This is a genomic window from Plantactinospora mayteni (genome assembly GCF_016862935.1).
GTDB lineage: Bacteria > Actinomycetota > Actinomycetes > Mycobacteriales > Micromonosporaceae > Plantactinospora > Plantactinospora mayteni.
The window spans coordinates 1-57412 of sequence record NZ_BONX01000066.1 but is presented as its reverse complement, the minus strand read 5'-3'; the positions used below and the strand labels follow the sequence as shown (position 1 = coordinate 57412).

Annotated in this window: 50 protein-coding genes, 1 tRNA gene and 2 pseudogenes (1 of these 53 cut by a window edge); 30 read left to right on the top strand and 23 right to left on the bottom strand. The window is 71.1% G+C overall.

Features of this window, described 5'->3' with window-relative positions; genetic code table 11:
- Positions 1–755, bottom strand: the 5' portion of a protein-coding gene (locus Pma05_RS38885) for a HAMP domain-containing protein (protein WP_203862546.1). The gene continues 3616 nt to the left of window position 1, outside the view; 755 of the gene's 4371 nt are visible here — the first part of the coding sequence; the start codon lies at positions 753–755; its stop codon lies off the left edge, out of view.
- Positions 756–1095: 340 nt separating this feature from the next.
- On the opposite strand from Pma05_RS38885, the gene Pma05_RS38880 reads away from it, so the two are divergent.
- The 5 genes and pseudogenes from Pma05_RS38880 to Pma05_RS38860 all read left to right on the top strand — a co-directional run bounded on the left by Pma05_RS38880 (position 1096) and on the right by Pma05_RS38860 (position 4964).
- Positions 1096–3189, top strand: coding sequence for a SpoIIE family protein phosphatase (locus Pma05_RS38880; RefSeq protein WP_203862545.1), 2094 nt, complete (start codon positions 1096–1098; stop codon positions 3187–3189).
- 235 nt (positions 3190–3424) lie between these two features.
- A complete protein-coding gene (locus Pma05_RS38875) occupies positions 3425–3640 on the top strand; it encodes a hypothetical protein (protein WP_203862566.1) in 216 nt (71 codons plus the stop codon).
- On the top strand, positions 3624–4142 hold the full coding sequence (locus Pma05_RS38870) for a DUF6879 family protein (protein ID WP_203862544.1): 519 nt from the start codon (positions 3624–3626) through the stop codon (positions 4140–4142). The genes Pma05_RS38875 and Pma05_RS38870 overlap by 17 nt, the downstream gene beginning before the upstream one ends.
- Positions 4123–4686: pseudogene (locus Pma05_RS38865) on the top strand (Scr1 family TA system antitoxin-like transcriptional regulator); the annotation flags it as partial. The gene Pma05_RS38870 and the pseudogene Pma05_RS38865, both read left to right, overlap by 20 nt.
- 77 nt (positions 4687–4763) lie before the next feature.
- Entirely contained in the window at positions 4764–4964 is a 201-nt protein-coding gene (locus Pma05_RS38860) for a hypothetical protein (protein WP_203862543.1), read from the top strand.
- A gap of 454 nt (positions 4965–5418) precedes the next feature.
- Here the strand turns inward: Pma05_RS38860 and Pma05_RS43170 are convergent, their stop codons facing one another.
- On the bottom strand, positions 5419–6942 hold the full coding sequence (locus Pma05_RS43170; protein WP_239314064.1) for an FAD-binding oxidoreductase: 1524 nt from the start codon (positions 6940–6942) through the stop codon (positions 5419–5421).
- 80 nt (positions 6943–7022) lie between these two features.
- Here Pma05_RS43170 and Pma05_RS38850 point away from each other — a divergent pair.
- The 6 genes and pseudogenes from Pma05_RS38850 to Pma05_RS38825 all read left to right on the top strand — a co-directional run.
- A pseudogene (locus Pma05_RS38850) lies at positions 7023–7295 on the top strand (oligopeptidase B); the annotation flags it as partial.
- 37 nt (positions 7296–7332) lie between these two features.
- The gene (locus Pma05_RS38845) at positions 7333–9360 is read left to right on the top strand and encodes a WD40 repeat domain-containing protein (protein ID WP_203862541.1); all 2028 of its coding nucleotides are present in this window, start codon (positions 7333–7335) and stop codon (positions 9358–9360) included.
- Positions 9357–11447 (top strand): S9 family peptidase, encoded by a 2091-nt coding sequence (locus Pma05_RS38840; protein WP_203862540.1) that lies wholly within the window; start codon positions 9357–9359, stop codon positions 11445–11447. The genes Pma05_RS38845 and Pma05_RS38840 overlap by 4 nt, the downstream gene beginning before the upstream one ends.
- A 146-nt stretch (positions 11448–11593) precedes the next feature.
- Complete coding sequence (locus Pma05_RS38835) at positions 11594–11971, top strand: SCP2 sterol-binding domain-containing protein (RefSeq protein ID WP_203862539.1); 378 nt, start codon at positions 11594–11596, stop codon at positions 11969–11971.
- The gene (locus tag Pma05_RS38830; RefSeq protein ID WP_203862538.1) at positions 11968–14016 is read left to right on the top strand and encodes an amylo-alpha-1,6-glucosidase; all 2049 of its coding nucleotides are present in this window, start codon (positions 11968–11970) and stop codon (positions 14014–14016) included. The genes Pma05_RS38835 and Pma05_RS38830 overlap by 4 nt, the downstream gene beginning before the upstream one ends.
- A 77-nt stretch (positions 14017–14093) precedes the next feature.
- Complete coding sequence (locus tag Pma05_RS38825; protein ID WP_203862537.1) at positions 14094–15311, top strand: glycoside hydrolase family 16 protein; 1218 nt, start codon at positions 14094–14096, stop codon at positions 15309–15311.
- 93 nt (positions 15312–15404) lie between these two features.
- On the opposite strand, the gene Pma05_RS38820 is transcribed toward Pma05_RS38825, so the two are convergent.
- From Pma05_RS38820 to Pma05_RS38810, 3 genes are all read right to left on the bottom strand, one after another.
- The gene (locus tag Pma05_RS38820) at positions 15405–15917 is read right to left on the bottom strand and encodes a DUF418 domain-containing protein (RefSeq protein ID WP_203862536.1); all 513 of its coding nucleotides are present in this window, start codon (positions 15915–15917) and stop codon (positions 15405–15407) included.
- Positions 15918–16108: 191 nt separating this feature from the next.
- Positions 16109–17614, bottom strand: a complete 1506-nt coding sequence (locus tag Pma05_RS38815) for a hypothetical protein (RefSeq protein ID WP_203862535.1) — start codon at positions 17612–17614, stop codon at positions 16109–16111.
- A 542-nt stretch (positions 17615–18156) separates the two neighbouring features.
- Complete coding sequence (locus Pma05_RS38810) at positions 18157–19113, bottom strand: threonine ammonia-lyase (protein ID WP_203862534.1); 957 nt, start codon at positions 19111–19113, stop codon at positions 18157–18159.
- 158 nt (positions 19114–19271) lie between these two features.
- Between Pma05_RS38810 and Pma05_RS38805 the strand changes: the two genes are divergently transcribed.
- Complete coding sequence (locus tag Pma05_RS38805) at positions 19272–20501, top strand: DUF4352 domain-containing protein (protein WP_203862533.1); 1230 nt, start codon at positions 19272–19274, stop codon at positions 20499–20501.
- Between the two features lie 72 nt (positions 20502–20573).
- Here the strand turns inward: Pma05_RS38805 and Pma05_RS38800 are convergent, their stop codons facing one another.
- On the bottom strand, positions 20574–21566 hold the full coding sequence (locus Pma05_RS38800; RefSeq protein WP_203862532.1) for an NAD-dependent epimerase/dehydratase family protein: 993 nt from the start codon (positions 21564–21566) through the stop codon (positions 20574–20576).
- 165 nt (positions 21567–21731) lie between these two features.
- Here Pma05_RS38800 and Pma05_RS38795 point away from each other — a divergent pair, with 165 nt between their 5' ends.
- The 3 genes from Pma05_RS38795 (at position 21732) to Pma05_RS38785 (ending at position 22971) form a co-directional block, all read left to right on the top strand.
- Positions 21732–22085: an STAS domain-containing protein gene (locus Pma05_RS38795; RefSeq protein ID WP_203862531.1), complete on the top strand. Its 354-nt coding sequence runs from the start codon at positions 21732–21734 to the stop codon at positions 22083–22085.
- A gap of 109 nt (positions 22086–22194) precedes the next feature.
- Positions 22195–22656, top strand: a complete 462-nt coding sequence (mscL, locus tag Pma05_RS38790; protein ID WP_203862530.1) for a large conductance mechanosensitive channel protein MscL — start codon at positions 22195–22197, stop codon at positions 22654–22656.
- A gap of 78 nt (positions 22657–22734) precedes the next feature.
- Positions 22735–22971 (top strand): hypothetical protein, encoded by a 237-nt coding sequence (locus tag Pma05_RS38785; RefSeq protein WP_203862529.1) that lies wholly within the window; start codon positions 22735–22737, stop codon positions 22969–22971.
- Between the two features lie 91 nt (positions 22972–23062).
- Here Pma05_RS38785 and Pma05_RS38780 read toward each other — a convergent pair whose 3' ends face one another.
- Positions 23063–23995 (bottom strand): SCO2521 family protein, encoded by a 933-nt coding sequence (locus Pma05_RS38780; RefSeq protein WP_203862528.1) that lies wholly within the window; start codon positions 23993–23995, stop codon positions 23063–23065.
- A gap of 242 nt (positions 23996–24237) precedes the next feature.
- Between Pma05_RS38780 and Pma05_RS38775 the strand changes: the two genes are divergently transcribed.
- On the top strand, positions 24238–28596 hold the full coding sequence (locus tag Pma05_RS38775; RefSeq protein WP_203862527.1) for a HEAT repeat domain-containing protein: 4359 nt from the start codon (positions 24238–24240) through the stop codon (positions 28594–28596).
- 104 nt (positions 28597–28700) lie between these two features.
- Here the strand turns inward: Pma05_RS38775 and Pma05_RS38770 are convergent, their stop codons facing one another.
- The 4 genes from Pma05_RS38770 to Pma05_RS38755 form a co-directional block, all read right to left on the bottom strand.
- On the bottom strand, positions 28701–29660 hold the full coding sequence (locus tag Pma05_RS38770) for an SCO2522 family protein (protein WP_203862526.1): 960 nt from the start codon (positions 29658–29660) through the stop codon (positions 28701–28703).
- The gene (locus Pma05_RS38765; protein ID WP_203862525.1) at positions 29660–30577 is read right to left on the bottom strand and encodes an SCO2523 family variant P-loop protein; all 918 of its coding nucleotides are present in this window, start codon (positions 30575–30577) and stop codon (positions 29660–29662) included. The genes Pma05_RS38770 and Pma05_RS38765 overlap by 1 nt, the downstream gene beginning before the upstream one ends.
- 1 nt (position 30578) lies before the next feature.
- Complete coding sequence (locus tag Pma05_RS38760) at positions 30579–32411, bottom strand: SCO2524 family protein (protein WP_203862524.1); 1833 nt, start codon at positions 32409–32411, stop codon at positions 30579–30581.
- 339 nt (positions 32412–32750) lie between these two features.
- Positions 32751–33770 carry a helix-turn-helix transcriptional regulator gene (locus Pma05_RS38755; RefSeq protein ID WP_203862523.1) on the bottom strand — a complete coding sequence of 340 codons (1020 nt, stop codon included), beginning with the start codon at positions 33768–33770 and terminating at the stop codon, positions 32751–32753.
- 64 nt (positions 33771–33834) lie between these two features.
- Here Pma05_RS38755 and Pma05_RS38750 point away from each other — a divergent pair, with 64 nt between their 5' ends.
- The 5 genes from Pma05_RS38750 (at position 33835) to Pma05_RS38730 (ending at position 39833) form a co-directional block, all read left to right on the top strand.
- On the top strand, positions 33835–34554 hold the full coding sequence (locus tag Pma05_RS38750; RefSeq protein WP_203862522.1) for a PP2C family protein-serine/threonine phosphatase: 720 nt from the start codon (positions 33835–33837) through the stop codon (positions 34552–34554).
- Positions 34555–34698: 144 nt separating this feature from the next.
- Positions 34699–36069, top strand: a complete 1371-nt coding sequence (locus Pma05_RS38745; RefSeq protein ID WP_203862521.1) for an outer membrane protein assembly factor BamB family protein — start codon at positions 34699–34701, stop codon at positions 36067–36069.
- A 64-nt stretch (positions 36070–36133) separates the two neighbouring features.
- Positions 36134–36697 (top strand): 2Fe-2S iron-sulfur cluster-binding protein, encoded by a 564-nt coding sequence (locus Pma05_RS38740; RefSeq protein ID WP_203862520.1) that lies wholly within the window; start codon positions 36134–36136, stop codon positions 36695–36697.
- Positions 36694–37734: an FAD binding domain-containing protein gene (locus Pma05_RS38735; RefSeq protein WP_203862519.1), complete on the top strand. Its 1041-nt coding sequence runs from the start codon at positions 36694–36696 to the stop codon at positions 37732–37734. The genes Pma05_RS38740 and Pma05_RS38735 overlap by 4 nt, the downstream gene beginning before the upstream one ends.
- Positions 37731–39833 (top strand): xanthine dehydrogenase family protein molybdopterin-binding subunit, encoded by a 2103-nt coding sequence (locus tag Pma05_RS38730; protein WP_203862518.1) that lies wholly within the window; start codon positions 37731–37733, stop codon positions 39831–39833. The genes Pma05_RS38735 and Pma05_RS38730 overlap by 4 nt, the downstream gene beginning before the upstream one ends.
- A 37-nt stretch (positions 39834–39870) precedes the next feature.
- Here Pma05_RS38730 and Pma05_RS38725 read toward each other — a convergent pair whose 3' ends face one another.
- From Pma05_RS38725 to Pma05_RS38715, 3 genes are read right to left on the bottom strand one after another with little or no spacing between them, the layout of a single operon-like run.
- On the bottom strand, positions 39871–40395 hold the full coding sequence (locus tag Pma05_RS38725; RefSeq protein ID WP_203862517.1) for a hypothetical protein: 525 nt from the start codon (positions 40393–40395) through the stop codon (positions 39871–39873).
- Positions 40396–40453: 58 nt separating this feature from the next.
- Positions 40454–41101: a response regulator gene (locus tag Pma05_RS38720; RefSeq protein WP_203862516.1), complete on the bottom strand. Its 648-nt coding sequence runs from the start codon at positions 41099–41101 to the stop codon at positions 40454–40456.
- Positions 41092–42501, bottom strand: coding sequence for a sensor histidine kinase (locus Pma05_RS38715; protein ID WP_203862515.1), 1410 nt, complete (start codon positions 42499–42501; stop codon positions 41092–41094). The genes Pma05_RS38720 and Pma05_RS38715 overlap by 10 nt, the downstream gene beginning before the upstream one ends.
- 414 nt (positions 42502–42915) lie before the next feature.
- Between Pma05_RS38715 and Pma05_RS38710 the strand changes: the two genes are divergently transcribed.
- Positions 42916–42988 (top strand) — tRNA-Lys (locus Pma05_RS38710).
- Positions 42989–43738: 750 nt separating this feature from the next.
- Here the strand turns inward: Pma05_RS38710 and Pma05_RS38705 are convergent.
- The 3 genes from Pma05_RS38705 to Pma05_RS38695 all read right to left on the bottom strand — a co-directional run bounded on the left by Pma05_RS38705 (position 43739) and on the right by Pma05_RS38695 (position 46548).
- Complete coding sequence (locus Pma05_RS38705) at positions 43739–45115, bottom strand: permease prefix domain 1-containing protein (protein ID WP_203862514.1); 1377 nt, start codon at positions 45113–45115, stop codon at positions 43739–43741.
- Entirely contained in the window at positions 45112–45477 is a 366-nt protein-coding gene (locus tag Pma05_RS38700) for a PadR family transcriptional regulator (protein ID WP_203862513.1), read from the bottom strand. Before Pma05_RS38700 ends, Pma05_RS38705 begins: the two co-directional genes overlap by 4 nt.
- Before the next feature lie 528 nt (positions 45478–46005).
- Positions 46006–46548: an RNA polymerase sigma factor gene (locus tag Pma05_RS38695; RefSeq protein WP_203862512.1), complete on the bottom strand. Its 543-nt coding sequence runs from the start codon at positions 46546–46548 to the stop codon at positions 46006–46008.
- An 85-nt stretch (positions 46549–46633) separates the two neighbouring features.
- Between Pma05_RS38695 and Pma05_RS38690 the strand changes: the two genes are divergently transcribed.
- Complete coding sequence (locus tag Pma05_RS38690) at positions 46634–48136, top strand: serine/threonine-protein kinase (protein ID WP_203862511.1); 1503 nt, start codon at positions 46634–46636, stop codon at positions 48134–48136.
- On the opposite strand, the gene Pma05_RS38685 is transcribed toward Pma05_RS38690, so the two are convergent.
- The gene (locus Pma05_RS38685) at positions 48137–48832 is read right to left on the bottom strand and encodes a hypothetical protein (protein ID WP_203862510.1); all 696 of its coding nucleotides are present in this window, start codon (positions 48830–48832) and stop codon (positions 48137–48139) included.
- Positions 48833–49116: 284 nt separating this feature from the next.
- Here Pma05_RS38685 and Pma05_RS38680 point away from each other — a divergent pair, with 284 nt between their 5' ends.
- Both Pma05_RS38680 and Pma05_RS38675 read left to right on the top strand, forming a co-directional pair.
- Positions 49117–49428: a hypothetical protein gene (locus Pma05_RS38680; RefSeq protein ID WP_203862509.1), complete on the top strand. Its 312-nt coding sequence runs from the start codon at positions 49117–49119 to the stop codon at positions 49426–49428.
- 175 nt (positions 49429–49603) lie between these two features.
- On the top strand, positions 49604–49816 hold the full coding sequence (locus tag Pma05_RS38675) for a helix-hairpin-helix domain-containing protein (protein WP_239314061.1): 213 nt from the start codon (positions 49604–49606) through the stop codon (positions 49814–49816).
- A 408-nt stretch (positions 49817–50224) separates the two neighbouring features.
- Here the strand turns inward: Pma05_RS38675 and Pma05_RS38670 are convergent, their stop codons facing one another.
- Entirely contained in the window at positions 50225–51151 is a 927-nt protein-coding gene (locus Pma05_RS38670) for an aminoglycoside phosphotransferase family protein (RefSeq protein WP_203862508.1), read from the bottom strand.
- A 51-nt stretch (positions 51152–51202) separates the two neighbouring features.
- Here Pma05_RS38670 and Pma05_RS38665 point away from each other — a divergent pair, with 51 nt between their 5' ends.
- The gene (locus Pma05_RS38665; protein WP_203862507.1) at positions 51203–51355 is read left to right on the top strand and encodes a hypothetical protein; all 153 of its coding nucleotides are present in this window, start codon (positions 51203–51205) and stop codon (positions 51353–51355) included.
- A 241-nt stretch (positions 51356–51596) separates the two neighbouring features.
- Positions 51597–52412, top strand: coding sequence for an SAM-dependent methyltransferase (locus Pma05_RS38660; protein ID WP_203862506.1), 816 nt, complete (start codon positions 51597–51599; stop codon positions 52410–52412).
- A gap of 258 nt (positions 52413–52670) precedes the next feature.
- On the opposite strand, the gene Pma05_RS38655 is transcribed toward Pma05_RS38660, so the two are convergent.
- Positions 52671–53336, bottom strand: coding sequence for a response regulator transcription factor (locus tag Pma05_RS38655; RefSeq protein WP_275414817.1), 666 nt, complete (start codon positions 53334–53336; stop codon positions 52671–52673).
- A complete protein-coding gene (locus tag Pma05_RS43165) occupies positions 53333–54181 on the bottom strand; it encodes a sensor histidine kinase (protein ID WP_239314059.1) in 849 nt (282 codons plus the stop codon). The genes Pma05_RS38655 and Pma05_RS43165 overlap by 4 nt, the downstream gene beginning before the upstream one ends.
- A 112-nt stretch (positions 54182–54293) precedes the next feature.
- On the opposite strand from Pma05_RS43165, the gene Pma05_RS38650 reads away from it, so the two are divergent.
- From Pma05_RS38650 to Pma05_RS38640, 3 genes are read left to right on the top strand one after another with little or no spacing between them, the layout of a single operon-like run.
- A complete protein-coding gene (locus Pma05_RS38650; protein WP_203862504.1) occupies positions 54294–55007 on the top strand; it encodes an ABC transporter ATP-binding protein in 714 nt (237 codons plus the stop codon).
- Positions 55004–55753 carry a hypothetical protein gene (locus tag Pma05_RS38645; protein WP_203862503.1) on the top strand — a complete coding sequence of 250 codons (750 nt, stop codon included), beginning with the start codon at positions 55004–55006 and terminating at the stop codon, positions 55751–55753. Before Pma05_RS38650 ends, Pma05_RS38645 begins: the two co-directional genes overlap by 4 nt.
- Positions 55750–56394, top strand: coding sequence for a hypothetical protein (locus tag Pma05_RS38640; RefSeq protein WP_203862502.1), 645 nt, complete (start codon positions 55750–55752; stop codon positions 56392–56394). The genes Pma05_RS38645 and Pma05_RS38640 overlap by 4 nt, the downstream gene beginning before the upstream one ends.
- Here Pma05_RS38640 and Pma05_RS38635 read toward each other — a convergent pair.
- Together Pma05_RS38635 and Pma05_RS38630 are read right to left on the bottom strand one after the other, a co-directional pair.
- Complete coding sequence (locus tag Pma05_RS38635; protein WP_239314057.1) at positions 56369–56665, bottom strand: hypothetical protein; 297 nt, start codon at positions 56663–56665, stop codon at positions 56369–56371. The two genes, Pma05_RS38640 and Pma05_RS38635, sit on opposite strands and share 26 nt — an antisense overlap.
- A 65-nt stretch (positions 56666–56730) precedes the next feature.
- A complete protein-coding gene (locus Pma05_RS38630) occupies positions 56731–57318 on the bottom strand; it encodes a hypothetical protein (protein ID WP_203862501.1) in 588 nt (195 codons plus the stop codon).
- Positions 57319–57412: the final 94 nt, after the last annotated feature.

The following is a 57412-nucleotide window of genomic DNA, read 5'->3' as shown; positions in this document are numbered from 1 at the left end:
AGCCGGAGCGTGTCGGTCAGCCCGTTGATGGTGTGCGCCAGCTCGGCGACCTCGCCCTTGGCCGAGACGGTGATCTTCTGCGACAGGTCGCCCCTGGCCATCGCCGTGGTCACCTGCGAGATCGACCGCACCTGGTACGTCAGGTTCGACGCCATGGTGTTCACCGAGTCGGTGAGGTCCTTCCAGGTGCCGGCGACGCCGCGTACGTCGGCCTGGCCACCCAGCTCACCTTCGGTGCCCACCTCCCGGGCCACCCGGGTCACCTCGTTGGAGAAGGACGAGAGCTGGTCGACCATCGTGTTCACCGTGCGGCCGATCCGCAGGTACTCGCCGCGCAGCGGGCGGCCGTCGATCTCCAGCGCCATGTGCTGGGAGAGGTCACCGTCGGCGACGGCCACGATGACCCGGGCGATCTCGGTGGTCGGCCGACCCAGGTCGTCGATGAGCTGGTTGATCGCCCGCTGTCCCTCGGCCCAGGCGCCGTCCAGCCCCTCCTCGTCCAGCCGCTCGGTGAGCCGGCCGTCCCGACCGACGATCCGGCTGATCCGGCGCAGGTCGAGGTGCTGCCGCTCCTGCACCGACACCACCTCGTTGAAGGCGTCGGCCACCTCGCCCGCGACGCCGGCCCGGCGCGGCAGCCGTACCTTCAGATCGCCGCGACGGACCCGCCGCAACGCGTCGGCGAGTTCACTGAGCAGCACCGCGTCCTCGGCGGTGGACCGCTCCTCGGCAGAGATCTGTTTCGCCGTGGTCATCGTTCCTCGCTCAGGTTTCGAAGGAGGTGGGCCAGCCCGGCCGACCCGCGCCGCCAGGTGGTCGGCGAATCCACTCCGCCGCGCCCGTGCGGCTCCGCGCGGGCGGCGGGCACACCCATCATCGTGCCTTTCGTCCATCCAATGCCACCCTCGGTGTACGTCGGAGTCGCGAGCGGCAGCCGGCGGACCACCCAGGAGGTAAAGCGGGCAGAACGGTCAAGTAGGGCAGCGTCCAGCCTAGCGCGACGCCGCTCCGAGCGCCTGCCGGCACGAGCGCGGCACAGACGCGCCCGGCCCGGATAGGGTGGCCTGGATCTCGGATCGGTGGAGGATACGAAGGGTGTCAGCGGAGGCGGGCGGCACGGGCACCGGCGGGACGGCCACCGGAGGCACGGGCGATCAACTGCGCCGGGTACGGCTTCCCGCCGACCGGCGTACCCCGGCGGCTGCCCGCGCCCTGGTCCGGTCGGTACTCGCCGAAGCCGGCCTGGAGGAGCTGCTCAACGAGGCACTGCTGCTCACCACCGAACTCTCCACCAACGCGGTGGAGCACGCCGGCACGGAAGTGGACATCGAGGTCGTGGCGGACGAGTCGGGGCTGACCGTGACGGTCTCGGACTTCGCGGTCGGGCCGATCGAGGACGTGGCGGCCCGGCCCAGGAACGACCTGACGGACATCTCGCAGGTGTCCGAGCGGGGCCGGGGGCTGCTGTTGGTCGACCACTTCGCCAGCCGGTGGGGCACCATGCACCAGGCCACCGGCAAGGGCGTCTGGTTCCGGCTGGACCGCAAGGGCCCGGCCGACCCGGCACAGCACCCGCCGGAGGCGGCCCAGACGGTCGCGACCAGCAGCGTCGGCAGCCCGCCCGGCCCGTCCGCGCCGAGCGCCGGGGCGATGAGCGCGCTGATGCAGACCGCGCCCGACCCGTACGCCGACGATCCGCTGCCCGCCTTCGCCGCCGACCTGCTGGTCCGGGTCGGCGACATGGTCGGCGCGGCCGGCGGTGCGGTACGCCTGGACCGGGGCGACGGCGCCGGCTGGCAACTGCTGGCCCGGTACGGCCGGCAGTCCCGCCCCGGCGACGAACTGCTCCGGGTGCCGTTGACCGTGCACCGGCCGTACGCCGGGGAGCTGGAACTCGACGCCGCGCCCTCCGGGTACGCCCGCCCGCTCGCCGCGCTGGTGGCGGAGCGGCTCTCCCTGCACCTGGAGAACGACCGGCTGCGCCGGGCCGACGTACGCCGGCAGACCTGGCTGACCTTCCTCGCCGAGGCGAGTGAGCTGCTCGCCCAGTCGCTCGACGTCGAGCTGACGATGGCGCTGATCCCGCAGCTCGTAGTGCCCCGGCTCGGCCAGTGGTGCGCGGTGCACGTCATCGACGAGTGGGGCCGGTTGAAGCTGGCCGCGGCCACCCACGCCGACGAGACGGTGCTGGCGCAGTTGCACAAGATGCTCAAGGAGGACGGTCCGGAGTCGGTGCAGTCCCGGCTGCGCGAGGCGTCCCGCAGTCAGGGGCAGGTGCCGATCGGCGCCCCGATGGACGGCTTCGCCATCCCGCTGGTCGCCCGGGGGCAGCGGCTCGGCACCCTGGCGGTCGGCCGGCACCAGCGGCACCGGCACGACCCGGACGAGATCGCCGTACTGGAGGACGTGGCCCGGCGGGCGGCACTGGCCATCGAGAACGCCCGGATCCACGACGAGCGGCGCAAGGTGGCGCACACCCTCCAGCAGTCGCTGCTACCGCCGGTGCTGCCGGTGGTGGACGGCATCGGGTTCGCCGCGGAATACGTGCCGACCGGGGACGCGGCCGAGGTCGGTGGCGACTTCTACGACGTCGTACCGCTGACCGAGGACCGCTGGCTGGTGGTGGTCGGGGACGTCTCCGGCAAGGGCGTACAGGCGGCGGCGGTGACCGGGCTGGTCCGGGACGTGATCCGGGTCCTGGTCGGGGACGGCAAGCCGCTGCCGGAGGCGCTGGCCCGGCTCAACGGCACGCTGGTGGAGCGGGGTGGCGGGCGATACTGCACGCTGGCGCTGGCCGCCGTGGACCGGGACGGTGCCGGCCGGCTCACCGTCTCGCTCTATCTGGCCGGTCACGACCGGCCGGTGCTGGTCCGTGGCGACGGGCGGACGTCGTTCGTGGGATCCGGGGGTACGGCGCTCGGCCTGCTCGACTCGATCACCTCGCCGGTCGCCGAGGTGCGGCTCGGCCCCGGTGACGCACTGGTCTTCTACACCGACGGGGTGACCGAGCGGCGGCGCGGCCGGGAACTCTTCGGCATCGAGCGGCTGCGGGACGCGGCGGCTCCGCTGGCCGGCTATTCGGCCGAGGTGGTGGCCGCTCGGCTGCGCGCGGCGGCGATCAACTTCTCGGTCGAGTCGCCCCGGGACGACATCGCCATCCTGGTACTCCGCAACGACTCCACCGGCTGACCGCCACCTCCTCGGGAACGTGTGGCTGGAGGAAACCGGCCGCACAACTGCCCGGGGTGCCCAACTGATGACCCGCACCCGGTGAACCACGTCCGGCCCGGTCCTCCGCCGATCGGGCCGGCCGCCCTCTCCGGCTGGTGCCGCAACACCGCGCAACAACCTTGATGTACGGCAAGCCGGGCAGCGAGGATGGCCGGAACGCGACTTTCGGCAACGAACACGGCGGGGAGTAACCATGCACCTGACCCTGATCGGCAAGGACCCGGATTCCAACCCCACCGGCTCGCCGACCATCTACCGCACGGATCGCGGTAGTTGGGTGGTGCAGGGCTGGGTGGTGACCGACCAGGACACGCTCGCGCAGATGCACATCCCGGCTGGGGAGACCTGTGTCGAGATCCCGGACCGGATGCTCCAGTTCTTCGAGGAGGGTCGTGACCTCGATCGGTGAGGCCGATTTCGACCGCCTGCTGCGCACTTTCGAGCGCTCCAGCGTGCATCTCGAGACGCGCGACTCCTACGGCACCGCGACGGAACTGCCGCACATGGCCAAGTGGGCGGCGGGTGAGCCGGATGACCTCGGGTGGCTGGCGGACTGGTGCACCACCTTGCGCCAGCACGTTGCCGCCGGCAGGTCCGTACGACGGGCGCGTATCGTCTCCGAACCGCTCAGCGACTACCAGCGGTGGTCATACAGCATCGCCCATCCGATGGTCGAGGCCGGCGAGGACATCCGGTGGGTGCCCCGACGGCTGGTGTCGTCCATCGGCATCCCCGGCAACGACTTCTACCTCTTCGACGACCGTCTGGTGGTCTTCCTGCTGTACGCGGGCAACGGCTTGAACGCGGCGTACGAAACGTCGACCGACCCAGCCGACGTGCGGCTCTGCCACTCCGCGTTCACCGCAGTATGGAACTTGGCCGTACCGCACCGTGACTACAGACCCGTCTAGCGCCACCTGGCAGCCGCAGGAAGCATTGGGTGTCCGCCTGCGCGAACTGCGTCGAGACGCAGGGCTCACTGGTCGGGCGCTTGCCGCCGCAACGGGGCAACACTTCACCCGGGTCAGCAAAATCGAGCATGGCGTACAGGCACCAACGGAACAGGACATCCGCAACTGGTGCCGGGCCTGTGGCGCTGACGACCAGACCGCCGACCTGATAGCCACCCTGCGGGCGGTCGAGTCCGCCTACCTGGAGTTCCGCAGGCAGGCCCGCGCCGGCATGAAGCGAGTGCTCGGGGCACACACGGTCGCATTGTACGAGCAGACCGAACTGTTCCGCATCTATGAGCACAACGTCATACCCGGACTTTTCCAGACCGCAGACTACTCGGCCGCTATGCTGTCTTTCTGGATTGGCTTTCTCCGGACACCGAATGACTTGGACAGCGCCGTTGCTATCCGGATGAGGCGCCAGCAGGTGATTTCCCAGCCAGGCAAGCGCTTCGCCGTGGTTCTGGAGGAGCAGGCGCTACGGACGTGGCTCGGTGACGCTGGGATAGTAGAACGTCCATCCTGCCTGATTCTAGTGTCGATACGACCTCATAACCCGCTGCTCGGAGGATGGGTCGGATGACTATTGGTGCGGTGGTAGGCGCGCTCTTCCTGGGATTCCTGGCCGGGCTCTGGACATTCAAGGTCAAGACCAGGTGGTGTACCACCTGCGGCACGACACTCGCCTGCGTCACCTGCCTCGTTCGGCACGGGCAACTTGCGGCGCCGACCACCACGACCGTCAAACGAGGCGGACCCGGTTGGTACGCCCGACCATGAGACTGACCTGGAATCCCGAGGATCCACCGGGCCAGCCACCGGAGGGATGCCGCGACACACAACGTTGGCGAGCGGCGTACAACCTGTTCGCAACCCACCGGCTTGAGGACGCTGGTTCCAGATGTGCCTGCGGTGAGGTCTGGCCATGCCTCTCGCATCGCCGCGCGATCCGAGGCTTGGTGACCGCGTTCATGCAGGCCGGGCCGATCAAGGTCATACAGTCGGATAGTCGAGCAACAGCGTGCCGGTGGTGTGGTCGAGGAATCGTCCCGCATGGGCAGGGCCGATGGGTTCACCGGCACGACGGATTGGTCGTATGCGACTACCCGTACGAGGATGCCGCCGTGACGGCCGCCGAGCCTGCGAGGTCAGACCGCTAGTGGGACAAGCTCGGGTGGCCCTGCGGTGGTGGCGTCCACGCCGTACACCGCCGGTGCGCAGGTCTCCTACCGGGTCAGATGCCGCCCGGGTAGCGCCCGGGAGCGAGCCGGTGCGCCGGGTCAAACCGCTCCTTCACCCGACGCAGCAGCGGCAGGTCTGGCAGCTCACCCCAGAGGTCCACGGCTTCGCGGATCCGGGGCGGGGCGGCGACCACCACGCAGCGGCCGGAGCGAGCCCGCAGCACCGCGCGTACGCCGTCCAGGATGGTGCCGACCCGCTCCGGTGACGAGTCCGCCGGCAGCGCGGCGTGCACGACACCGAGCCCGGCCGAGCCGCGTACCGGCACCGGTGCCCCGGCGGCGTCCCGCAGCGCGTAGACGGCGGCGTGCAGGTCACCGATTGGTACCTCGATGCGCAGCGCCACCTGGTCGGGCTGGAACGGATAGTGGCGCCACCACGGCGGTGCCGCTCCGACCGCCTGGGCGTCGCCGCCGAGCAGCCCCGTCAACCGGGCCGCCCGCTCGGCCACCTCGGCCGGCCCGCCCTCGACCAGTACGGCCAGGGTGCCGGCACCGGGCTCGCCGGACCGGCCGCGTGCCCCGGAACCACGGCCGAACCCGGGCTGTCCCCGCTCACCGGACCCGCCCGCACCGGAGCGTCGGCCCGGGGCCTCGAACCAGCCGCGCGCACCGGCCCGACCGGACGGGCCGGGTGCCCCCGTGGCACCCGGCCTGTCCGGCGGAAGGTGGCCGCCGGAGCCGAGGCTCCGGACGGTGCGGCGGGCCGTCGGCGCCCGGCCGCCGGGCAGGTCCACCTCGATCGCGGTCGGCCGCAGTTCGGCGTCGAGAACGGCCCGGACCAGGTCGTGCACCTCGAGCGGAGTCCAGACCGAACGGACCACCCACGCCCGGCTCGCCGGAATCGGCTGCACCCGCAGGGTCGCCGAGACCAGCACGCCGAGCGCGCCCTGCGACCCGCAGAGCAGCCGGGCGACGTCGGGATCGGCCGGCACCGGACCGGGCCGCTCTCCGGGACGGCCGGTCGCGCCGGCCCGGGCGTACGACAGCACTCCGGAGGCGTCGACGTAGCTCACCCCGACGAGTTGGTCGCAGGGCCGGCCGTGCAGGTGCCGAAGTGGACCGCTCTCGTCGGCCGCGACCACGCCACCGACCGTGGCGCCGACCGAGGGCACGTCGATCGGCAGCCGACGCCCGGTCCGCTCCAGGATCGCCTCGGCGGCCCGGACCGGTGTGCCGGCCCCGATCTCGGCGACCAGCTCGTCCTCGGGCTGCTGCCAGACCCCGGCGAGTCGCCCGGTGTCGAGCACGATGTCGACCTGCGACGGGGGCATCCCCCAGTCGAGTTTGGTGCCGGCTCCCCGGGCGACCACCGAGAGGTCGTGTTCGGCGGCCAGCCGGACCACCTCGGTGACCGCTTCGGGACTGCCCGGCGCCGCGACCCAGCGGGCCGCCGCGCCGGCCACCCCGTCGGCCGCCCCGGCCGGCCGGGCGAAGTGGGCACCGCAGATGCCCGCCAGTCGCCGTGCGATGTCAGTGCCCCCGCGCCGTTCGATCGAGATCTCCCCCACCTTGGTCATCGTACACATGTGCTAATTCTCGGCAACCTCCGACCCGTACCGGACGCCCTCCGGCCGGCCCGGACGGGCAACGTGACCGGGTGACCACTGAGACGATCGGCTACCTGACCGCGGAGAACGCCTACACCGAGCAGACCACGGGCCGGCTCGGCCTGCTGCGGGAGGCGCTGTTCAACGAGACGAAGCGGCGGACGAAAGAAGCCGATCTATCGGTGCCGACCCGCAAGAACGGTCACTGGTACTACACCCGGACGGTCGAAGGCGAGCAGTACGGCATCCACTGCCGCCGATCGGTGCGGGACGGCGAGACGGCCCCGCCGATGCCGGAGGACGGCGCACCACTTCCCGACGAGGTGCCGGGCGTCAGGGGTACTGGCTAACCTGCGCGTCATGTCTGTTCTGCCCTCGTCTGATGATGTGGTTCCGTTCGCCGACACCGCCGCCTGGCGACTGCGCTGGACAAGCCGGTTCACGGAAAAGCTGATGTCCTGCCCGCCGGTCGGGTCACCGTCGACCGGCCACAGCAGCGGCGCATACGCGGCGGCGACCACGATGCTGAACGGCCGACCCGTGGCCGTCACCGGCGGCGGCGACAACACGGTACGGATCTGGGACCTGACCACCGGCCAGCAGATCGGCCAACCAATCACCGGCCACACCGATTCGGTCTGGGCAGTGGCGACCACGGTGCTGGACGGCCGACCCGTGGCCGTCAGCGGCAGCGGCGGCAGCCGCGACAACACGGTACGGATCTGGGACCTGACCACCGGCCAGCAGGTGGGCCAACCACTCACGCACGACGACTCGCTGCGCGCGGTGACCACCGCCGTGGTGAACGGCCGTCCGATCGCGCTCACCGGCACCTTCAACGAGCCGATCGTCCGGGTGTGGGACCTCGGCACCGGCGAACAGCGGCTTGAACCGCTCACCGGCCACACCGAGTCGGCGTGGAGCCTGGCAACCGCGGTGATCGACGGCCGACCCGTGGCGGTCACCGGGAGCCACGACGGGACCGTACGGATCTGGGACCTGACCACCGGCCAGCAGGTGGGCCAACCACTCACCGGCCATACCAAGGGGATGAAGACGCTGGTGACCGCGGTGGTGCGGGGCCGCCCCACCGCCGTCACCAGCGGCTATGACGCGACGGTGCGGATCTGGGACCTCACCACCGGCCAGCAACTCAGCGAGTCGCCCACCCACGACCCTGATGGGGCACGGCTGGCAACCGCGATGGTAAACGACCTACCCGTGGTGGTCAGCGCCGAATTCGACGAGCCGGTCGTGCGGGTGCGGGACCTGGTCACCGGAAAGCAGATCGGCGAATCGTTCACCGGCCAGACCAGGACGTATGCCGTGGCGACCGCAGTCGTGAACGGCCAACCGGTCGCGGTCACCGGAGCTGAGGGTGGCACGGTACGGGTGTCGGCCCTGACCATCGGCAAACCGACAGGTGAGCCGATGACCAGGCACACCGGTCAGGTGAATGCCGTTGCCGCGACGGTGGTGGACGGCCATCCCGTGGCGGTTACCGGCAGCGCCGACGAGACGGTACGGGTCTGGGACCTCAGCACCGGCGAGCAGGTGATCGCCCCGGTCACCGGCCACACCGGGCCGGTGACCGCGGTCGCCACCACGACGGTGCACAGCCGGCCGGTCGCGGTAACCGGCAGCACCGACCACACCGTACGGCTGTGGGACCTGGCCACCGGCAAGCAGCTCGGTGCACCATGCACCGCGCACACCAACACCATCCGCACGATCGCCGCCACCGCCACCGACACCGGCACCCGACCGGTCGCGGTCAGCGGCAGCGACGACCGGACCATCCGGGTGTGGGACCTCGCCACGGGCGCGCAGGTCGGCGTACCCCGGAAGAGCGACGAACGGTGGATACACGCGCTCGCCACCGTCAGCCTTCGCGGCCAGCCGATTGCCGTCACCGGCACCTGGAACGGCGCGATCCGGCTCCGTTACCTCACAACCAACCGGGACACCGGCGCCCGCCTCGCCGCACGCATCGGCAAGCCAGTGAAGAAGCTCGCCGTCACCACAGGCGCCGAAGGGCCCATCGCGATCACCAGCTGCACAACCTGGGAGAAGGCGAAGGTCTGGGACGTCACGACCGGCCAACCGATCGGCGAGCTTCCGATCAGCTATGTCAACGCGCTCGCGGCCGCGACGGTGGGCGGTCGGCCGATCGCCGTCATCGGCCGCTATTCGTCCGTGGAGGTCTGGGACCTCACCAGCTTCCAGCAGATCGGTCCCACCATGACCTTTCCGGACGAGGTGACGGCGGTGACGGCCGGCCCGACCGGGGACATCATCGTCTGCTTCGCGCAGGACATCGCCGTACTCACCAATGCGGCGCGGGTGATCGGGCCGGACGGGACTTCGAACGGTAACGTGACCGGGTGAGCACTGAGACGACCGCTGCCGCCCCCGTCGCGAAGCGGGTCCCCACCGAGCGCACCCACCACGGCGACACGGTGATCGACGAGTACGCCTGGCTCGCCGACAAGGGCGACCCGGACACGATCGCCTACCTGAAAGCCGAGAACGCCTTCACCGAGGTGCGTACGACGGGCCTGTCCGCGCTGCGGGAGACCCTGTTCGAGGAGACGAAGACCCGCACTCAGGAGACCGACCTGTCGGTGCCGATCCGCAAGAACGGGTACTGGTACTACACCCGGACCGTCGAGGGTCAGCAGTACGGCATCCACTGCCGCCGCGCGGTCCGGGACGGGGAGACGGATCCGCCGATGCCGGCGGACGGTACGCCGCTGGACGGCGAGGAGATCCTGCTCGACGGCAACGCGCTCGCCGAGGGTCACGACTTCTTCGCCCTGGGTACGTTCGACGTCAGCCCGGACGGGCGCTGGCTGGCGTACTCCACCGACTTCGCCGGCGACGAGCGCTTCACGCTGCGGGTCAAGGACCTCTCCACCGGCGAGGTGCTCGCCGACGAGGTGCCGGACACCTTCTACGGCAGCGCATGGTCGGCCGACGGCTCCACACTGTTCTACCTGACCGTGGACGAGAGCTGGCGGCCCTACCGGGTCTGGCGGCACACCGTCGGCACGGCGGCGGCCGCCGACGAGGTCGTCTACCAGGAGGACGACGAGCGGTTCTGGATCGGCGTCGGGCTGACCCGCTCGGAGAGCTTCGTCGTCATCGACTCGCACAGCAAGGTGACCAGCGAGGTACGCGTCATCCCGGCCAGCAACCCGACCGGCGAGCCGGCGGTGATCGCGCCCCGCCGGCAGGGTGTCGAATACTCGGTCGAGCACCACGGGCACCGCTTCTTGATCCTGCACAACGACGGCGCGGAGGACTTCGCGCTCGCGTACACCTCGGCGGACGCGCCCGGGGACTGGGTGCCGATGATCGAGCACACCCCCGGCACCCGGCTGGAGGCGGTCGACGCCTTCGCCAACCACATCGTGGTGTCGCTGCGTACGGCCGGGCTGACCGGGATCCGGGTGCTGCCGGTGGGTAGCACCGAGTCGTACGACATCGACTTCCCGGAGCCGCTCTACAACGTCGGGCTGGACAGCAACCCCGAATACCAGACCACCGACATCCGGCTGCACTACGCCTCGCTGACCACCCCCGACTCGGTCTACGACTACGACCTGGTCACCCGGCAGATGGTGCTGCGCAAGCGGAAGCCGGTACTCGGCGACTTCGACCCGGCCGGCTACGAGCAGTACCGGGACTGGGCGCTCGCCGACGACGGGACCCGGGTGCCGATCTCGCTGGTCTGCCGGGTCGGCACGCCCCGGGACGGCTCGGCCCCGTGCGTGCTCTACGGCTACGGCTCCTACGAGGCGAGCATGGACCCGTGGTTCTCGATCCCTCGGCTCTCCCTGCTGGACCGGGGCGTCGTCTTCGCCGTGGCGCATGTGCGCGGCGGCGGTGAACTGGGCCGCCGGTGGTACGAGACCGGCAAGCTGCTGACCAAGAAGAACACCTTCACCGACTTCGTGGCAGCCGCCCGGCACCTGGTCAAGGCCGGCTGGACCTCGGCGGACCGGTTGGTCGCCCGGGGCGGCTCGGCCGGCGGGCTGCTGATGGGCGCGGTGGCCAACATCGCCCCGGACGCCTTCGCCGGGATCGTCGCGCAGGTGCCGTTCGTCGACCCGCTCACCTCGATCCTCGACCCGTCGCTGCCGCTGACCGTCACCGAGTGGGAGGAGTGGGGCAACCCGCTGGCCGACCCCGAGGTATACGCGTACATGAAGTCGTACTCGCCGTACGAGAACGTCACCGGGCAGGACTACCCGCCGATCCTCGCGGTCACCAGCATCAACGACACCCGGGTGCTCTATCACGAGCCGGCGAAGTGGATCGCCCGGCTCCGGGCCGTCGCGCCGCAGGGATCGTACCTGCTCAAGACGGAGATGGGTGCCGGGCACGGCGGCCCGAGCGGGCGCTACGACTCCTGGAAGGAGGAGGCGTTCGTCGCCGCCTGGATCCTCGACCGGCTGGGCGTCACGCCCTGATCCGGTCGGTTTCGCACTGCCTGTGCCCAGTGCCCTGAGATAGGTGTGCCAGACCGGCGGGACTGATGTCGACATCCCCTGGGAATACCGCCCCGGGGGTGGGCACTCCTCGACGGAGGAGTCTGGGCACGACCAGGGAGGCACCGATGGCGGATCCGGTCGTCGAGTTCTTCGACGGACTCGAACGCGCCGAGTCCACGGTGCTGCCGGTACGGGTAAACGGAACTGCCCGTTTCGACCTCAACCAGGACGGCGAGACCGATCACTGGTACGTCGCCATCCAGGAAGGGGCGGTCAGTGTCTCGCACGAGATGCGGGATGCCGATGTCGTCCTCAACGCCGAGCGCGGGTTCTTCGAGCGACTGGTGACGGGGCGGGCGAATCTGTTCGCGTCCCTGCTGCGCCGGGACTTCACCGTCGAGGGCAACCTCCAACTGCTCATGCCGATCGAGCGGATTCTCCCGCAGCCCCCGGGCGCGCACGATCCCCGAGCTTTCGCACCCGGGCGAAATGACCGGACATGAGTCAGCCGGCCGGTCGGACCGACGACCTCGTACACCTGCTGGACGGCAACACATTCGTGGTCAGTGACCGTCGGGGCGACATAACTCCGTCGCCCACGATCCCGACCGGGTTGTTCTCGTTCGACACCCGGTTCCTCTCCAAGTGGCTGCTGACCATCGACGGGCAGCGGTTACACGTATTGTCCGTGGACGATCTCCAATTCTTCGAGACGCGATTCTTCCTGGTGTCGGGCGAACCGACCCGTTACGTGGACGCGACGCTGTCGGTGGTGCGGCAACGGTCGATCGGGGGAAGCTTCGACGAGCGGTTGACCGTGTTCAACCATGCGCTGGAACCGGCCGAGTTCCGGCTCCGCGTGGAAATCGGCAGCGACTTCGCCGACCTGTTCGAGGTCAAGGACGTACGGCAGAAGGTGGCCCAGCCCACCGCTTCGGTCGGGGACGGATATCTGCGACTGAGCTACCAACGGGAGAACTTCCTGCGTGAGACGATCGCCTCGTCGACCGCCCCCGCACGGGTGGACGAGCACGGGATGACGTTCGACCTGCGGATCGAGCCGCACGGCAGTTGGATCACCGACCTCCATGTGGAGACGCTGGTCACCGGCGCCCGTGGGCGGCACATCCAGGCGAGCCTGAAGGGCCACGCGGTTGAGCTCAAGAGACGGTTGAACGAGCAGCTCGGCAGGTGGGTGGCCGAGGCCCCGCAGTTGGCCTGCCGCTGGGCGGCGCTGGATCAGGCGTACCGGCGGAGCCTGGTCGATCTCGCGGCGCTCCGTTTTCGCTCGCTCACCTACGGCGAGGACATACCGGCCGCCGGGCTGCCCTGGTTCATGACGCTGTTCGGCCGGGACAGCCTGCTCACCTGCCTCCAGGCCCTACCGGTCAAACCCGAACTGGCGCCCGCGACGTTACGGATGCTCGCCGTCACCCAGGCCAGCAAGCTGGACGATTTCCGGGAACGCGAGCCGGGGAAGATCCTGCACGAGGTCCGGTACGGGGAATCGGTGGCATTCGAGGATCAGCCGCACTCGCCGTACTACGGCGCCGCCGACACGACACCGCTGTTCGTGGTGCTGCTCGACGAGTACGAGCGGTGGTCCGGTGACGCCGAGTTGGTCCGGTTCCTGGAGGCCGAGGCGCGGGCGGCACTGGACTGGATCGACAGTTACGGTGACCTGCTCGGCACCGGGTACGTCTGGTACCGGCGCCGAAACCTGCGGACCGGCCTGGAGAACCAGTGCTGGAAGGACTCGTGGGATGCCATCTCGTACCGGGACGGCCGGCTGCCGGACTTCCCGCGCGCGACCTGCGAGTTGCAGGGCTACGCGTACGACGCCAAGGTGCGCGGGGCGAGGCTGGCCCGGCTGTTCTGGAACGACCCGGCGTACGCGGATCGGTTGGAGGCCGAAGCGGCACAGCTACGGGAGCGGTTCAACCGGGATTTCTGGGTGGCCGACGGGGAGTACTTCGCCCTGGCCCTGGACCCGGACGGCGGGCAGGTGGACGCGCTGGCGTCGAACATGGGCCACCTGCTGTGGAGCGGGATCGTCGACCCGTGCCGGGCCGGCAAGGTGGCCGGGCATCTGCTCGGCGACCGGCTGTTCTCCGGGTGGGGCGTGCGGACCCTGGCCGAAGGCGAGGGCCGGTTCAATCCGGTCGGCTATCACGTGGGTACGGTGTGGCCGTTCGACAACTCGTTCATCGCCTGGGGCCTGCGCCGGTACGGCTTCTCCGAAGAGGCCGGGCGCATCGCCAAGGCGGTGATCGACGCCGCGCGGTACTTCGACGGCCGACTACCGGAGGCGTTCGCCGGTTACGACCGTAGCCTGACCAAGTATCCGGTGCGGTACCCGACGGCATGCAGCCCGCAGGCCTGGTCCACCGGGGCGCCACTACTGTTCCTGCGGACCCTGCTCGGGCTGGAGCCACAGGGCGACCGCTTGGTGGTCGACCCGGCGCTGCCGGACGGGGTCAGCCAGATCGAGTTGCTCGACGTCCCCGGCCGTTGGGGGCGGACAGACGCGTCCAGCCGCCCGACCTGACAGTCCACCTGGAACCTCACTCCGGAATATAGTTAAGAACCTTGCAAGAAAGCGCTCTCTGGCGTAGAAACATTGACATGCGTACACGCCGAGCCGCCCTCGTCCTGGCCCTGCTGGCCGCGACGCTGGTGGTAACCCCGCCCAGCCCGGCCGTCGCTGAGCCGGGCGCGCTCACCTGGAGCGACGAGTTCAACGCGCCAGCCGGCACCGCACCCGACGGCAGCAAGTGGAAGCACGACATCGGCGGCGGAGGCTGGGGCAACAACGAGCAGCAGTACTACACCAACAGCACCAGCAACGCCGCGCACGACGGCAACGGCAACCTGGTGATCACCGCCCGTCGGGAGAACCCGGCGAACTACCAGTGCCACTACGGCTATTGCCAGTACACCTCGGCCCGGCTGCTCACCGCGGACCGCTTCACCCAGACGTACGGCCGGTTCGAGACCCGGATGAAGCTGCCGCGCGGCCAGGGCATCTGGCCGGCGTTCTGGATGCTCGGCGGCATGCCCTGGCCGGACCAGGGCGAGATCGACATCATGGAGAACATCGGCCGCGAGCCCGGCAACGTGTACGGCACCCTGCACGGCCCCGGCTACTCCGGCGGCAGCGCGGTCAGCTCCCGCTACACCCTCCCCGGCGGCCAGGCGTTCGCCGACGCCTTCCACACCTTCACCGTGGACTGGGCACCGGACTCGATCACCTGGTACGTCGACGGCATCCAGTACGCCCGCAAGACCCCGGCCGACCTGAACGGCAACCGCTGGGTCTTCGACCACCCGTTCTTCATGATCATGAACATCGCGGTCGGCGGCTACTGGCCGGGCTACCCGGACGGCAGCACCACGTTCCCGCAGCAGATGCTGGTCGACTACGTCCGGGTCTGGGCCTGGAACACCGGCGGCGGCAATCCGGGCACCGGCAGCCAGCTCATCGGGCTCGCCAACAAGTGCATCGACGTGCCGGGCGCGAACCCGGCCGACGGCACCCAGTTGCAGATCTGGGACTGCAACGGTACGGCCGCGCAGCGCTGGACCTTCACCGGCGGCACGATCCGGGCGTTCGGCAAGTGCATGGACGTGGCGAACGCGTCGACAGCCAACGGCGCCAACATCCAGATAGTCGGCTGCAACGGCAACGCGGCCCAGCAGTTCGTACTGAGTGCGGCCGGTGACCTGGTCAACCCGCAGGCGAACAAGTGCGTCGACGTACGCGACTGGAGCACCGCCAACGGTGCCAAGCTCCAACTCTGGGAATGCACCGGCGGCGCCAACCAAAAGTGGCGGCGCGCCTGACGATCGCTTCGAGAATCGTGTGCTGCTACTACCCCTGGAGGGGTAGTAGCAGCACACGCACCGGTAGGTCCACCACCTCGGCGCCGGGTCGCGCTAGCGTCGGACGGGCGGGCGCTGGCCGTTGGTGAACCAGCGCAGCAGCCACTCGGCGGGACCGTGTCCGTGCCGCTCCAGCCACCATCTGCTGACCAGCACCTGGCCGGCGAAGATGGCGATGGCGAAGAGCATCATCTCCAACGGTGACACCTGACCCACCAGGCCGAAGCCGACCCCGGTGAAGATCAGTAGTGTGGCGACCGACTGCCCGAGGTAGTTGGAGAGCGCCATCCGGCCCGCCGGGGCCAGTGCCGTACCGAGCCACCGGCCACGGTCGCTGTGCACGACCCGGATCAGGGTCGCGGCGTACGCGGCGGCCAGGAACGGCGCGGTCATCGCACTGACCAGTACGCCCAGGGTGTTGCCGTTGCCGCCGAGCGAGGCGTAGACCACGCCGCCGACGATCCCGACCGGAAAGCCGACGAGTTGGACGATCCGCGGCCACGCCTCCCGCCCGGTGAGCCCGACCAGCAGTCCGCGCCGGGCGGCGACCATGCCGAGCAGGAACATCGCCAGGGTGCACGCAGTGCGTCGAGGTCGGAGATGCGGTTCCGGGAAGCCGTCGTGGCGGTAGCGGTGGTCACCAGTCGAGCACACCAGCGCCGGGCCGGACGGTCAGGAGCGGCAACTCCCGAACCGGGGTGGAGATAGGTCCACCGTGTCCGACGGCTACGAACCGGGCCCGGACCGGACTCCCCCGGTCAGCCCCGGCCGGGGTAGCGGCAGGCCGAGGCACCCGCCGCGACCTGCTGCGGGGGATCCAGCGTCACCGCCGTGGATCGGCCCGGAGTCTCGGCGGAGAACTGTCGGGCCTCGACCAGGCCGGTGGGGCTGTCCCCGCCGAGGCAGGCGGCGGCGACCAGGACGACGGGTGCTCCGCCGACCGGCGCGGGTACCGTGTCGAGCCGGTGCCGGGCTCCCACGGCCCGGTCCCGGACCTCGACCAGCGCGAGCTGCCGCCAGGTCCGGGCGCCCGGCGTGGCCGGATCCGCTCCGGTCGAGACGGCGAAGCCGACGACGTCGAGTTCGGTGCCGGTGGCGTGCAGGTCGACCCCGGCCCGGCGGGCCTGCTGGGCGGTGGTGGCGAAGGTGAGCCCGCTCGGTGCCGGCCGCCCGCCGGGGCACTCGGCCGCCGGCAGGTCGCGGGGCGGGTTGCCGTGGATGATGCCGGAGGCGACCACCCCGCCACCGGCCACGGTGAACCACCGGACATCGGGGGTACCGGCGGTGTTGTCGTAGATCTTCTCGCCGATGCAGTAGCCGGTGAACCCGACGGTGCAGTCCGGCGGGACGGTGTGCAGGATCGTGTTGTCCCTGGTCGCCCCGTCCCGGACGTGCGCGCCGCTGCCGTAGGTGGTGCCGGTGAACAGGGCGTCGCCGGGCACCTCCGGGCAGCCGGGTACGCCCCCGGCCGACTGGCCGGCACCGGCCGGCGTCTCGAAGGCGGTGTCCTCGACCGGCGGGTCGGACGACACCGTCTTCGCCGCCACCACCGCGACGAGCAGGGTCGCGGCCACCGCCACCCCGACGGCGACCGTCCGGCGCCGCCGTGGCCGCCCCTCGGTCGGGCCCGTCCCGGACGGCGACGAGCGTTCACCGTTCGGTTCCGGGGCGGGCGTTCCGTGCCGACCTGGCTCCACCGGTGTTCCCGGTGTCGCGGCCCCGACATGAGTCCCGGAACCCGGCCCGGCGACAACCGGAGACGTCGCCCAGCCGGCCGCTACGGTCGGACCATCCGCCGGCCCCGACTCACCGGCCGGACCCGGATCACCCGTCGGTGCCGCCACGCCGCCCGAACTCAACCCGGCCTCGCCACCCAAACTCAACCCGGCCACGCCGGTCGAACTCAATCCGGCCACGCCGCCCGAGCCCAACCCGGGCGCGCCGCCCGAACTCAACCCGGCCTCGCCGGTCAAGCCCAACCCGGCCTCGCCGGTCGAACCCAGCTCAGCCGTCGTCCGGTACCAGCGCTGCCGCCAGTCGTCGAGGTCGCCATGGCAGGCCCCGACGTACGCGAGCACCACCTCCAGGCTCGGCATCCGGGCCCCGCCGGCCGCCTCGGAGAGCGTCGTGGCGCTGTACCCCGCCGTCCTGGCCAGCACCCGGTACGTCGGGTTGCCCGCCTCGGCGCGCAGCATGCGAAGGTCGTAGGCGAATGCCTGTAGTGGGCCGGCGGCCGGATCGACCGGACGTTCTTGGCGCGCCACGCGGCTTTCCTTCCCCAGGTACTTCCGGGCATCTCCGCATCCATGGTTGCCGACCGCACCGGCCGCGCCAACCGGGTATCGGCGTTCCGACCGACCGCGCGGCGTTGTCCGGAATTGATTGACCGGCGCCGTTGACCGTTCGGGACAACCGGAATCGCGGCTAGCAATGGAGGTCAGGGGCCAGTCGGGGAAGGGGGAGCCATGACGGACCAGGTGGTCGCCACGACCGGGATCCGGGCCGAGGGAATGGGCGGGATGTTGTCCGCCCGCTGACGCACCGGACCGTAGCGGGTGGCGAAGCTCGCATCCCCGCCACCCGCCACGGCGCTCGCACCGATCCGGTCAGCCATGGTTCCAATGCAGGGAACGCCGCCTATCGGCTCCGTCGGGCCGCCTCGCCGCACCGTCAGGCGTGCCGTCAGCCCCACATCGTCGTGCCGTCAGGCGTGCCGTCAGGCGTGCCGTCAGCCCACATCGCCGCGCCGGCTGGTCCGCCACCGACCGGAGCGTCACCCCGCCCGTCAGCCCAGATCGTCGCGCCGTCAGGCCGGGTCGGGGCGGCCGGCGGCGGCCACCAGTACCGCCGGGTCGACGTTGCCGCCGCTCACCACCGCCACCGTACGCCCGGCGGGCAGCTCGGCGGCGTGGAACATCCGGGCGGCGGTGGCCACCGCACCGCTCGGCTCCACCACCAGCCGGGCGTCCCGGACCAGCCGGGTCGTCGCGGCGGCGATCTCCTCCTCGCTGACCGTCACGATGCCGTCCAGCCGGGCGCGCAGGTGCGCGAAGGTCAGCGCCGACAGATGGGTCCGCAGCCCGTCCGCGCTGGTCCGATAGGCGCGGGCCGGTTCCCACTTCCGCAGCTCACCGGTACGCAGCGACTCGGCGGCGTCGGCGGCAAGTGCCGGCTCGACCCCGATGACCTTGGCACTCGGACGCAGCGCCCTGACCGCGGTGGCGATCCCGGAGGCGAGCCCACCACCGCCGACCGGCACCAGCAGCACGTCCACCTCGGGCAGGTCCGCCAGCACCTCCAGCCCGATGGTGCCCTGGCCGGCGATGATCCGCCGGTCGTCGAAGGGCGGGATCAGGGTGCGCCCCTGCTCGGCGGCGACCGCCTCGGCGGCCGGCAGCCGGTCGGCCGGGGCGACCATGCGTACCTCGGCGCCGAGGGCGCGTACCTGGTCGATTTTTGCCGCCGGAGCACCCTCGGGGATCACCACCGTGCACGACACGCCCTGGGCCCGGGCGGCGTAGGCGAGCGCCTGCCCGTGGTTGCCGGAGGAGTGCGTGACCACGCCCCGGGCCCGTCGGGCGGGGTCGAGCCGGGCCACCGCGTGGGTCGCGCCGCGCAGCTTGAACGAGCCGACCGGTTGCAGGCTCTCGGGCTTCAGCCAGAGCTGGTCGTCCCAGCGGCAGGGCAGCAGCGGCGTACGCAGTACCACGCCGGTCAGGTCCCCCGCCGCGGCCCGTACGTCATCGACGGTAACGAGATCCACCGGATCATCCTGCCACCGCGGCTCACCCACTGGTCCGGGGCGGTTCGTCCGGCTCCGCTCCGCCGCGCCGACCCGGTACGAAGATGACGATCCCCACTGGGATGAATACGGCTAAAGCCTACTATTTCCCAGAGGCCCCGGATGATACGAGGATCGCGATGACCAGCCCCGACCAGCCCGGCGAGCAGCAGCCGTACCGGCCCGGCGCCGGCTCCGGCGAGCCACCGACGGGCGGGGACCGGCCGACCGAGCCGGTCCCCCAGTCGTGGGACTGGGCGATCGACCCACCGCCGCCGGAGGGGCCGGCCCAGGCGCCGACCCCGGACCCGGCGGCCGGGCCGACGGTCGACGAGGTCCCGGATCCGCTCCCGCTGACCGGTCGCTTCCCCGACACGATCGCGCCCGGGGCAGGTCCACCGTCCCCACCGCGCCCCGACCGGCCCGCCGGACCGGAATACCCGCCGCCGGCCGAGCCGCCTCCCGCCGAGCCGCCGCCCGCTGCCTCGCCGGCCCGGGCCGGATCGCCAGCGTCGGACAGGCCACCGGGTGGTACGGGACCGCCCCCGCCGGAGGCGCCGATCGGGACGGCACCGACCGGAGCTGCGGTGGCGCCACCGCCACCGGACTGGTCCACGCCGGAGACGCAGGTCACCACCCCGCCGCTCAGCGGTTACCCGCCACCGGCGCCGCCGCAGCCGCCGATCTGGGCACCCCGACCGACCGGGCCGGAGGGCAGGGCCGGACCGACCGGACCCGAGGGCAGGGCCGGACCGACCGGGCCCGAAGGCAGGGCTGGACCGGAGGCGGGCCGACCACCGTCCGGCGGCACCGCGAAGGTTCCCGAGTTCATGCGGCCGACCGACCGGCGGTGGTGGTTCGTACTCGGCCTGGTCGCCGCGCTGCTCTCCTGCTGCTGCGTGGCCGCCGCCGTGGTCGCGCTGGCCTGGGGGCCGGGCTTCTACACCGGGCTGCGCGACCGGAGCGACCGGGTCGTCGGCCTCAACCAGCCGGCCCGGGACGGCGACCTCGAATTCCAGGTGCACGAGGTGCGCTGCGGGCTCACCGAGGTCGGCGACCCGCTGGTCAGCCAGCTCGCGATCGGGCAGTTCTGCGTGGTCGACCTGGCGATCCGCAACCTGGGCGCCGGACCGGCCACGTTCTCCGACGGCCTACAGACCGCGTACGGGCCGGCGGGGCAGCGGTTCGGGGTGGACAGTTCCGCCGGGCTGCTGGCCAACGCGGACCAGCTCGGCTTCCTCAGCGAGATCAACCCCGGCAACCGGGTCACCGGGGCGGTCGTCTACGACATCCCGCCCGACGCCCGGATCGTCCGGCTCCGGCTACGTGCCTCCGCCGCCTCGCCCGGAATCCAGGTCAGAACCGGCTAGCCAGCGCACCGGAATGTGCGGGCAGGTCAGAACCGGACAGCCGGCTCACCGGAGGGTGCGGGCCGGACGGGGTCAGCGGGCGTGCCAGGCGGCGAGGATCTCGGCCTCCTCGGCCTCGGTGAGGCCGATCCGCTGGCCCGCCTCCGGGCCGGCCGTGGCCAACCAGGCGGCGGTGTCCCGGGCCGTCTCGGCCAGTGGCCGGGTCCGCAGCCCGGCCGCCAGGCTCGGGGTCACGTCCCGGCTCAGGAAGCCGGCGTACTCGGGCAGCGGCAGCCAGATCGGCAGCGACCGGGGACCCGACCACGGTGCCACCCCCTGCTCGACCAGGAACTCCTGGGACACCCAGGTCAGCGCGGCACCGTCGGGGAGTACGTCGGCCAGGAACGCGGCCCGGGTCGTCGGCGCGCCGGTGCCGTCGTACGTGCCGGTCAGTCCGCGTTCACCGGCCGCGACGATCCAGTCGGCCAGGTCGCGTACGTCCACGAGCTGCACCGCGTCGTCCGGCGAGCCGGGCGCCAGGACCTCGCCACCCCGGGCCGCCCGGCGAACCCAGTACTCGAAGCGCCCGATCGGATCCTCCGGCCCGACGATCAGCCCGGCCCGGCAGACGAAGACCCGCTCGGCGCCGAACGCCTCCGTCACGAGCTGTTCGCAGCTCACCTTGCAGGCGCCGTACGACTCCGCGGACAGGGTCGGGTCCTCCGCGTCCCGGGACGCGGGTGCCAGTACCGGGGCGGCGTCGACCCGCTGGCCGGGGGTGGCGGTGTCCGCGTACACCGAGCAGGTCGAGACGAACGTGAAGTGCCCCACCCGACCGGCGAGCGCGGCGACCGCGTTCCGGACCTGGTCGGGGTGCCGGGCCACGTCGACGACCGCGTCGTACTCGCCGGTGAGCGCGGCCAGGCCGGCCGGGTCGGTGCGGTCCACCCGGACGAAGCGGACACCGTCCACCGGGTCTCCGGACGAGCCCCGGGCGGCACAGGTGACATCGTGGCCGGCGGCGAGGGCCTGCCGGGCGACGGCCCGGCCGAGGAACACGGTGCCGCCGAGGACGAGGGTTCGCATCCGGCGATGGTGCCCGGCCCGGGTGGCATCCGGTAAGCCCTGTTCGCGCAGAGCGGATCATGTCCCCCGGCCCGGGGCACCGGCCGGCGGCTGACTTCCGCCGCCCCTCATGCGTTCCGGGCCGGTTGTGGAGTACGGTTCGACCGACATCCCAGGAGGTCGCGAATGTCCCTGACGGTGCACACCGTGGAGCGGGCCGACGTCGTCGTCGTGTCGGTCGCGGGCGAACTCGACATGGCCACCGCGCCGCAACTTCAGGACCAGATCACGGACCTGCTGGAGAAGGGGCACACCCGGCTGGTCTTCGACCTGGCCGAACTCACGTTCTGCGACTCCACCGGGCTCTCCGTCTTCGTCCGCGCCCGGAACAGCGCCGACGAGGCCGGCGGCATGGTCCGGCTGGCCGCGCCGCGCCGGGGGGTGCTGCGCATCCTGGAGGTCAGCGGCCTGGTGGAGGTGCTCGATACGCATGCCACCGTGGACGAGGCGGTGGCCGGCGGCCCCGTCAGCGCCGACTGACGGCCGCACCCCGCCGATCCCGCACCGGCTGCCCGCCTCCGCTTTCGGCCGCCCGCGCTGGGCACTAGGTTTGTCGACCGACACGAATCCGGCAACCTGGAGACGCCAAATGCTCAAGGGCTTCAAAGACTTCATCATGCGGGGCAACGTCGTCGACCTCGCCGTCGGCGTGGTCATCGGCGCGGCCTTCACCGGCCTGGTCACCCAGTTCACCAACTCGTTCCTGAAGCCGCTGATCACCATGTTCGGCGGCGGCCAGGGCCTGGACGCGGGCACCTGGGAACTGCCCAACGACGCCGTGATCGACTGGGCGGCCTTCGTCAACGCGATCATCACCTTCCTGATGACCGCCGCCGTGCTCTACTTCCTGGTGGTCTTCCCGATGAACAAGCTCGCCGAGCGGCGGCAGCGGGGCGAGGAGCCGGCGCCGGCCGCGCCGAGCGAGGAGATCAAGCTGCTCACCGAGATCCGTGACGCGCTGGTCGCCGCCGGTCGGGCGCCGAACCCGCACCCCGAGGGCCCGGACGAGCGGTTCGGCCAGCAGTACCCGCCGGCTCCGCGCCGCCCCTGAGCCGGAGCCGTCACCTGGCCGGGTGACGGGTCCGGCACCCGGCGATCTTCTCGAACGTACGTTCGATAAGGTCCCGGCATGGAACAGCGAAAGCACTGGTGGAACGGCAAGTGGGGGCGCCTCGCCCGGCGGGATGTCTACCTCCGGGCGGATGCCGACCAGTGGCACGTGGAACAGCGCGCCGGCGGGGCCGAGGGGATCTCCCGGTTCTACGAGTTCGACAGCGAGGACGCGGCGTACGACGTGGTCCGGACCCTGCTGGCCGGGCCGGACACCTGGCGGGAACTCTCCGCCCGGCCGCCCGGTGCCGGATAACCGCCCGGGCGGCCCGGCGGTGAGCGAGTCGGCCGCGCGGGATCGCCCGGAGCCGCAGTATCGCCCGGAGCCGCGCGGCTGTCCGGGCCGGTCAGCGGGGCGAAGCCTCCAGCAGCGCGATGGTGCTGAGCGTTACCTGGTCGCGGATCCGGGTCACCGAGGTCTGCCACTGCCGGGTGAAGCCCGGCCGGTGTTCGAGGTCCCGCCAGACCGGCAGCACCGACTCGTCGAGCCGGGCGGCCGGCATCCAGAGGTGCAGCAGGCAGTCGATCGCCGGGCGGAGCCGGTCGATCTTCTGGGCCCGGGTGCCCGGCCCGGTGAGGCTGAACTCGATCAGCGACAGCAGCGTGGTGAGCAGCCAGTCGTGCAGCGCGAGGTCCTCGCAGAACTCCACCAGCGCCGGTACGGATTCCTGTGGTGCCGTCAGCTCCAGGGTACGCAGCGTGTCGGACTCGATCCGGAACTTCCCGTGCGGCTCGGTCCCCGGGTCGGCGGCCGGCAGTACGGCCCAGCGCAGCCGGGTGCGTTTGGTCCGGAACGGTGGCCGCCGGTCCAGCCGGGACGAACTCTGCACCGCGTCGATCAGCCGGGCGCTGATCGCACCGAGGTTGAGCGTCTGTGGCTGGTAGGTGGGCCCCAGGAAACCCCGGGCCACGTCCCGGATGTCGACCTTGCCGATCGTCTCCACCCAGCCGGGCCGGGACAGGTAGTGCGACCAGATCAGCCGGCGGTTGCTGGCGGCCCGGTCCAGCCGGGTGTAGGTGGAGCCCTGCAACACGTGCCCGCCCGTCACCGCCGCGTGCGACACCACCGTCCCGACGCCCCGGGTGCGGCTGCCGGTGCGGGTCGGCAGTCGGCAGTCGACCCCGGTGAGTTGGTCCGGCGAGACCGCGTACGCGATCGGCCGCTCGGACCGGCGGACCCGCTGGCCGACCAGGAAGTCGAGGAGTTGGGCGGTGTTCTCCAGCGAGAGCGAACTGGAGTTCTGTAGGAGTCCGGTGTGGACCTCGCCCAGGGTCAGCATTGCGCTCCTCCGCAACCTCGTTGGCACCGTGACCGCATCACCGGAGCCGGGTCGCCGTGACAGCGTCACCGTAACCGATATCGGCGACGGGCACGGTGATCGGCTGGCGGCGATTCGTCGCGGTACGGCGGCGCACGCCCGGCGCGCGGCGGTCAGCGCCTTCCACCAGCGGAAACCACGTGCTTGCGTCCTATTGATACGGTTGCGTTACGCGCCGCTCACGCCGCCCCCTAGGAGCCGCCGTGACCAAGGTCTACGTCTCGGCCACTTTCCGGGATCTCCAGGAGTGCCGGGCCGCCGTCCAACTGGCGCTGCGCCGGCTACGGGTCGAGGACATGGCCATGGAGTCGTACGTGGCCGAGGACCGGCGCCCGCTCGAACGCTGTCTGGCCGACGTGGCCGAGTGTGACGTCTACGTCGGGATCTTCGCCTGGCGGTACGGCTTCATCCCGGCCGGCTACGACCGCTCGATCACCGAACTCGAATACCGGGAGGCGCTCACCGGCGGCAAGCCGTGCCTGATCTTCCTGCTGGACGAGGAGGCGCCCTGGCCGCGCAGCTTCGTCGACCGGGGCCGGGACGCGGACAAGATCGAGACGCTCCGGGCCGAGCTGTCCGACCGGCACATGTGCAGTACCTTCCGGGATCCGGCGGACCTGGCCGCGATGGTGACGGCGGCGGTGGCGAACTGTCTCACCGATGCCGGGGTGCCGACCGGTGGCATGCACACGCTGAGCCGGGACACGCTCAAGCAGTACCTACTCCGGCTGCGGCAGCACTACGGGGTGCTGGACCTGGACGCGATGACTCCGGAGCAGACCGAGGACTACCTGCGGATCCAGTTGATGTCGGTCTTCGTGGAGCAGTGGGTACGCGAGGACCCGCCGCCGGCCGAGCTGCCCCGGGAGTGGCTGCGGCGGATGCAGTCCGAGGGGCGGATCGGCACCGAGGACGTGCCGGAGGAGGTGGATCCCCGGGAGCTGGTGCAGTTGCACGAGTCGTACCGGGCGAAGCCGTTGCAGCGGCTCTTCGACGTACTCGGTGCGCCGGACCAGCGGGCGATCGTGCTGCTCGGTGACCCGGGTTCGGGCAAGTCGACCGCGGCCCGGTACGTCACGTTGAGCCTGACCGGTGGTCCGGTCGACGACCGGTTGACCGCGCTCGCCGAACACCTGCCGTTGCTGATCGAGCTGCGCTCGTTCATCACGCTGGCCGCCGAGGGCAAGTGCGAGAACTTCGTCGACTACCTCGACCACCGGGCCAGTACCGACGGGCTGGGCATCGAGCGGGCCGCGCTGCTGCAGCACCTCGGCGTCGGTGGTCGGGCGGTGATGATCCTGGACGGTCTGGACGAGGTCTTCGACCGGCACCGCCGGGAGGAGGTGGCCCGGCAGATCGCCGGGTTCGCCGCCAACCACCCCCAGGTACGCATGATCGTCACGTCCCGCATCATCGGCTACTCGCGGCGGATCCTGACCAGCGTCGGCTTCGTGCATCACACGCTCCAGGACCTGGACGAGGAGCAGACCGGCGACTTCCTGTCGAGCTGGTACAGGCTGGCGATCCGGGACCGGCCGGAGGACGCGCACGCCCAGCGGGCCCGGCTGCTGGACGCGATGCGGCACTCGCACGCCATCCGGGAACTCGCCGGCAACCCGCTGCTGCTGACCATCCTGGCGATCATCGGCAAGCACCAGCCGCTGCCCCGGGAACGCTGGAAGCTCTACGACCACGCCGCCACCGTGCTGGTGGCGCAGTGGGACACCGACCGGCACCTGCGGGAGGAGTCCCCGGTCGCCGGTTTCCTGGACCCGGAGGACAAGAAGGAGCTGCTGCGCCGGCTGGCGTACCGGATGCAGTCGGCCGACCGGGGGCTGACGGTCAACTACATCGACCGGACGGAACTCAGCGACGTCTTCGAGCAATATCTGGTCGAGCGCTACCGGCGGGACGCCGCCACCGCCCGGACCATCGCGCTGGCGATGATCGACCAGTTCCGGGAGCGGAACTTCATCCTCAGCCGGTACGGCCCGCAGGTCTACGGCTTCGTGCACCGGACCTTCCTGGAGTTCTTCTGCGCCGACGCGATCCTGGCCAAGTTCCAGCACGACCAGGTGCTCTCGTTCGAGCAGCTCAAGGACCTGTTCCGGCAGCACTGGGCCGACCTGTCCTGGCGGGAGGTGCTCCGGCTGCTGGCCGGCGCGCTGCACCAGAACCACACCGCGCAGCTCATCCAGCTCCTCACCACCGAGGTCAACCAACCCTGGCCGCCGGCCGACTTCGCCCCGCCGCCGTGGAACCTGGCGCTGGCCGTGCAGTGCCTGGCCGAGGTACGCAACCTGCACAGCGCCGCCGCCAAGCCGGCGGAGACGCTGCTGCGGCAGCTCATCCTGCTGCTGGAGCACTGCGTCTCGATCGACGACCGGGAGACCGCCCGGCTGATCGACGAGGAAATCCTCCCGGCTGCCAAGGCGATCGGGTCGAACTGGCCGGGGCGCAAGATCTACCTCTCCTGGTACCGGCGCCGGGGCGTCCGGGTGGTCTGGAACCCGGTCTCCACCCACGCCGCCCGGCTGGCCGCGATGCTCTCCACCCCGGCCGAGCGGATCGACGACCTCTTCGACGACGTGCTCGCCACCATGGACGACAGTCCCGCCTCCTACGCCTCGGTCGCCGGCCTGGCCGAGCTGGCCCAGCTCGCCACCACCGCCGTGGACAGCCCCGCGCACCAGGCCGCCGCCGCCCGGGCCCGGACCCGGCTGATCAAGCGCGCCCGGGCCGACAACCACGCCGGGGTACGGCTCGCCGCCGTGCAGGCCCTCGGGGAGCGGTTCGGCACCGACCCCGAGGCGCGGGACCTGCTGATCGAGCGGGTCCGGGCCGACGGGTACGCCGGGGTGCGGCTCGCCGCCGTGCAGGCGCTCGGCGAGCGGTTCCGGGACGAGCCGCACGTCCGCGACCTGCTCCGGGAACGCGCACACGCCGACGAGCACGCCAGCGTACGGCGTACCGCGATCCAGACCCTCGGCGACCGGTACGGCGGCGACGACGAACTCCGGGACGTCCTCATCGAGTGCCTGCGCACCGACACCGACGCCGAGGTGACCCGGACCGCCGCGCATGTCCTGGTCGAACGGTTCGCCGCCACCCGGCACGTCCGGGACCTGCTGATCGGACGGGCCCGCGACGACACCGACCCGGTGACCCGGCGGACCAGCGTGCGGGTCCTCGGCGAGCGGCTGGCCAGCGACGGCAAGGTCCGGGCGCTGCTCATCGACCGGGTTCGGGTCGACCGTGACCCGGGAGTGCTCCGGGTCGCCGCCCGCGCCCTGATCGACCAGTACGGCCCGGACACCGCCACCCGGGACCTGCTGGTCAGCCGTACCGGCGGGGACACCGACGAGACGGTCCGGCTGGTCGCGCTGCGGATGCTGGTCGAGCACTTCGAGCGGGACACCGCGCTGATCGAGCTGCTGGTCACCGCCGCCCGGCAGGACCGGGACGCCGACGTACGGCTGCTCGCCGCCCGGGCGCTGACCGACGAGATCGGCGCCGAGGCAGCGGTCGGGGCCGCGCTCGGCGAGCTGGCGCTGCGGGACCGGGACGCCCGGATCCGGCTGGTCGCCGCCCGCGCCCTGATCGAGCGGGTCGGGATGGACTCCGCCGTCTCCGAGGTACTCGCCGGGCTGGCCCGGGACGACTCCGACGCGGCCGTACGCCTCGCCGCGGTCAACGCGCTCGCCGACACCGTACGCCGGGATCCGGCCACCCGGGACGTGGTGCTCGACCGGGCCCGGGACGACTCCGACGCCGAGGTGCGGCTCGCCGCGCTCCGGGCGCTGACCCGGGAGCCGCAGTTGGCCGACCACGTCTACCAGGTGCTGGTCGAGCGGGCGCACCACGATCCGGACGCCGCCGTCTTCGCGCTCGCCGCCACGGCGGTGGTGGAGCGGGGCGGCTCCCGGGACGACGTGCACGGCCTGCTCGCCGGGCGGGTGCACGGGGACAGCAACGCCCGGGTCCGGCTCGCCGCCGTACGCCTGCTGGTGCAGCGGGTCGGCGTCGACGCCGCCGTCCGGGAGGCACTACTGGAACGGATCCGGCACGACCCGGACGCCGAACTCGTGCACGAGGCCGCCGTCGAACTCGCCACCCGGCTCGGCACCGACGTGGAGCAGTGCGAGGTGCTGATGGCCCGGGCCACCGGCGAGGACCCGCAGATCCGCACCGTCGCGGTACGCATCCTCGGCGAGTACTTCGGCGCCGACCGGGCGGTACGCGAGCTGCTGATCGAGCGGGCCGGCAACGACAAAGACGTGCAGGTACGCCGGGAGGTGCTCCGGGTACTCGGTGAGCGCCTCGCCGAGCATCCGGAGGTGCGTACCCTCTTCGTGGAGCGGCTCCGCGACCAGGACTGGTCGGTGCGGGCCGCCACCGTGCAGGCCCTCGGCACCCACTTCGGCGACGACCACCAGACCCGGGAACTCCTCACCGAACTGGCCCGGGACGACCCGGATCCCGGCTTCCGGCGCCGGGCCGGTCAGGTGCTCACCTGGCTACCCGACGCGGACCCCGACCACCTGCCGGACGTACGGCGGTGAGCGGTGTGCGGTCAGTGAACCTTTTTCAACCTGAACCGCGCGGCGCGCGCGCACCGCGTCCAACCTTGCGGTCCTCCCGACCGCAAGGGGAGGTTGAAAAAGGTTCAGTCGCCGACGAAGACGTATTCGGTGCGCTCGACGAGGTCCTTGGGCAGGTCGATGTGCTCGTTCCGGCTGCGGGTCTGGATCTGGTCCAGCACCGCCGGGGTGATCGAGACCTGGCTCAGGATCGTCCGGACGGCGTGCTCGATCGGCAGGAAGCGCGAGCCGAGCACCGAGAAGGTCCGGTACGCGCTGAACGGCGCGGCGTGCGGGTTGAGCTTGACCACGGCCGGCATCTCGTCCCAGTCGTCCGGCCAGTCGTCGAGCTGGTAGGGATTCGTCACGCCCTCGCCCTCGTGCCGGAGCAGGCCGAGCCGCATGAGCTGCCAGACCGCCGCCAGGAACGGGCAGGACCAGCGCCGCTGGCCGTTCTCCTCGATGTCCCACAGCTCGACGTCCATGAAGATGGAGTGCCGGTTCGCCGCGTTCTGCACCGGCGGCTGCCAGGACCGGCCGGCGCTCATCGCCTGGCCGGGGCCGGAGGCCGGCGACCGCTTGCCGTTGCAGAGCCAGCCGGTCTCCGAGGTCGGCGGGCGGTCCCCGGTGGTCTCCGGGACCGGGTCGGAGACGAGCTGGGTGAGCACCAGCTCGGCGAGCGGGATGTCGTCGGCCTGGGCACAGCCGGCCTCCCGGGCGAAGTAGTCGATCACCAGCCCGGTGTCCTGCGCGGCCTCGCGTACCTGCTCCATCACCACCCGGGGCGTGCTGAACCGGGTGAAGTAGTCGTCGATCAGGAAGCAGGTGCTGATCCGGGGCCGGCCGCTCGGCAGCCGTTCGGCACAGGCCGCCCGTGCCGCAGCCGCCCAGGGCGCGACCCGGGCGAAGTGCCGGCGGAGCTGCTCGATACCGCCGGCGAACTCCTCGATGTAGAGGTGCCCCAGCTCGACGGAGAGGTGTGAGAGCGGTACGGACTCGACGCTGCGTCTTGCCGCCGTCTCCTCGAAGGTCACATCCGGTCTCATCACAGCATCTCCCAGGCCGCGTCGTCCACGATGAGCTTTGCCAGTGCCGAGAAGGCCTCCACGGTCTCCAGGTTCGCGATCTTGCGTGCGTACACGTCGTTGTCGGAGATGAGCTGCTCACGCCATTGCAGCACCGGGTCGAGCGGTACGGAGCCGATCAGCTTGGTCCGGCCCACCCGGTTGTTGCTGGCCAGCTCCAGCAGGTCCTGGTTGCACTCCCGGAGCCAGGCCACCTGTGCCGGCCGCAGCCCCTCCAACTCCGGCGAGTCCGGGTCGACCACGGCGGTACGCACAAACCGGAGCCGGTTGACCAGATCCTCGTGGTCGTGCCCGACCTCGGTGCCGGTGTCGAGGATGCCCCGGGTGCCGTAGACCAGGCCCGAGGCGGCGAGCACGTGTTGCCGGGTCCAGCGGTGGAAGATCAGCCAGCGCGAGCGTACGGACCTCAACTCCGGCATGGCGGTCGCCGCCAGCACCATCTGGGTGGCGTACGACCGGCCGGCGCTCAGGTCGACGAGGCTGAGGTCGAACTCCTCCTCCAGCCGCAGGAAGAGCCGGGCGCAGCGTTCGATCCGCTCCCGGGTGGCCGGGAACTCCCCGCCACCGCTGTCGCCGGGCAGCAGCACCAGCCGGCCGGCGCCGGGCGGCCGGTTGCGCAGGCTGGGCCGGTCGGATTCGGTCCACACCTCGATCCGTTGCGGCTCGGCCAGTGCGCCGTCCAGGTAGTCGTGCAGACCGCCCCGGGTGGTGCCGTGCACCACGGTGTCGATGTTGAAGATCGCGCCGGCGGTCGGCGACCCGAAGTCGAAGTCGAGATAGCAGACGTCGCTGCCCTGCAACGCGCTCCGGTAGAGCATGTTGCTGCTGGTGACCGAGCGCCCGGTGCCGCCCTTGTCGGAGGCCGCGAAGATCAACATCTCAGCCCGCCTCCGCGACGTCGCGCCGGGCCGCGTTCAACTCGTCCAACCGGCGCAGCACCGCACTGGTCAGCGCCGCCGCGGTGCCGGGCCGCTCGTGCACGATCTCCCGGGCCCGCCGCAGGTTGACCCGGACCACCTGGAGGGTCTGCTGCATCTTCGGACCCGCCTCCCCCGCGCCGGCCAGCAGCTCCATGTCGTAGAGGTGCTCGGCCTCGTTGAGCAGGTCCAGCGCGTGCATGGTGAGCCGGTCGCTGCGCAGCGGCGGGCGGCGGAGGACGCGCACGGTGGTGACCAGCGACTGCACCACCCGTTCGGTGTAATACCACGAGGGAGCGTCGTGGTAGTCGCTGAACTGCCGGAACACCCGGGCCGGCTGGTCCCACAGGCTCCGGCCGGCGCCACGTTCGAGGCGGCGGAGCACCAGATGGTCCCAGATCAGGTCGGCCAGATCCAGCATCCTGGCCCGCTGGTCGGCGTCGCTGAGCAAACCGGCGATGTACGCGGTGCGCTGCAACAGCAGCGCGGAGAACTCGGTCACCGCCCAGCGCAGTATCGGCCCGCCCAGCTTGTCGCTGTTCTGGAGCGTCATCCGTACGCCGGGAGAGTGCAGCGTGAGCGCCTGGTCCTGGTCGAACGGTCGGCGGGTGACCCGCGCCCGGTTGGCCAGTTCCTCCAGTACGGCCCCGACCCGGCTCAGCTCGGCGTCGGCACCGCGCTCGACCACCAGGCCCTTGACCGCCAGCGAGGTCACCAGCAGCGTGTAGTAGTCGGTGGCGTCCCCGTCGGTGGTCCGCCAGGGGATGTCCTCCAGCGGCCAGCGGTGACCGTCGCCGAAGGTGGCGACGGTGGCCCAGTAGCCCCGGGTCAGGTCCCACCGCAGTTGCAGCGCCCGGGAGAGCCGCTGCTGCTCCTCGTTGAGCAGGCCGAGGATCCGGGTCCGCTCGGTGAACAGCTCCTCGATCGCGTCGATCGCGATGACGGTGAAGTAGAGGTAGGGCTCCTCCGGGGCCACGCCCGGCGGCTGCTGGCCGACCGGCTCGGTCGTCTCGACCTCCGGCGCGTCCCGGACGATGCCCCAGGACCAGCCGCACTCGAAGAGCCGGTTCGAACTGTCCAGGTCGGCCACCTGGCCGGAACCGATCATGACCTCGCGGAAGCTCGCGATGGTCTGCCGCAGCCGGCGGCGCAACTGCGCGACGATCTGCCGCGGCGGCAGGTTGCTCTGGTTGAGGGTACGGACCAGTGCCCGGCCCTCCTCGGAGTCGACGTCGAAGACGTTCACCGCGAAACTGCGCAGCAGACCCACCATCGCGGCGGTCAGCCGTGCGCTCGCCATGTTCTCCAGTTCGTCGATCTCCCGGAGGATCTCCTCGCGGCGTACGGCCGTGCGGAAGACCCGGGCGAAACCGATGGCGGCCAGCGAGAGTGTGATCGACATGGCGAACGAGTCGACGATGTCGAGGTCGAGTTGCTGCTCGGACGGCTCGCCGCCGTCGGTCTGGAAATATGTCCGGCCGGAGAAGACCGGTGTCCCGGATTTGTCGGTGTAGCGCTGGTAATACTCGGTGAGCACCTGGATCAGGACCCGGGGAATCTGGGTGGCGGTGCCGAGCGGGCGCAGCGCCCTGATCATTTCCTCGTTGGTCTCGTCCGGACGGTCCAACCCGAAGTCCGCCTGAGTGGCGGGCAGCAGGATGCAGAGCAACTGCTCGGCATCACTGATCGAGTTCGGCCCGTCGCGCCCGCCCCACTGCCACTTCTCGTCCTGCCAGCTCGACCGGACGGTGGCCGCCCAGATCTCCAGGAGCTCCTGACGGGGCTGGATCCTCATCTATCGTGCACCACCATCCGCGAAAAACACCGGCTAGGTCGAGCGGCACTCATGTTGTGCGTCGAGAAGACCTGGCGGCTCCCGCACGCGTCTCGATGATAGAGACGCCGTCGACCGGCTGCGGCAGCCCCGGCCCCACGACCGGGCGCAAATCAGAGGAAGATGCTGGTCAACGCCGGATTATTCGGCCTTTCCACAGTGGTGCCACGTTTCACCGCGGCCACCCCCTTCACATCTCGGGCCTATCCATCAATGATGGCGTACGCGTCAAGGCGGGCGGAGCTCCTCGCCGAGCCGCTCACCAGGAACGTCCTCCCCGGACGGGATGACCGGGCCGGGTCAGCCGTGCCGGGCCGGATCGGTGAGCTGCTGGCGTACCGCCCAGAGCGCCGCCTCGGTACGCGACGCCGAGCCGGTCTTGCGGAGCAGATTGGACACGTGCACGGTGACCGTCCGTACCGAGATGCCGAGCGACCGGGCCACCTGCTTGTTGGACATCCCGGCGGCCAGACAGGACAGCACCTCGACCTCCCGGCCGGTCAGCTCGGCGGTGGGCGCCGGTGGCGGCTCGACGAGCAGCCGCAGGCTCACCGGCTCGGCGACGAGTTCCTCGGGCCGCCGGCCGTGCTCGGCCACCAGCAGCTCCACCAGCCGGTAGGGGTTGCCACCGGTACGCCGCCACACCGCGTCGACGACGGCCGGCGGCAGCGGTGGTCCGGGATAGACCTGACCGAGCACGGCGGCCACGTCCGGCCGGCCGAGTGGGCCGAGATGCTGCCGGATCGCCCCCGGTGCGCCGGTGAGCCGGGCCAGGGTGGCCGCGACCAGCCGGGGCGACACCGCCTCCTCCGGCGGCCGGCTGCCCACCAGCAGCAGGGCCGGCAGATCCGGTGCGGTGGCCAGCTCGCCGACCAGGTTGAGACTGGCCGGGTCGAGCGCGTGCAGGTCTTCCACCACCAGTACCGCCGGCCCGCGACCGACCAGCGCCCGTACGGTGCGTACCGCGAGGCGTAACAGAGCGTCCGGGGCGTACCGCTCCCGGGGCGCGTTCGGGTGCTGGGCCAGCCAGGCCAGCGCGTCGGGCGGCAACGGCAGATCGGCGGTGTCCCGACCGCTGAGCGCGGCGGCCAGCCAGTCGTACGGGGCCGGGGTGTGCACCCGGGCCGTACCGCTGAGGATGGTCACCGGTCGCGGCGAGAGGCCGTCGAGGGCGGCGCTGATCAGCAGGCTCTTGCCCACCCCGGCGGCGCCGGTGACCACCACGCAGCCGGTCCGGGGGCGCCCACCGGCGACCGTCGCCCAGGCGGCGGCGAACTCGGCCAGCTCGCCGGCCCGCCCGACCATGGAGACCGGCATCATGAGTTAAACCCTACGCAGTACTGCGTAGTGACTTTGCCGTGGATCTCGGGGCAAGCTGCACGGTATGACCTTTGTCCTGCGCAGCCTGGCCGTCAGCGACCCTGGCCTGGTCCGGCCGAACAACGAGGACGTGGCGTTCGCCGGCAGCCGCCTGGTCGCCGTCGCCGACGGCATGGGTGGCGCGCCGGCCGGCGAGGTGGCCAGCGACATCGTGATCAGCACCCTCTCCCCGGTGGAGGGGTCCGCGCCCGACGGGGAACCGGTGGCCGCCCTGCGGGAAGCGATCGGTACGGCCAACGCCCGGATCCGGGCGGTGACCGAGGCCGACCAGTCCACCGAGGGGATGGGCACCACCGTCACCGCGATGCTGCTCACCGGCCGCCGGCTCGCGGTGGCGCACGTCGGCGACTCCCGGGGCTATCTGCTGCGGGCCGGCAGGCTGTCGCAGCTCACCAGGGACGACACCTTCGTGCAGGCGCTCGTCGACCAGGGTGGGCTGACTCCGGAGGAGGCCCGGCGGCATCCGCAGCGGTCGCTGGTCACCCGCGTGGTGCAGGGCGGCCCGCTCGAACCGGCCACGATCGCGCTGATCGCCCAGCCGGACGACCGGCTGCTGCTGTGCAGCGACGGACTCTCCGACGTGGTCGACGACAACGCCATCGCCGCGACGCTGACCGGCTTCCCCGACCGGGAGGAGTGCGCGAGACAGTTGGTCAAACTCGCCCACCAGGCGGGTGCCCCGGACAACGTGACGCTGGTGGTGGCGGACGTCATCGCCGAATGAACCTCTTCGACCTCCCCTCGCGGTCAGTCACGGCCGCAGTTGGAAGGTCGGAATGCCCGCGCCGCGCCGTTCGGGTCGAAAGGGTTTGATAATTTCCCCGTCAGGTGGCCGGCCGCGATCGGCCCCGGCGGGAGGGGCGGCGCGGTGGCGGTGATCGACCTCGGCGAGGAGCGTTACGACCCGCCGGCCAACCCGGTCCGGCCCCGCCGGTCGCGCCGGCGGCGGCTCCGGACGACCGCACTGCTGCTGGCCGGTGCGCTGGTACTCGGTGCCGGCGGCGCGGCGCCACCGGCGGCACCGCTGCTGACCGAGCTCTACCGGGGGGTCCTGCCCGCCGACAGCCACTTCACGCTGACCGGGGACCGGCTCTTCGTCAGCGAGCCGGTCAGCGGCGGTGCGCGCCGGGTCAGCGCGTACGAGTTGGGGCGGGGGCGGCAGGTCTGGAGCAGCACGTACCGGACCGAGTACCGGCAGGTGGGGCTCGCCCAGGAGGGTGGCCTGCTCGTCGTGGTGGAGGGCCGGTCCGAGATCGGTCCGTTCCGCACCCAGGTGCTGGACGCCGGCACCGGGCGATTGCGCTGGTCGGTGCCGGCCTATCTGACCGTGGTGCCCGAGGAGCGGACCGCGCTGATCGTCGAGACGGTCTTTCCGCCCGGCTCGCGAATCGATCCCAACGACCCGCCGGCAGCCGGCACGACCTACTACGCGTCCCGGGACGGCGGTACGTACAGCACGCCGCCGCTCGGGGAGACCGGCCGGGTGATCGACCTCGACACCGGCCGGGAACTGTGGACCCTTCCGTTGCTCGCCGACATCAGCACCGTGCCGGCCGCCGCCGGGCGCCCCGCAGCCCTGCTGGCCGGGGGCCGGGATGGCCGGCTCGAACTGCGCGACCTAAAGACCGGAGCGGTCCGGCAGCGGCTCGACTCGGCGGCCGGCCCGCTCCAGTACGCGGAGGAGGTGGCCGGCGACTCGCTGATGGTGCGGTTCGAGTCGTACCTCGCCGTCTACTCGGCGGACCTCCGGCAGCGTCGATGGATTCGGGCGATGCCGGCGGGACAGGAATTCGTGAACCCGTGCGGGCCGATGCTCTGCCTGGAGGACCCGACCGGCGTCGAGGTGATCGACCGGGTCACCGGTCGCACCGCGTGGCGCAGCGCCGAGCGAGTGCGGCTGGCACCGCACGGCCCGCACCTCGTGGAGACCGTCGAGAGGGCCACGGTGCGCCGGGCGGTCGATCCGGGCACCGGTCGTACCGTGCTGGATCTGACCGGATGGACCGCGGTCGCGCCGTCCGCGGAGGCCGGGCCGATGCTGCTGCGCCGCCGGATCGGCAGCGACGGCCGGACCTGGCTGGGCCTGCTCGATCCGGAGGGTACGCTCGTCCGCCCGCTGGACCGGCTGCCCTTCGGCCTCTCGCGCTGCCAGATGGCCACCGGGCTGATCGCCTGCCGCACGGACCTCGACGAGTTACGAGCCTGGCGGTACCGCCAGGGAGCGACTCCGGCGGGATGAGCGACTGCCACCGGAAGGGCTCGATTGGTCCCGCGCCGGCGGCTCCGCTCGGTAATCTCGACATATGGTGCGAACCAGTCCGAGGGCCGACCTTCCCGAGCCGCCGTACCGGTCGCCGGTACGGCTCTCCGTCAACGGCAGACCGCACGAACTCGACCTCGACAACCGGACCACCCTGCTCGACGCGCTCCGCGAACACCTCGGGCTGATCGGCGCGAAGAAGGGCTGCGACCACGGCCAGTGCGGCTCCTGCACCGTGCTGCTCGACGGCCGGCGGGTGAAGAGCTGCCTGGCCTTCGCCGTCGCGGCGGACGGCGCCGACCTGGTCAGCGTCGAAGGGCTGGCCGAGGACGGGCACCTGCACCCGTTGCAGAGCTGCTTCGTCCAGCACGACGCGTTCCAGTGCGGCTACTGCACCTCCGGTCAGCTCTGCTCCGCCCTCGGCATGCTCGACGAGCTGCGCCAGGGCTGGCCGAGCGTGGTCACCCCGGACCTGGCAGCCGGACCGGACGGACTCACCGAGCCGGAGATCCGGGAACGGATGAGCGGCAACATCTGCCGCTGTGCGGCGTACCCGCACATCGTCTCGGCGATCCGGGAGGCCGCGGCGGCCGAGGGCGTCCGATGAGGAGCTTCCGGTACGAGCGGAGTACCGACCCCGGCCGGGCGGTGGCGCTGGTGGCCGGCGAGCCGGACGCGGCGTACCTCGGCGGGGGCACGAACCTGGTCGACCTGATGAAGCTGGGGGTGGCCCGGCCCGGGCTGCTGGTCGACGTCACCCGGCTGCCACTGGACTCGGTCGAGACGCTGCCGGACGGCGGGCTCCGGATCGGCGCCACGGTCCGCAACAGCGACCTGGCCGCGCACCCGACGGTCCGCCGGGACTTCCCGGTGCTGGCCCGGGCGCTGCTGGCCGGGGCGAGCGGGCAACTGCGCAACATGGCGACGGTCGGCGGCAACCTGCTGCAACGTACCCGCTGCTACTACTTCCAGGACGTCAGCCGGCCGTGCAACAAGCGCGAGCCCGGGGCCGGCTGCTCGGCGCTGGAGGGGCAGAACCGGGACCTGGCCATCCTCGGCTGGTCGCCGCAGTGCGTCGCCACCCACCCCTCGGACATGGCGGTCGCGCTGGTCGCCCTCGACGCCGTGGTGGAGGTGCTGGAGCCGGCCGGCGCCCGGGACATCCCGCTGGCCGAGTTCCACCGGCTGCCCGGCGAGCGGCCGGACCAGGAGACCACGCTCGCGCCGGGCGGGCTGGTCACGGCGGTACGGATCCCGGCGCTGCCGTTCGGGCGCCGATCGACGTACCGGAAGGCGCGGGACCGAGCCTCGTTCGCCTTCGCCGCCGGCTCGGTGGCGGCGGCGATCGACCTGGACGGCGGGCTGGTCCGGGACGTCCGGCTGGGCTGGGGCGCGGTCGCGCACCGGCCCTGGCGGCCCCGGCTGGCCGAGGCGGCGCTGCGCGGGCAGCCGGCGACCGAGGAGACCTTCCGGCTCGCCGCCGAGGAGGAACTCGCCGCCGCCCGGCCGCTGACGCAGAACGCCTTCAAGATCCCACTGATCCGGAACCTGACCGTGCGGACCCTGGTGGAGCTGGTCGAGGACTCCGCCGGACCCGGCGGCGAAGCGGGACCGACGGGCGGCACCGCCGGGGTGGACCGGTGAGCGCGCCGGCCGCCGCCGTCGGCCGGGCACACCCCCGGCTGGAGGGCCGGGCGAAGGTGACCGGCACCGCCCGGTACGCGGTGGAGCACCCGGCGGACGGCCTGGCGTACGGCTGGGCGGTGCAGGCGACCGTGGCGAAGGGGCGGATCGTCCGGGTCGACACCACGGCGGCGGAACGCGAGCCGGGGGTGCTGGCGGTGCTGACCCACGAGACGGCGCCCCGGCTGAACCCGGTGGAGAGCCCGGAACTGCTGCTGCTCCAGCAGCCCCGGGTGCGCTACCGGGGCGAGATCGTGGCGCTGGTGGTGGCCGAGTCGCTGGAGGCGGCCCGGGAGGGTGCCCGGCTGGTCCGGCTCGACTACGACACCGAGCCGCACAGCAGCGTACTGACGGAGCGGCATCCGAGCCTCTACAAGCCGGACCACGTCAACCCGGCGTTCCCCACCGACACCTGTGTCGGCGACTTCGACGCCGGCTACGAGGCGGCGGAGGTACGGCTCGACCAGACGTACCGGACGCCGGCGTACCACAACAACCCGATGGAGCCGCACGCCGCGACCGCGTACTGGGCCGACGGCCGGCTGCTGGTGCACGACTCCAGCCAGGGCACCAACGACGTCCGGAGCACCCTCGGCCGGCTCTTCGAGCTGCCCGCCGAGACGATCCGGGTCACCGCCGAACACGTCGGCGGCGGCTTCGGCAGCAAGGGGACGCCCCGGTGCACGCCGGTGCTGGCCGCGATGGCCGCCCGGCAGGTCGGCCGGCCGGTGCGGCTGGCGCTGACCCGGCAACAGCTCTTCGGCCCGGTCGGCTACCGCACCCCGGTGATCCAGCGGATCCGGCTCGGCGCCGACGCCGACGGCCGGCTCGCGGCGATCTGCCACGACGCGATCAGCCAGAGTTCCACCATCGAGGAGTTCGCCGAGCAGACCGCCGTACTCACCCGGACGCTCTACGCGGCACCGCACCGCCGGACGACGCACCGGCTGGCCCGGCTGGACGTACCGACGCCGTCCTGGATGCGCGCCCCCGGCGAGTGCCCGGGTTCGTTCGCGCTGGAGAGTGCGATGGACGAGTTGGCGGTGGCCTGCGGGGTCGACCCGGTCGAGCTGCGGCTGCGCAACGACACCGAGATCGATCCGGAGGAGGGCGTCCCGTTCAGCAGCCGCAACCTGGCGGCCTGCCTCCGGGACGGGGCCCGGCGGTTCGGCTGGGCGGACCGCGATCCCGCTCCGGGGGTACGCCGGGACGGTCGGTGGCTGGTCGGCACGGGCGTGGCCAGCGCGATCTATCCGGCCCGGACCCCGGGGGCGTCCGCCGAGGCGGCGGCCGGCCCGGACGGGACGTACCAGGTGCGGATCAACGCCACCGACATCGGGACCGGCGCGCGGACCGCGCTGTGGCAGATCGCCGTGGACGCCCTCGGGGTGCCCGGCGACCGGGTGGCGATCAGCATCGGGGACAGCGACCTTCCGCCGGCGTACGTCGCCGGTGGCTCGGCCGGCACCGCCGGCTGGGGCCTGTCGGTGGACCGGGCCTGCCGGAGCCTGCGCCGCCAGCTCGACGAGCGGTACGCCGGCACCGCCCCGCCCGACGGCCTCTCGGTACGGGTCGACACCACCGACGAGGCCGCCGGGCTCCCCCGAGCCCCCCGGTACGCCTTCGGCGCGCACTTCGTCGAGGCCCGGGTGGACGTCGACTCCGGCGAGATCCGGGTCCCCCGGATGCTCGGGGTCTTCGCCACCGGACGGGTGGTGAACCCGAGCACCGCCCGGTCCCAGCTCATCGGCGGGATGACCATGGGGCTCTCGATGGCGCTGCACGAGGAGGGACTCCTCGACCAGCGGTTCGGCGACTGGGTGAACCGGGACCTCGCCACCTACCACGTCACCGCCTGCGCCGACGTGCAGCGGATCGAGGCGTACTGGGTGCCGGACGAGGACCGGGGGAACCCGCTCGGCGTCAAGGGGCTGGGCGAGATCGGGATCGTCGGGTCGGCGGCGGCCGTCGCCAACGCCGTACACCACGCGACCGGGCTGCGGCTGCGTACCCTGCCGATCCAGCTCGACAAGCTGGTGGACCGGCTGCCCGTCGGCTGACCGGCGGCAAGGGCGCCCGGCGGGGTGGCGGCCCCGGTCAGACCCGGGCGGGCGCCGGCCGGGGCCGCTCCGGCGCCGGCACCCGCCCGCCGGCGACCCGGCCGAGCAGCACCGCCAGCACCAGGCTGGGCAGGATCAGGAAAATGTGGTCCACCGGAAACTCACCCCGGACCACGTAGTGGAACAGCGACGTGGTGAAGACGCCCGCCGCCCAGCCGAACGTGAAGATCATCGCTGGTACGGCCGCCCGGCGGGGCAGCAGCGACGAAGCCAGCGCGAAGATCGCCACCAGCAGGTCCGGGACCAGGAACGGGTTCTCCGACCGGAGCGCGTCCGAGGTCGCGAAATACCAGACCATCGCCACCGTCAACGCGCCAGCCATGCCCCGGGCCACCGCCACCGTTTCCAGCCTCCCGACCAGCGGACCAGCCATCGTCATCCCCTCCGGAATCCGTCCGTTACCGATGACGACGAGTCTGCGGCCCGCCCGGCGGTGCCGGAAGCGAGCCAGTACGCCCTGCGCACCGGGCCGGCCGTACCCGACTGGTGCGGCTACCCGCACCCCGGCTCCGCCCGTCAGCCGTTGCGCTCGACGGTCAGCCGTTGAGGTAGCTCGGCGGTCAGCCGTTGAGGTAGCGCAGTACGGCGAGTACCCGGCGGTGGTCGTCGGGCGAGGCGGGCAGGGCCAGCTTGGCGAAGATGTTCGTACAGTGCTTCTCCACGGTCCGCTCGGCGATGTCGAGCCGTTCCGCGATCGCCTGGTTGGTCCGCCCCTCGGCCATCAGGGCGAGCACCCCGCGCTCCCGGTCGCTCAGCCCGCGCAGCGGGTCGTCGTCGCGGTCCCGCCGCCCGACGAGCTGGTCGATGACGACCGGGTCGAACGCGGTACCGCCGGCACCGACCCGCCGGACCGCCGCCGCGAACTCCGCCAGGTCGGAGACCCGGTCCTTGAGCAGGTAACCGACCCCTCGCGCACCGCCGTCGAGCAGCTCGACGGTGTAGCTGACCCGGACGTACTGCGACAGCACCAGCACCCCGGTCGCCGGATGCCGCCGCCGGATCTCCCGGGCCGCCCGCAACCCCTCGTCGGTACGCGTCGGTGGCAGCCGGATGTCCACCACCGCCACCTCCGGGCGGTGTCTCGCCACCTCGGCGAGCAGCGCGGTCGCGTCCTCGACACTGCACACCACCGCGAGACCCGCCTCGGTGAGCAGCCGGACCAGCCCCTCCCGCAGCAGGGTGTTGTCCTCGGCGAGCGCTACCCGCACGGCAGCACCGCCCGGATCCGGGTGCCGCCGCCGGCCGGGCTCGCCAACTCGAACGAGCCGCCGACCACCGCGACCCGGTCGGCCAGCCCGCGCAGCCCGGATCCGCCCGCCGGATCCGCGCCGCCCCGGCCGTCGTCCCCGATCTCCAGCACCAGCCGGCCGTCGTGCCGGCCGATCCGCAGCTCGGCCGTTGCCGCCGCCGCGTGCTTGGTGATGTTCGCCAGCGCCTCGGCGACCAGGTAGTAGGCGGTGGTCTCCACCTCCGCCGGCAACCGGTCGGGAATGTCGTCCGGCAGCCGCAGCGGTACCGGCGAGAGGGCCGCCAGCTCGCGTACCGCCCCGGCCAGGCCGCGCTCGGTCAGCAGCGGCGGATGCAACCCCTGGGTCAGCGCCCGCAGCTCGGCCAGGATCGCCAGCGTCCCGCTCCGCGCCTCGGCGATCAGCGGAGCCGCCCGCTCCGGGTCGGTACGCAGCGCGGACTCGGCCAGCCCGAGCGTCAGCGGGATCGCCAGTAACCGCTGCTGTACGCCGTCGTGCAGGTCCCGCTCCAGCCGCCGCCGTTCCGCCTCACCCGCCCGCAGCAGCGCGAGCCGGGAGTCGGCGAGCTGCCGGACCCGGGCCCGCAGGTCGGCGGTGAGCCGCTCGTTCTCCAACGCCAGCCCCGCCGCCGCACAGGTGGCCTCGATCAACTCCGGCTCCTCCGCCAGTGCCCGGTCGTGCACGAGTATCGCGATCGGCTCTCCGGCCCGGTCGATCCGGGTCACCGCCCGGTCCGTCGACGCCTCCGGCGCGGTCACCGTACGCCCGTCGAGGTCGACGTAGCGGCCGGACTCCGGAGCCCAGTAGCCGATCCGCAGGGTCGGATCGTGCAGGGCCCGGGACAGCGTCTCGGCGATCCCTCCGGTACGCGGCGCGGCGTGCAGCCGGACGACCAGGTCCGCCACCCCGCCCCGGTCGACCCGGCGACGCAGCAACCCGGCGAGGTAGCCCACCGGTACCGCCAGCAGCCCGAGGTGCAGCGCCACGCTGAGTACCACGACGTCCCGGCCGGCGATCGTGGCCGGCTTCACGACCACGAACGTCGCCACCGCCAGTACGGCGGCGGCGAACATCGGGTTGAGGTAGCGGCGTCGGGTGGTGCTGCTCCGGCGCCAGCGCAGCAGTTGCAGGGCGACCACCGCCGAGCCGGTCAGCAGTACCGCGACGATCGCGATCCCGCCCGCACCGCCGGCCGGCGCGGCCATGCCGGCCGACTCGACGCCGCCGGTCCGGGTCTCGGGCCGCAACGCGGTCAGTACCCCGACCGTGGCGAGGCTCAGATAGGCGACTCCCACCACCAGACGCGGTGCCGGCGTCGCCAGCCGCCCGGACGGGAAGGCCACCACCAGGTGGACCAGCACGGTGGCCCAGGGCTCCGGCGCGTACCACAGCCAGCCCGTCGGGCAGCGACAGCGGGACGGGAAGCTTGGCGAGCCACCACGCCAGGCCGACGGCGACCAGCAGCGGACCGGTCCGGTTGCCCGGACGTGCCCGCCAACCGACCAGGCCCGCCGCCACGAAGCTCAGGCCCACGCCGATCGCGACAGCCAGCAGCGCACTACCTCCGGGCCCCGGTGTTGCGGTGCTCTCGACGGTACCGGCCCGCCGGCCGCGACCGGGTGCCAACGTCGGTGAGTACCGCCGGGCTGGGCCAGCAGGAGCGTTGGCCGGGAAGTCGAGCCGTGTGCGGTGCCGTGCCCTTTGGGAGGAAGCACGCCCGCTGCGTGAGCCGTCGAGATCGGCGACGACGCCTTCCGGTACCCTCGACACCTGGCGGGTCGCTAGCTCAATTGGCAGAGCTGAGGACTTTTAATCCTTAGGTTCGGGGTTCGAGTCCCCGGCGGCCCACAACATTTGAGCAGGGAAGATAGCCAAGCATCGAGGTCTCTGATAGACGATGTGAGGCACATGCGGGGGACGGTCGTGCCCCACATGAACCCGGGATGTAGTGGTCGCCGGTAGCCCGAACTCCCGATCTTGGGGTTGAAGGTCCTCCTCCGGTAATTGAGGTTGTGACCTGTTCAACAGAAGAAATCTCAAGATCTGGTCGGTTGACGCGGTTCTGGGGCCGGTGCGGTGGACAGCCTGCCGGGCTGGACCTGTGGCGGGGGGCGGTCGTGATGGCCGCTACCAGCAACGGGACGGTGTAACTGCGGTGTGCGTGCCGGTCAGCCGAGACCGGCCGACAGTTGGGCGCCCGTTGTCCCTGGCGCGGCCAGTCGGGGCACGGCCGCTGGTACTACGACGCTCACGTGCCTGGGCCCGACAGGCGGCAGAAGCGGCTACGGCGGGGCGGGTTCACGACCCGCGCGGCGGCCGAGCGGGGTTTGGTCGAGGTGCTTGGGCCGTCCGGGCCGGATGCGATGGCCGAGGTCTGGACGATGAAGCGGTGGCTGGAGTACTGGCCGTCGCGGGCTTGAGGACCGGCTGCGTCTGTCCACGCTGCGGGCGTACCGGGTGTCCGCGCCCTCGCCCCGGATCTCGTGGGCATGGGGGCACGGCTTGGCCGAGTGTGCGTGTTTGGCGCGCGAGCGTTGCGACCGGCCTGTCACACCGCCGAGCCGGCGACATTGGTGTCATTGGGGTGGACCGTCTCGGTTAGACGTAGCTGAACAGCGGAGGAAAGACGAGGACCACGATCCAGGCCCACGCGGCGTACACCGGCAGGTAGCCGGTCTGCCAACGTTCGAGCGCCGCGAACGGCGTGCGCCGACGGATGAAGGTCAGCAGGAGCCACGCCGACCACGCGAGGTTGACCAGCAGGATGACGTTCTCGCCGAGCGCGGCTGCCCTGTTGGGCGTACTGCCGTATTCGTCGGTGATGCGCCCGGTGATCTCGACCAGCACGAGCACGTCGATGGCCAGCGCACTGACCACGAGTGCGAGCTGGAGTTTGTCGAACGGGCCGGGTGGGGCCAGCGGATCGCGGGCCGAGAGCGAGTAGAGCAGCAGGCCCAGCACCACGACCAGCAGGAGGTCGAACAGGATCAGCGCTTCGCGCTCGACGTCGATGCCGTGGTTGGTCCAGACGACGGCGACGAGGAAGGCGAGGAGGGCGGCTGTGAAGAGCGGGGTGAACAGCCGGGTGAGGACCGGCGCGATGTTCTCGACGACACTCTGTTTGGCCTCGACGAGCCACCCGGCCACGACGACTGCGGCCGTGGCGCCGCAGGGAAGGAGCCAATGCGAGATGAACTCCTCCGGGAGGATGCCGATGGCCTTGAAGGTGTTGAAGAGGAACGCGGAGAGTACGCCGCCGCCGAGGGCCATGAGTATGAAGTAGATGAACCACTCGCCGGTGAAGCGGATGAAGTCCATGCGTCGGCGGAAGGAGCGCCAGTCGTCGGCGACATAGGCCAGGCCGACCACGAGCCACAGGGCGATCGGAAGGTGGATGCTGGTGACGACCACGGACTGCGACGTGTCCGCCAGGGGGTAGGCATTGGCCGCCACGGCGCCGAGAGCGAACAGCGCCACCAGTATCGCGAGCACCGACCGTCCGGCTTTCCGGCGCCAGGCCAGGAACGCCGCCAGCCAGGGCAGTGCGAACAGGGTGAAGTTCCGCGCGTAGAACGAGCTGTCGTCCTCAAGACTCAGCCCGAACAGTGCTGGCACCTTGACGGACGCCACCGCGCCCGCCGCGCAGCCGACCATGGCCCAGAGGTCCCGCCGGGAGCGTGTGCCGGCGACCGGGCTGCGGGAGTCGGCGGTCAGCACCAGTTGCTTCCACAGCCGTTCCGAATGCTCCCGGGCGAACTCGCGGGAGAGTTCGTCGAGGCTCCCCATCCGTTTGACTGCGACCAGGAACGCCTCATCCGGGCTCAGGCCCGCCGCGACGAGCTCGTCAACGGAGCCGCGGAGGTGGTCTTCAAGCTCGTCGGCGTCGAACGGTTGCAGCTCTCTGCGGCGAAGCACGTACTGCCGCCACTGCGCGAACTGCGCTTCCAACTCCTCATGCCCGTCCTGCGCCGTCATGCGGGACTCTCCAGCGGGTTCACCGTCTGCGGCACACGGTCATGCCAGATCTCCTTGAGCGCGTCCACGACGGTGTCCCACTGCCGGCGCTGCTCGGCCAGCTCAGCCAGGCCCCTGTCGGTGATGCGGTAGTACTTGCGCTTTCGCTCTCCGGTGACCGTCTGCCAGCTCGACTCCACATGACCGAGACGCTCAAGCCGGTGCAACAACGGGTACAGCAGCCCCTCGGTCCAGTCCAGCTCGCCCCCGGACAGCTCGTTGATCCGTCTGAGGATGGCGTAGCCGTAGCTCTCGCCGTCGGCCAGGATGCCGAGCACCATCGGTGTCGCCGAGGCGGCCACCAGATCCTTAGCGACCTTCATGAGACCTCATCCCGCTCCTAACCCTAGAACTATGATGCATAGTACTGCCAGGTATTCCCTGAAGCAACGGCCGGTCGCGCCCCTGCCAGCGGTATCCGCGATCCGCCGCACGGGCAGCAGCGTTCTGCCACGGCCCGTGCCTGCCACCCCGGCCGGGTCGTCACGCATCGTGACCGGCCTGCCATGCCAGTCGCCAGCCGGAACTGCCGAGAAGGAGTTAGCAGCGCTACCCGCTTGCTCGTTCCAACGGTTGCGAGGCCGGACGGCGGGTGAAGGCGGCCCCGGGCCAGCACGGGACGGCGGCTCAGCAACGTCCGTCAGAGCGCCCTGCCTGTGTCCACGCGTTATCGAGCCACTATGCGCGTCGGCGGTAGTCGGGTGAAGAGCGAGATTGACTTCGTGGTACAGCCATTCAACCGATCACTCCGGTCACCCAGACTGAACCTTTTTCAACCTGAACCGCGCGGCGCTCACACACCGCGTCCGACCTCGCGGTCCGACGAACCGCAAGGGGAGGTTGAAAAAGGTTCACTGCAATGAGCTACGGACGTGCTTACGCGCGTGGTGGATCCGGGACTTCAATGTGCCGATGGGAATCTTCAACTGCTCGGCGATGTCGTGGTAGTCGAGCTGGCAGAGATCCCGGAGAACCAGCGGAGCGACCAACTCGGGACGGTGCGCCTCCAGCCGTTCCAGCGCGTCGAGTAGGTCCAGCCGCGAGCCGGCGATGACACTCGTTCGCCGCGGATCCGCGACCTCGACAAGCGGTAGCGAGCCGGCCTGTTCAGCCGCCCGCCGACGAAGCGAGCGGTAGGTCTGACGTGCGCAGTTCGCCGTGACGACGTACAGCCAGGTGGAGAACCGAGAGCGCCCCTCAAAGCTGGTGATCTTGCGCGCCACCTGCAACAACGCATCCTGGCACGCCTCCTCCGCGTCCTGTCGGCACGGCAGGATGCGGATACATTGCTGGAGCACATGGGAGCTGATCCGGGCCAGCAGCGCATCGAGCGCCTTGCTGTCACCGACCGCCGCGCGGCGGGCAAGATCTTCAGTCTGCGGATCGTCCTTCATTCGTGGCCCCCGATCGCGGCTGTGTGTCGCCTATGCGCTATGTAGTCACGCCGGATCAGCAGCGGACACGGGATAGATTGTTTCAATGCCGCACAAGATCGGCCGTTACCGTGTCACGAGGCGCCTGGGTTCCGGTGCCTTCGCCACGGTCTGGCTCGCCGAGGACGACGCACTGGAGTCCTCCGTGGCGATCAAGGTGCTGGCCGACAACTGGGCCCACCAGGCCGACATCCGGGCTCGGTTCGGGCAGGAGGCGCGGATCATGCGTCGCGCCGACTCGGAACGGCTCGTGCGGGTACTGGACATCGGCGAGTTGCCCGACGGGCGGCCGTACTTCGTCATGACGTACGCGGCCGGCGGCACGTTGGCTGATCGGCTCGCCGCTGGGCCGATGCTGGTCCCGCATGCGTTGCGAACCGGGGCTGACATCGCACGGAGCGTTGCCGTGCTGCACGAAATCGGCGTCCTGCACCGAGACCTGAAGCCGTCGAACGTGCTGTTCGACCGAGCCGCCGACGAAGAGCGGGTGCTGGTGGCTGACCTCGGCTTGGCCAAGGCCATCGCGCACGCGTCGGGCTTCACGGTCGTGGCCGGAACACCCGGCTACATGGCGCCCGAGCAGGCCCGTCCCGGCGGTGGCCTCGATGTCCGGGCTGACGTGTACGCGATCGGGGCGCTGACCTACCACATGCTCACCGGCAGGGCTCCCGGCACTGCGGAACACGGCCTCGTTGGATCCGTCCCCTCCCGGCCGGCACTCCGGCCGTCGAAACTCAGGCCCGGCATACCGACGTACGTCGACGAGGTCGTACTTCGGGCGCTCCATCGCGATCCGCACCGGCGTTGGGCCTCCGCCGCGGCCTTCGCCGAAGCGCTCGACAAGACCGTCGACATAGCACGGGCGCGAGATCAGGTCAGGGCTCACCGGTGGCGTCGACGGGCCCTCCGGGTGCCGGCAGGCGCGGTCACGATCGTCGCAGCCACGCTTGCCCTGTCCGGTTCTGCCGGCCCGGCAGGAGCTTTCGCTCCTGGTTGGGTACGGGTGAGCGACGCCTCGAGCATGCTCTCGATCGCGGTGCCCGCCGGCTGGGCGAAGCAGCTGAAGGACGCCGGCTGGAATCCGGGGACGGTACGCCTCGCGCCGGGCCAGGCGCCCGGTCTCCTGGTCGGACCGGATCTCAGCGCGTGGCCGGACCCAGGCAGCGGGGTACCCGGCGTCTTCGCCGGCGCCAGCAGGTCGCTCGGTGCGGGGCAGGCAGCTCCGGCGCTGCCGGCCCACAACGGATGCACCCCGCACCCGGCACGTCCGGTTGCCGTTGGCGGCCTGACGGGCTGGGTACGGGCATGGGCCGGTTGCCACGGTACGTCGATCTCGTTCAGCGAGGTTCTTCTGACTCCGGCGGATAACGGCTATGGCGTATACATCCAGATCAAGCAGGTGGACCAGATCGAACGGACCGACCAGATCCTGGACAGCCTGCGCGTGAAGAACTCGCTCGTGCCGCAAGCCACCGGTTCCGGGACCGTGATCCCCCGTTCGGCGCCTGACCGGCCATCCTTGGCGGCGACGCCACCGCAGAGCGGCTGATCAGAATCGTTCCCATGGGCCGTGCATGCCGGCTAGCCGGTACCGCCGGGTCTCCGTCTTACCGTCCAACCGCTTGACGGTGGTCACGACCGTCTGCCTCTCGATCCGGTACGAGGTGAACGTCATCACCTTGTCTCCGGCCGCGCTGGAAGGGTCGCCCTTGATGACGGGCCACGCCTCCCGGGTCTTCCCGTCGAATCCGATCTGGATCGGGACGAGTGCCTGCTGCCTTGCGGCATCGGGGTTGCCGAGTTCGACGAGCACGAGCGCATCCCCCCGGGCCGGCGCGTTCGCGGGTTCTTCGACGAGGAACTCCCCATAGACCGGCCGTGCCCCACCTGGGAGCATCCGGCAGGGGATGTCGAGGCCGTTCGAACCGTCGCGGAACCGTACGACATCGTCCGCCTCACCGCAGAACGTCAACCCTTTCACGGCGACATTGGGCCAGTCGGTCTTGCGGATCTCGCTCTGCTCGCCACCCCGGGACGCCCCCGTGGTCGCCCCAACTGGCGCAGACGGCGTGGCTCGTGCGGTCGGTTCCGCCAGCGCTGCCGACGGTACGGCGGAAGCGGTGCCGCTGCCGATCGGCGCAGGTGAACCGGCGGGCGCCGCAACTCCCGGACGTCGTTCCGTCGAGGTACACGCGGCAGTGGCGGCAAGAGCAAGGACGATGCCCAACAGGGACTTGGTACGCATACAGGTCCTTCCGTTCGTGAAGAGTGGCTGTCCCGAGTTGAGATGCGCGGTTCTCGGCTCCAGTTCACGAGGAAGTGTCAGGTTGCCGACCCACGGTTCGCCGACCTGACCCACGTCAGCACGCTGTCATGCCGCGGATGGTACGCCGGGTCCTGCGGCGGTTGAGTTTCCGCAACCAGGTGACGGCGGTTGGTTCGAGCCCGGACGCCAGGCCAAGGGCCGCAGCCGGTGGGTGCCTTGCTTACCCGACCGCGTCAGCGGCCCTGGCTTGCCATCCTGGTCGGATGCCGAAGCTCACCGAAGACGACTACAAAGCCACGATGGCGCCACATCCGATCAAGGTCGACCCGGACGAGGAGCCGCCGTTCGACTTCTGGCCATACTTCGAGGCCATTCCACCGGAGGACTTCGGCGGTCACGACTTTTCGGCGGGAGCGGTGCCCTACGCCTGGAGGATGCCTGAGAGCGTCTACGAGCACGTCCTCGTGCGATCCGAGACACCCAACGTGTTTCTGGTGCTCGTGCTCGACGTGATCGGCCGCTCGGTCGTAGGCCATCACCTACTCGACCTCAATCGGCTCTACGGCGTGGCCTGAGGTGCGGAGGCTACGAAGCCGCGCCGGACCGCTCCGCGCCTGCGCCGCTCAGGCGGCGTTGGTGCACGGATCTGCCGCCGTCGGGGTGTGACAGCCGTTGGGCGGCGCGTTCGAGCGTCAACTGAGGTGTGGTCCGGGTTCGCGGATCGGCGGCGCGGCCGGTTATCGTGATCGCGTGAGTACGCGCCATGTGCCCGCGCAAATCGGCGACGTGCCACCGATCGGGCGACCAGCCAACAGCGCTCTACTCGAAGCCGGCATCACGACGCTTGCCCAAGTGAGCGCCTACAGCCGCCGCGATCTACTGGCCCTGCACGGGGTCGGGCCGAAGGCGGTCGGCATCCTGGCCGCCGCGCTCGCCGAGCATGGCCTTGCCTTTACCGAATGACAGCAACGGCCCCAACACCAGCAAGACGGCGACCTCGCACGGTTTCGACGCCATCGAGGCCGACGCGACTGAACGACACGACAGCAGCACGCCGCGACGTACGCATCTCGTCCGGACGAGCGGGCTGACCCGACCACGCCTGGCTTCTGGCCCGAGTACGACCACCATCCGGATCTCTGCCGCCGTCGGTGCGTGCCACAAGGAGCCCGAGTCGTCACGCTCCGCGATCTCTTCCGGTGTCGGTCCAGATCGGGAATGCCGATGAGCGGGTGGTACGGCGGCACCGAGTGTCTCGGCGTTCGGTCAGGAACGAAGAAGAGCACCTGACCTTGGAACGGTCGGCGGGAGGTGGTGGTTCAACACCGCTTCGGTGCGGGGCGGCGGGAGTACCGGTGCCAGGCGCTCGGGTCACCGCCCGGGCGGCGTCGCGTACTCCGAGACGATTTCGTCGATGACGCGGTTGGCCTCTGCGGCCACGGCCCGGTCGCCCTGGAGTGCGCCGGCGTAGACGATCAGCGCCTTCCACAGCGCCCAGGCCCGCCCACGGGCCCAGGTTGCCGGGTCGACATCGAGCCGGGCGCGGAAGGCCTCACGGCTCGGGCCGGACAGCAGCGTCCAGGCGATCGCCACATCGCACGCCGGGTCGCCAACACCGCAGGTGCCGAAGTCGATGACGGCGGCGAGCACGCCGTCACGGATCAGGAGGTTGCCTGGGGCAACGTCGCCGTGGAACCACACTGGTCGGCCGTCCCAGACCGCCCCCAGCGCCGACCGCCAGATCTCGGTGACGATGTCGCGGGGTATCCGGCGGTCCAGTACCTCGACCGCCCGGCGGACCTGAGAGTCGTAGATGCGCAGCGGCCCGCCGCGAAACCAGTTGTGCAGTCCCGGCTGCGGCCCTCCGGTCGGATCGGCGCGGCGCAGCGCGACGAGGAACGCGGCCAGACCGTCCGCGAACCCGGTCAGGTCGCCGATGCTGTCGATGCGGGCGGGTTCCCCGTCGATCCACTCGTAGACCGACCAGCCGAAGCCGTACCCCTCAGCGGGCACACCGCGCGCTACGGGCGCGGGTATCGGCAGCGGCACCCGTGGCGCGAGTGCTGGCAGCCATCGGTGTTCCTTGTCGACTGCCAGGGCGTACTCCTGCGCGGTGGGCAGCCGTACCGACAAACGCTCGCCCAAGCGGAAGGTCTGATTGTCCCAACCGCCGCTCGGCACAGGCCGAACGGGCAGGTCGGCCCACTGCGGGAACTGGATCGCCACCAGCCGGCGCACCAGACCTGCGTCAACCAGGCGGCGAACCGGTACCGGAACGGTGCCTGAGTCGGCGCTCACACCCCCAACCTCACAGAGCGCACCACCAGCGACAATCGATTTTTACCCGCAGTGCAGCCACAGCACTCCGAAATCACCTACGCGGCGCGGTTGCGCGCGCACGGGGCGACCGTACCGCTGATCGACGTCGGGGTGGTTGAGCACGGCGAGTCCGCGATCCGCTCCGTCCCCCAGGTCCTCGACTGGTTCGAGCAACTTCGCTGACAGCTGTGGGAAGGAACTGCTAGCGCCTTCAGCGCAGCAGATAGGGGTCAGTCGCGCCGAATCGGGCCACCTTCTCGATACGCCCGCTTGGAGTAGACCAGCGTCATCGGCGGACAACCGCCGCCGGCCACGTAACGATGCCGCTTGATCGTCGAGCGACAGCCAAGCCTGAACGCGGACCTACTACGCTTCGAGGCAACCCGTTCAGCGGCTCAACGCAACCCCGAAAAGGTGCCCCTCCGTGACACACGATTCGTCCGCCCCTGGTCCGGGGCCGTCGGCGAGGATCGATACCAACGTGCCGCACTCGGCCCGGATCTTCACCTACTGGCTCGGCGGCAAGGACAACTTCGCCGCCGACCGGGACGCCGGTGACAGGTTTCGGGCGACCTTCCCCGAGATCGTCGACCTCGCTCTCATCGGCCGGCAGTTCCTGCAACGGACCGTGCGGTACCTGGCCGGCGAGGCCGGGATCCGCCAGTTCCTCGACATCGGCACGGGCCTGCCGACTGCCGACAACACCCACGAGGTCGCCCAAGCGGTCGCACCGGAGTCCCGCGTCGTCTACGTCGACAACGACCCACTGGTACTGGTGCACGCCCGCGCCCTGCTCAACGGCACCCGGGAGGGCGCCACCGACTACCTCGACGCCGACGTGCACGACCCAGAAAAGATCATCACGGCCGCCGCGCGAACCTTGGACCTCACCCAGCCCGTCGCGATCACGCTGCTGGGCATCCTGGCCCATGTCGCCGACTACCACGAGGCACGGTCGATCGTGACCAGGCTGATGGACGCGGTACCCTCCGGCAGCTACCTCGTGGTCAGAGACGGCACCGACACCGACCAGGCTTACGCGGAGGCCATCCGAGGCTACAACGCCAGCGGCGCCGTCCCTTACCACCTGCGCAGCCCCGACCAGATCGCCGGCTACTTCGAAGGACTGGAACTCGTGGAGCCCGGCGTGGTGTCCTGCCCGCTGTGGCGCCCGGACGCCGGGTCCCCGGATGCGCCCCAGAATGCGGCGGTGCTGGGTGGCGCCGGCCGGAAGCCATGACCTCGGCAGAATCAGCCCGGGAGCGCGCAAGATCATCTGTAGGCTATTTCCGGACATAGGCAAAGCCAGAGTCGTACCCGCGTGGACCAGTAACCCCGTACGCCGACACGACCCTGCGCCGCTACCAGGGATGGCGGCGGCCCTGTCCGGCCAACCGGCGATCGGATATAGCCGATGTGCGGGTGTCGTCGCGCGGCAGGTTCTGACGCCGTTCAGGTTTCGGATCACACCGGCACGAGTCCATCCCCACGTTCGGGCTCAGCGGCGTGGCCGCACCAGCCCCGCGTCGAACGCCGCGATCACGAGTTGTGCCCGATCTCGTACGGCCAGCTTCGCCATCAGGTGCGTGATGTGCGTCTTCACCGTCTTTATCGAGATCGTCAGGGCAATTGCGATCTCGTCGTTCGACAGGCCGCCGCCGATCAATGTCAGCACCTCGACCTCACGGCCGGTCAGCCGCCGCAGCGTCGGCGTTGGCCTGTCCGGGCGGGGCGCGGCGACGTAGTGCGCGACGAGCCGGGTGAGGATCGACGGGGCGAACAGCGATTCACCATGGTGGGTGCGGCGGATTGCCTCGATCAGCTCCTCGGGGCGGGCGTCCTTGAGCAGGAAACCGGACGCACCCGCGCGCAGCGCGTCGTAGACGTACTCGTCGAGCTCGAACATGCTCAGGACCAGGACGCGGGTGGTGGACAGCGCCGGGTCGGTGCAGATGCGGCGGGTGGCCTTGATGCCGTCGAGGTGCGGCATCCGGACGTCCATCAGGATGACGTCGGGGCGGGTGGTGCGAGCGCGCGCGAGGGCGTGCGCGCCGTCGCCGGCCTCGCCGACGACGGCCAAGTCCGGCTCGTTGTTGATGATCATGGCGAGGCTGTGTCGGAGCAGCGCCTGGTCGTCCGCCAACAGCACTCGGATGCCGCTCACGCCTCCTCGTCCCGGATGCGTGCGGTGACGCGAAAGCCCGCGTCGACGTGGTCTGCGGACAACGTGCCGCCGAGACTGCCGATCCGCTCCCGTAACCCGGTCAGCCCGTGTCCGGCGCCCGGCGATGCCCGCCATCCGTCGACTGACGGGCCGGTGTCCGCCACCGTGACCACAAGGTATGTTCCGTCCCGATACACCCGCACCCGCACCTCCGTCGGTCCCGCGTACCGCGCGGCGTTGCTGAGCGCCTCCCGCACGGTCTTGCAGACGGCGACCTGTACACCCTGCGATACGGGGCCGAGCGGCTCGACCGTCAGCCGTGTCCGAAGCCCTGCGAGCGACGCGCCGTGCACGATGCCGGGCAAGTCGTCGAGGTTGTCCACCGGCGCACGGCCGCTGGCGGCCGACGGCTCACGCAGGACCGTGAGCATGCGGCGTAGCTCGGTTGTCGCGTGCCGGCTCGCGTCCTCGATATCGGTGAGCGCCGCCTCCACATCGGCGGGCTTGGGCAGATGCCGGGTGGCCGCCGCGCGGACCGTGATCAGACCCAAGCCATGCGAGACGATGTCGTGCAGGTCGTGGGCAATCCGCAACCGCTCGGCGAGCACCGCCTCGGACGCGGCCCAGGCGGTCAGCCGCGACTCGTAGGCGGTTCGGTCGGCGCGTGACCGCCGCACCGCCCATACCGCAGCCGCGACAGCGGTACCGACTATCAGCGGCGGCAGTACGACCCCGAGCGGGCCCTGCGCGCCGACCGTACACATGACCATCACCAGCACGCTGATCACCGCGGCAACCACCGGCATGGCACTGAAGCGCATGGCGGGGCGCGGATGGGCGTTCACCACCACGACTGTAGTTCTCAGACCAGGGTCTGACCGTCCATGGACCGACCCGGCCGTCGGGATCCGAGAACGGTCCGATGTGCGAGGGCCGGAGAACCGGTTGACTCGGTTGATGATCACGATCGATCGGGTCAGCAAGACCAAGAGCAGGACGCTGATCCTGCACGACGTTACCTTCGAGGCCCGACCCGGCCGGGTTACCGGCTTCCTCGGGCCGAACGGTGCCGGCAAGACGTCGACTCTACGTATCCTGCTCGGCCTGGACCGCCCGCAGAGCGGGACCGCGCTGATCTGCGGGCGCCCGTACGGGAAACTGGACCGTCCGCTCACGACGGTCGGCGCGCTGCTCGACGGCAGCGGCGCACACCGGGCCCGAACGGCCCGCGCCCACCTGCGCTGGGTAGCCGCCAGCAACGGCCTACCGGACTCCCGCGCCGACGAGGTCCTCGAGGTCGTGGGCCTGACCGGCGACGCGCGGAAGCGCGCCGGCCGTTTCTCCCTCGGCATGAGCCGCCGGCTCGGACTCGCCACCGCGCTGCTCGGCGACCCTGAGGTGCTGGTCCTGGACGAACCGGTCAACGGCCTCGACCCGGTCGGGATCCGCTGGATGCGCACGTTCCTCCGGGACAGTGCGGCGCAGGGCCGCACCGTCCTACTCTCCAGTCACCTGATGGGCGAGCTGGCCGAGATCGCCGACGACGTCATCGTGATCGACAAGGGCCGGATCGTGATTCAAGGCAGACTCGCTGACGTCACCGGCGATCATCACACGCTCGAGGACGCCTTCTTCGCGCTGACCGCTGCCGAAGCGGATCGCCCGTGGTGAGCCTCGTCCGCGCCGAACTCCGCAAGCTGCTCGGCCTGCCCACCGCCTGGGTCGGCCTGGTGCTGGGCACGCTGATGGCACCCGCGGTCGTTCTGCTGAACGCACCGTACACCCGCCGCGCGATCACCGCCGGTACCCTCACTGACACGTCCGACCTTGGCCTACGCGACCTGGGTATCGGCCTGATCGGTCCGATGGTCCTCGGCGTGGTCGTGGTGAGCAGCGAATACACGTCCACCAGTCAGAACGCCCCCGGCGCCCGCCAGCTCACCGCGACGCTCACCGCCGTTCCCGACCGGCTACGTCTGCTCCTGGCGAAGACCACCGCGCTGGTGCTGATCGTCGCGGCGCAGGCGGCGGTCACCGCGGCTGCCACACTCACCCTCACGCAGGTGCTGCACGGCGAACACGCGCCGGTACCCGCCCCGGCGCGTGTCGCCGCCGCGATCCTCTACTGGACGCTGACCGCACTACTGGCGTACGCGATCACGCTGATAACTCGCAACGGCATAGTGCCGCTGGCGCTGCTGATCATCAACAGCACCGTCGTCTCGGTGTCGTTCCTGCTGTCGAAGGTCACCGACCTCGCCGCCTACCTGCCGGACATCGTCGGCACGCGAATGTTCATCCGTGGCACGGACTTCCCCGTCGAGATCGCCCCGGTGACCGCCGGCCTGGTGATGACGGCCTGGGTCGCCGTGCTGCTCGCGGTCGGCGCCGTCCTGTTCCATCGGCGGGACGTATGAACACCGCCCGCGCTGAACTACGCAAACTGCTGACGCTGCCATCGCTGCGCCTGACCGCGCTGCTGACCTGGACCGCCACCCTGCTGCTGACATACGCGTACGCAGCCGCTGAATCCCGCGGCGAGCCGCTCGGCGACGCCGCCGCCCTGGCCCCGCTCGGTTACACCCAGGCCGGCTTCCTGGTGCTCGGCGTGCTGGCGGCCGCGTCCGAGTACCAGGATGGCGGCCAGATCCACACCACGCTGCTCGCGATGCCCCGGCGCCTGCCACTGCAAGCGGTGAAGGCCCTCGCGCTGGGTGCGGTGACGCTCCCGGTGGCCGCTGCGACAGCGGCAACCAGCACCCTGCCGGCCAATGGGGCCACGTGGATGCCGGCCGCAACCGCGTACCTGACACTCACCACGCTGCTGGGGGCGGCAGTCGCCGGCGTCGTCCGTCGCGCCGTGCCCGCCGTGATTCTGCTGCTCGGTATGTACTTCATCGCAGGCCCGCTGCTGCGGGCCCGGCCCGGCAGCATCGCCGCCGCCTACCTGCCGGACACCGCCGCCCTCAACCCGTCTCGCGGCGCCGCCGCTACGATCATTTGGACGCTCTCCGCCCTAACGCTCGCCGCCCTCACTTTCCACCGCCGCGACGCTTAATTGACGCCCCGGTGGTACGGGTCGCGGTAGGGCGACATCGCCGACTCATGATCGAAGACCGGATGAACGCGCCGTCGGCGGTGAACACCACGGCCCACTCGTCGCCGCTGCCGTTGCTCATCAGCGCCGCCTCGTCCGCGCCCCAGCTCGAGGTATGGGCGTTGTAGGCTTCCCCGCCGTCGATGATGCGTTCAAGCACGGCCAACGCCTTGCAGCGCTGCCGCAGCCGGTCAATGGAAGGCAGCCCGGCGGCGATGTCGTAGGCAATCACCGGGTGACCCTACTTCGGGACAGGCAGCGGCTGGATCCACCCACCTGACCGGGCACTGGCAGGCGCTACCGGGCGTTCCACAGGCCGGGGTCGTCGTAGTGGTTCTTGGCGCCCTCGCGTAAGACTGTCCGTAGCTGGGCGAGGCCCGCGGCGTCGGCCGGAAGGCGCAGGTGCTCCAGCAGAGTGAGCGCCTCCGCTGGTTGAAGGTCGCCGTAGACCGCGTGGTAACCGGCCAGCAGACCGTGGAACACCGCCGGGTGTAGCTCAACGACAGTCGCGGCGGCTCGGAAGATGTCGTGCTTGTCGGCCCAGCGAACCGTGCCCGAGTCTTCCAGTACGTGGCGGGCGCGGCGGTGCAGCGGACCGTGGGCTAGCCGCGGCAGGCGATCGTCCGCCGCGAGACGGCGTACGTCGTCGCCGATCATCGCGGCGAAGGCGGCCTTGGAGGTGTCTCCGAGGAACCAGTACGTCCGTAGGGACAACCGCGGATTCTCGATCGGATCGGCTGCTTCCATTCGTCGGCGGCAGCCGGCCCAGAAGGCGTCGACGACCGTCGGATCATCATGGTCGATGACGGATCTGGCCTGTGAGGTCTCGCGGCAGACTGCGCGCCCGCTGGTCGTGAGGAGGCGGGACGGCTTCCCTACGGTCATCGCCGACAGCTACCGGAATGCGGGCCAGTGCTCCGCCCTTCAGGGTGGGGGTGAAGGCCCGCGCGGGGAGGGCCGCCAAGGCCCGAGCTGTGTC

Excerpts from the sequence above, each read along its gene's own strand:
- Pma05_RS38695 (WP_203862512.1), bottom strand. The coding sequence starts at position 46,548 with ATGAAGGACGATCCGCAGACTGAAGATCTTGCCCGCCGCGCGGCGGTC.
- Pma05_RS38740 (WP_203862520.1), top strand. The coding sequence starts at position 36,134 with ATGGTGCGAACCAGTCCGAGGGCCGACCTTCCCGAGCCGCCGTACCGG.
- Pma05_RS38820 (WP_203862536.1), bottom strand. The coding sequence starts at position 15,917 with ATGTTCCTGCTCGGCATGGTCGCCGCCCGGCGCGGACTGCTGGTCGGG.
- Pma05_RS38835 (WP_203862539.1), top strand. The coding sequence starts at position 11,594 with ATGGCGGATCCGGTCGTCGAGTTCTTCGACGGACTCGAACGCGCCGAG.
- Pma05_RS38650 (WP_203862504.1), top strand. The coding sequence starts at position 54,294 with ATGATCACGATCGATCGGGTCAGCAAGACCAAGAGCAGGACGCTGATC.
- Pma05_RS38680 (WP_203862509.1), top strand. The coding sequence starts at position 49,117 with ATGCCGAAGCTCACCGAAGACGACTACAAAGCCACGATGGCGCCACAT.
- Pma05_RS38795 (WP_203862531.1), top strand. The coding sequence starts at position 21,732 with ATGTCCCTGACGGTGCACACCGTGGAGCGGGCCGACGTCGTCGTCGTG.
- Pma05_RS38805 (WP_203862533.1), top strand. The coding sequence starts at position 19,272 with ATGACCAGCCCCGACCAGCCCGGCGAGCAGCAGCCGTACCGGCCCGGC.
- Pma05_RS38825 (WP_203862537.1), top strand. The coding sequence starts at position 14,094 with ATGCGTACACGCCGAGCCGCCCTCGTCCTGGCCCTGCTGGCCGCGACG.
- mscL (WP_203862530.1), top strand. The coding sequence starts at position 22,195 with ATGCTCAAGGGCTTCAAAGACTTCATCATGCGGGGCAACGTCGTCGAC.
- Pma05_RS38755 (WP_203862523.1), bottom strand. The coding sequence starts at position 33,770 with ATGATGCCGGTCTCCATGGTCGGGCGGGCCGGCGAGCTGGCCGAGTTC.
- Pma05_RS38770 (WP_203862526.1), bottom strand. The coding sequence starts at position 29,660 with ATGAGACCGGATGTGACCTTCGAGGAGACGGCGGCAAGACGCAGCGTC.
- Pma05_RS43170 (WP_239314064.1), bottom strand. The coding sequence starts at position 6,942 with ATGACCAAGGTGGGGGAGATCTCGATCGAACGGCGCGGGGGCACTGAC.
- Pma05_RS38845 (WP_203862541.1), top strand. The coding sequence starts at position 7,333 with ATGTCTGTTCTGCCCTCGTCTGATGATGTGGTTCCGTTCGCCGACACC.
- Pma05_RS38640 (WP_203862502.1), top strand. The coding sequence starts at position 55,750 with ATGAACACCGCCCGCGCTGAACTACGCAAACTGCTGACGCTGCCATCG.
- Pma05_RS38735 (WP_203862519.1), top strand. The coding sequence starts at position 36,694 with ATGAGGAGCTTCCGGTACGAGCGGAGTACCGACCCCGGCCGGGCGGTG.
- Pma05_RS38760 (WP_203862524.1), bottom strand. The coding sequence starts at position 32,411 with ATGAGGATCCAGCCCCGTCAGGAGCTCCTGGAGATCTGGGCGGCCACC.
- Pma05_RS38705 (WP_203862514.1), bottom strand. The coding sequence starts at position 45,115 with ATGACGGCGCAGGACGGGCATGAGGAGTTGGAAGCGCAGTTCGCGCAG.
- Pma05_RS38750 (WP_203862522.1), top strand. The coding sequence starts at position 33,835 with ATGACCTTTGTCCTGCGCAGCCTGGCCGTCAGCGACCCTGGCCTGGTC.
- Pma05_RS38700 (WP_203862513.1), bottom strand. The coding sequence starts at position 45,477 with ATGAAGGTCGCTAAGGATCTGGTGGCCGCCTCGGCGACACCGATGGTG.
- Pma05_RS38875 (WP_203862566.1), top strand. The coding sequence starts at position 3,425 with ATGCACCTGACCCTGATCGGCAAGGACCCGGATTCCAACCCCACCGGC.
- Pma05_RS38780 (WP_203862528.1), bottom strand. The coding sequence starts at position 23,995 with ATGCTGACCCTGGGCGAGGTCCACACCGGACTCCTACAGAACTCCAGT.
- Pma05_RS38830 (WP_203862538.1), top strand. The coding sequence starts at position 11,968 with ATGAGTCAGCCGGCCGGTCGGACCGACGACCTCGTACACCTGCTGGAC.
- Pma05_RS38860 (WP_203862543.1), top strand. The coding sequence starts at position 4,764 with ATGACTATTGGTGCGGTGGTAGGCGCGCTCTTCCTGGGATTCCTGGCC.
- Pma05_RS38785 (WP_203862529.1), top strand. The coding sequence starts at position 22,735 with ATGGAACAGCGAAAGCACTGGTGGAACGGCAAGTGGGGGCGCCTCGCC.
- Pma05_RS38630 (WP_203862501.1), bottom strand. The coding sequence starts at position 57,318 with ATGACCGTAGGGAAGCCGTCCCGCCTCCTCACGACCAGCGGGCGCGCA.
- Pma05_RS38765 (WP_203862525.1), bottom strand. The coding sequence starts at position 30,577 with ATGTTGATCTTCGCGGCCTCCGACAAGGGCGGCACCGGGCGCTCGGTC.
- Pma05_RS38800 (WP_203862532.1), bottom strand. The coding sequence starts at position 21,566 with ATGCGAACCCTCGTCCTCGGCGGCACCGTGTTCCTCGGCCGGGCCGTC.
- Pma05_RS38690 (WP_203862511.1), top strand. The coding sequence starts at position 46,634 with ATGCCGCACAAGATCGGCCGTTACCGTGTCACGAGGCGCCTGGGTTCC.
- Pma05_RS38685 (WP_203862510.1), bottom strand. The coding sequence starts at position 48,832 with ATGCGTACCAAGTCCCTGTTGGGCATCGTCCTTGCTCTTGCCGCCACT.